We start from the raw sequence: 56,334 nt of genomic DNA, 5'->3' as shown, positions 1-56,334 counted from the left end.
GAGCAGGCTCTCACCCGATTGGGCGAGCTGGCCGCCGACGACGATGATCGAGGGGTTCAGGATGCTGACGCAGGCGTTCAGCATCTCGCCGATGGCCCGTCCCGACTCCCGCACGTGGCGGGCGGCGTCGAGGTTTCCCTGCCGCACGAGGTCGACCACCTCGGCTCCGGTCTCGAGCTCGAGACCGTCGTCGCGCAGGGCGCGCACGATGGCCGGGGTGCCCGCGAGCGCCTCGAGGCACCCGGTCTTGCCGCATCGGCAGGCCAGCCCCGCAGCGCGCTGCACGAAGACGTGGCCGACGTCTCCGGCCCCACCCTTCGCGCCCCGGCGGAGCGTGCCGTCGGAGATGATGCCGGCGCCGATACCGGTGGCGGCCTTCACGAAGATGAGGTCGTCGGCATCCGGCCAGCTGAGCGCACGCTCGCCGAGGGCCATGATGTTCACGTCGTTGTCGACCAGAACCGGTACGTCGAAGCTCTGCCGCAGGTGGGCCGGCACGTCGAAGCCGTCCCAGCCGGGCATGATCGGCGGGCTCGTGGGGCGACCGGTCGCGTGGTCGACCGGGCCCGGCAGGCCGACACCCATGGCGACGACCTCGGCGGAGTCCCGCCGCAGCGATTCGAGCAGTGACGTCGCGAGCTCGACGACCACCTGGAGCACGGGGCGCGGCCCTTGGCTGACCAGCATCGCGACGGAGTCGTCGGCCAAGACGCTCCCGGAGAGATCGCAGATCCCGACGTGGATGTGTGTGGCGCCGACATCCGCCGACACCACCAGACGACCCGAGGGGTTGAACGCGATCCGCGCCGACGGCCGGCCCCCGGTCGAGACGGCGTCCGAGACCGCGGCGACGAGGTCGAGGCCCATCAGGTCGTCGATCCGCGAGATCACGGTCGGCCGGGAGAGACCCGTCATCGACGCGAGTTCGTTGCGCGTTCGCGGAACGCCGTCGCGGAAGATCTGGAAGAAATCTCCCGCGTCGTACACGGCCGAGGCCTTCCACCCACCCATCCGGCCCTCCCTTCGCTCCGCGACATCGTAGTCACAACTGACCTTTGCAAGCCAACGCCATAACTATATATGACTTTTTAGAGCTTTTATGATTTGACTTGACAAAAGTTCTGAACTGGCTGATGCTTCTTCTCGAGCCCGATCCCGCCACCGCGGTACCGACAGAGCAGCGGTTCGAGATCGCTCGCATCCGGTCAATGACGACTTCCCGAGAGGTGCACCACCATGAAACGCTCCGCCGCCATCAGCCTGGCCGCCCTGATCACCACTGCCCTGGCGCTAGCCGGATGCACGTCCGACTCCGCGCCGTCCGACTCCGCCGGCTCGACGGGCAACCCGCTCGCGAGCATGACGGCCGCCGACCTGGTTCCGCCAGCAATCGTCGGTCTGGGCCCGGACGGCGTGAAGTCCGGCAGCCTCGACGAGATCGACCTCACCGACGCCGAGGTCGCCCAGGCCAAGCAGGAGAAGTACCGCGTCGGCATCGTCATGCAGACCATGGACATCGAGTGGTCGACCGAGCAGGTGCGGGCCATCACCGACCGCCTGGCCGAGTACGACGCCGAGGTCATCGGCGTGGTCGACCCGGCGTTCGACGTGCAGACCCAGATCTCGGGCATCGAGAACATGATCCAGCTGAAGCCGGATGCCATCATCAGCATCCCCGTCGACGACACCGCGACCGCGGAGGCGTACCGCAAGATCGGCGCCGCCGGGATCAAGCTGATCATGATGGACAACGTCCCGAAGGGCCTGCAGTACCCCGCCGACTACCAGGGCATGGTGTCCTCCGACAATCAGGGCAACGGCGCGGTCTGTGCCGAGGCGCTGGCCGAGTACATCCCCGACGGAGGCACGGTGGGTGTGCTCGACTTCGGCGTGGACTTCTTCGTCACCAAGGAGCGGATGAAGGGCTTCGTCGACTGGATGGAGGCCAACCGGCCCGACATCACGATCAAGACCGCCGAGTTCCTCGACGCGGGCAAGTCGGGACAGGACGCCACCGACTTCCTCACGGCCAACCCCGACATCCAGGGCATGTTCACCGAGTGGGAGGTTCCCGCGGTCGCGATCGACCAGGCACTGCGGTCGCAGGGCAAGGACATCCCGATCACCGCCGTGAACATCGCCTCCGATGTGGCGGCCGACCTGGCCGGCGGCGGCAACATCAAGGCCCTCAGCGCCCAGGTGCCCTACGACCAGGGTCTGGCCGAGGCCGACATGGCCGTCAAGGTGCTGCTCGGCGGCTCCGTGCCCAACTGGCTCGCCTTCCCCGCCGTTCCGGTGCTGCAGAACAACGTGCTGGAGGCCTGGCAGCAGGTCTACCACCAGGACGCCCCGCAGCAGCTCGTCGACATCTGCGACGCCACCGACGGCTGCAACTGACCGACCGACATCCCCGACAGCTCGACAACCACCGACACCCACTGAGATCAAAGGAGAAACCGACGTGGACATCATCGCCGACCACAACGGAGTGCCCGCCAAGCACGGACGCGCACTCGTCAACGGAGTCCGACTCCACTACTCCGTCGCGGGCGAGGGCGAGCCCCTCTTCCTGCTGCACGGTGTGCCGAAGACCTCGTACCACTGGCGCCGGGTCATCCCCCTCCTCACGCCGTACTACACCGTCATCGCTCCCGACCTGCGCGGTCTCGGCGACTCCGAGCACCCGGCGGGCGGCTTCGACATGAAGAACATGGCAGAAGATATCGCCCAGCTGGCCACCCACCTCGGCTACGAGCAGTTCTACCTCGCCGGCGAGGACTGGGGGGCCTCGACCGCCTACCAGGTGGCGGCCCAGTACCCCGAGCGCGTCAAGAAGCTGATCTACCAGGAGATGATCCTGCCCGGCTTCGGCCTCGAGGACTACTCCTTCCTCACCCGCGAGAACGTGAGCACCTACGTGTGGCTCTGGCACATCAACTTCTACAGCGTGCCCGACTTCCCCGAACTGCTGATCACAGGCCGGGAGAAGGAGTACTTCAACTACTTCATGAAGCACGAGACGCACAACCCGCAGGCGATCACACCGGATGCGCTGGACGAGTACGTGCGCTGCTACTCCTCGCCGGGCGGCCTGCGGAGCATGTTCGAGATCTACCGCGCCACCCTCGACGACGCCGATCAGAACAAGGAGTCGGCCAAGACGAAGCTGACGATGCCGGTGCTGGCCGTCGGCAGCGAGTACTTCATCGGCGACGACAACGAGCGCCAGATGCGCGAGGTCGCCGAAGACGTGCGCGCCGTGATCCTCCCCTGGGGCCACCAACTGGCCGAGGAGGATCCCGAAGCGCTGGCGGCCGCCTACCTCGACTTCCTCGGCCGCGGGGAATGATCCGACGAATGACCGCACACGACGAATGACTGCACAGGAGAGCACGACCATGAAACTGGGATACCCGACCATCACCTGGGGCGGCGTCACCGGCACCCCCGGCGGTGTCACGAGCGTCAAGGACCTGTTCTACCGCACCAACGGCGACACCGCGGCGGCGTTCCGCGACATCGCCGAGGTCGGCTACACCGGCACCGAGGTGTTCGACGGCAACCTGCTCGACTTCGAGGAGAACCCGCAGGAGTTCCATTCCCTCCTGCGTACCTCGGGGCTCGAGCTGGTGAGCGTCTACACCGGTGCGAACTTCGTCTTCCCCGACATCCTGGAGGACGAGTTCAGCAAGATCGAGCGCTCGGCCGAGCTCGCGCAGAAGTTCGGCGCGAAGCGGCTCGTGTTCGGTGGCGGAGCGCAGCGCGCCGGCGGCGCCCACCCCGACGACATCAAGCGGCTCGCCGAGGGCCTCGACCGGGGCGCCCGGGTGGCGGCCGATCACGGCCTGGAGGCCAGCTACCACCCGCACCTCGGCACGCTCGTCGAGGGTCCGGATGCGCTGGCCGAGCTGATGGAGATCTCCACCATCGCGTTCTGCCCCGACACGGCGCACCTGGCCGCGGGCGGCGGCGACCCGGCGGCGATCATCGATCGCTACGCCGACCGCCTCGCCCACGTGCACCTCAAAGACCTCGACCGGAAGACCCTGCGGTTCCTGCCGCTCGGTGAGGGCGACCTCGACTTCCCCGAGATCCTCCGGGCCATCCGCGATGCCGGCTACGACAGCTGGCTGATGGTCGAGCTCGACTACTACGACGGCGACCCGAAGGATGCCGCGCGCATCAGCCTGGACTACCTCACGACGCTCCTGGGCTGACCCCGAGCGCCATCTCCTCCTTTCCTCCCCCTCTGCACCTCCTCACCACAGAAAGCTGAACCCGATGAAACGCAGCATGAAAGGCCTGCTGGCCACGACGGCCCTGGCCGCCTCCCTCACCCTCCTCGTCACCGGCTGCACGTCGGACTCCCCCGCCTCCACGGGCGCCGGTGGCGAGGCGGTCGTCGTCGATGCGGCGGCGATCACCCCCGCCGAGATCGTCGGCCAGGGCAAGAACGGCGAGGTGCCGGTGACGGTCGACGACCTCCAGCTCACCGACGATGAGAAGGCCAAAGTCGCCGCAGGCGACTTCTCCGTGGGCATCTCGATGAACACGATGGACATCGACTGGTCGCGACTCACGGTGGAGGGCATCCAGGACACCCTCGACGACCTCGGCGTGAACGTCATCGGCGTGACCGACGCCAAGTTCGACGTGCAGCAGCAGATCTCCGACCTGGAGAACCTCATCACCCAGCGCCCCGACGCGATCATCAGCATCCCCACCGACGACGTGGCGACGGCCGAGACCTACAAGAAGGTCGCCGCCGCCGGGATCAAGCTGATCTTCATCCACATGCCGGCCAACGGCCTGGTCTACCCCACCGACTACCAGGCCGTGATCGCGCCCGACAACCAGGGCAACGGGCAGATCGCCGCCGCGGCACTCTCGGAGTACATCCCGCAGGACGGCGTGGCCGGCATCGTCGACTACGCGGTGGACTTCTACACCACCAACCAGCGCACGCTGCGGGTGAAGCAGTGGTTCGCCGAGAACCGCCCCGACGTGACCATCAAAGACGTGGGGTTCACCGACACCAACGGCGTCGGCTCCGTGACCGCGAACTTCATGACGGCCAACCCGGACGTCGACGGACTCTTCGTGATCTGGGACTCTCCGGCCATGCAGTCGGTGGCATCGCTCCGCAACGCCGGAGTCACCGTTCCGATCACCACGATCGACCTCGGCACCGAGGTGGCCGTCGACATGGCCAGCGGTGGCTACATCAAGGCCGTCGGCGCCCAGGAGCCCTACAGCCAGGGAGTCGCCGAGGCGCTGGCCGCGTCCAAGGCGCTGATCGGGGCCGAGACGCCCGCCTGGGTGGCCCTGCCCTCCGTGGCGGTCACCCCGTCGAACCTGCTCGAGAGCTACCAGTCGATCTTCCACACGGATGCCCCGGCCGAGGTTGTCGCCGCCTGCGACGCCTCGAAGCTCTGCGGCTAGCGTGCGCCGGCATCCGCTCATCGAGACGAACACCCGCACACCGAGAAAGGAGAGGAAGACGTGACCACGGACACCCAGTCGGCACCCCCGCCGGCATCACCGGAGGAACCGCTCCTCGTCGCCCGAGGGGTCAGCAAGGCCTTCAACGGGGTCTACGCCCTGAAGGATGTGGACTTCGACCTGCGCGCCGGCGAGGTGCACGCGCTGCTGGGCCCGAACGGCGCCGGCAAGTCGACACTCATCAAGATCCTCGACGGCGTGCAACCGCAGGACGAGGGCTCGGTGCAGGTCGACGGTCGCGAGCGACGTTCTTCTGACATCGCCACAGTGTTCCAGGAACTGAGCCTCATCCCCGGCCTCTCCGTGGCGAAGAACATCTTCCTGGGCAACGAGCTGCGAAATGCGCTCGGCCTGGTGAAGACCAAGGAGCAGAACCGGATCGCCTCCGAGCTGATCGAGCGGCTCGGCCTGCACCTCTCGCCGGAGGAGAGCGTGGAGAACCTCTCGGTCGCCTCCCGCCAGCTGGTGGAGATCGCGAAGGCCGTGCACCGGGATGCGCGGGTGCTGGTGCTGGACGAACCGACCTCGACCCTCACCAAGGGCGATCAGCTGTTGCTGTTCGAGAGCATCCGGGACATCCAGAAGTCGGGCGTGGGCATCATCTACGTCACGCACCGCCTCACCGAGGTGTTCGAGCTGGCGGACCGGGTCACGATCATCCGCGACGGCCAGCGTGTGCTCACCTCCGACGTGGCCGGCATGGAGATGTCGACCCTGGTGCGTGAGATCACCGGCGCCGACGACGACGTGCCGGAGCCCTCGAAGAGGCGCTTCGACGAGTTCGCCCATCCGGAGACGGTCGTCACCGACCGCTCCGGGCCGAAGCTCGAGGTCACCGGCCTCACCGGCGACCGGTTCTCCGACATCAGCATCTCGGCCGGCGCCGGACGCATCGTCGGGATCGCGGGGCTGATCGGATCGGGCCGCACCGAGCTGCTCGAGACGATCGCCGGAGTGCGCAGGAGCACCGCCGGCCGCATCACGCTCGACGGCAAGGTGGTGCGGTTCTCGCATCCGTGGCAGGCCCTGGCGGCCGGCGTGGCCCTGGTGCCCGAAGACCGGCACCGCTCGGGGGTCGTGCTGCAGCAGTCGATCCAGCGCAACCTCTCGCTGGCGCACTACAAGGCCGTGAGCAAGGGCGGGTTCGTCGACAACCGGTCGGCGGTCGCGCTCGTGAAGGGGCTGGTCGACACGCTGCAGATCAAGACGGCGTCGATCACGAGTCCGGTGCAGTCGCTGTCGGGAGGCAACCAGCAGAAGGTCGTCTTCGCGAAATGGCTGCAGCCGGGCATGCAGGTGCTGCTGCTCGACGAGCCCACGCAGGGGGTCGACGTGCGGGCCAGGCAGGAGATCTACCGGGTCATCCGCCGCTTCGCCGAGGAGGGCTCGGCCATCGTCGTGGTCTCCTCCGACTTCGTCGAGCTGCACGAGCTGTGCGACGAGATCTCGTTCATGACCTCGACCGGGATGAGCGAACCGGAACCGGTGACCGAGAGCGTCACCGATCAATACATCTATTCCAAACTCAACGAAAGGGTGGTTGCGAGCCATGAGCGCGACAACCAGTAGTGTCAGCCGGCCCAGGTGGCGCGGCCGCTCGGCCGGCGACTTCATCCGGGAGTACTTCGTCTACATCGCGCTCGTCGCGTTGATCGTCTTCTTCTCGATCGCCTCGCCGTACTTCCTGACGCCCGACAACTTCGCCAACATCGGCCGGCAGACCGCCACCGTGTCGATCGTCGCCGTGGGCATGACCTTCGTCATCATCACCGGCCAGATCGACCTCTCGGTGGGCAGCGTCTTCGCTCTCTGCGGGATGGCGGCCGCTATGGTGATGCAGTACGTGTCGAACTTCTGGCTGCTGGGAGCGCTGGCGGCCGTCGCGGTCGGCATCGTCTTCGGCTTCGTGAACGGCTTCATCACGGCGAAACTGGGGGTACCGAGCTTCCTGGTCACCTTGGGAATGCTCGGCGTGGCCCGCGGGATCGCGCTGCTGATCACCGACACCCGTCCGGTGCTCATCTCGAACCCCACCTACTTCCAGGTGTTCGGCGAGAGCCGCATCCTGGGCATCCCGATCGCCGTGGTCTGGACGATCGCCATCGTCGTCCTCGGCGTCCTGGTGCTGCACAAGAGCGTGTTCGGGATGCGCACCTTCGCGACCGGCGGCAACCCCCAGGCGGCCCGGTTCACCGGCGTCAAGACGAAGAAGACGGTCATCATCGGCTTCGTCATCACCGGCGCCCTCGTCGGACTCGCATCGCTGCTGTTCACCGGCATCGCCCACGCGGCCCGACCCGACATCGGCAGCGGCCTCGAGCTCGACGTCATCGCGGCCGTGATCCTCGGTGGAGTCAGCCTCTTCGGCGGCCGGGGTACCGTCATCGGCGCCCTGGCGGGATCGTTGATCATCGGCATCATGAACAACGGACTCGTGCTGATGGGCGTCAGCTCGTCGGTGCAGCAGATCATCAAGGGCATCATCATCATCGGCGCCGTCTCGCTGAGCAAGAAGTGACCCCCGTCTTCAAAGGAGAGAACACCATGAGCACCCCCGAACCCGGCACCACCGCCTTCTTCACCGTCCGGCAGAACGAGTCCGGCGCCTGGAGCTTCGTCGACCCGCAGGGCGAGCCCTTCGTGTCGCTGGCCCTCAACCACCTCGACGACAGCGACCTGCGCTACCCGCACAACGCGGAGGTCTTCGAGAAGAAGTACGGCTCCCGCAAGCGATGGACCGAGGGCGTCGTGCGCGACCTCGAAGACCTCGACTTCAACACCATCGGCTGGACCTGTCAGTACATCAGCGGCGGCTGGGGCGAGGCGCTGGACTGGTTCGGCGACCCGGTCGACCTGGGCCACTCCTCCCCCTGGCCCGATGAACACCTGCTCGACGCCGGCCTCCCCTACGTGGTGCAGCTGCGGGTGCAGGAGATCGAGGACTGGAACGGGCACCCCGCGTTCCGCGACGTGTACGGCGAGGACTTCCAGAAGTACGCCGACTGGGTCGCCCGCCGGATGGTCTCCGACCACAAGAACAGCCAGAACCTGATCGGGTACTTCCTGGTCGACATCCCCGCCTGGCTCCCGCACGCCGCCGGCCGGTTCTGGCCCGGCTTCGAGGGCCTCTCCCCGGAGGAGCACGACGCGAAGCTGTTCGAGGTGGCCACGCAGTACTACAAGACCGTCACCGAGGCGATCCGCCGCTACGACCCGAACCACCTCATCCTGGGCGACCGCTACAACGGCAACAAGGGCATCCCCGAGGCGGTGCTGCGTGCGATGGTGCCGTTCGTCGACGTGCTGTCGGTGCAGTACTTCACCGGCAAGACCGACGCCGAGTACGCCACGATGATCTCCGACCTGCGCGGCTGGCACGAGCTCACGGGCAAGCCCGTCGTGATCGCCGACATCGGCAACTGGGTTCCCACCGAGCTGAACCCGCACCGCACGAGCGACATGCAGACGCAGGCGGAGCGCGGCGAGGACTACAAGAACGGCCTCGCCACCGTGATGGCCGAGCCGTGGATCATCGGCTGGCACTGGTGCGGCTACATCGAGAACCTCGGCCGCGGCTGGGGTATCAAGGACCCCCAGGACGAGTTCTACACCGACATGACCGACCGCATCCGCGAGGCCAACGAGGCCGCCCAGGCGACCGTCACCGAACGCTGAACAGAAAGAGCATCATCATGAAAGAAATCACTGTCGGCCTCATCGGAGGCGGCTTCATGGGCAAGGCGCACTCGCTGGCCTACTCCGGCGTCCCGATGTTCTTCTGGCCCTCCGAGTTCCTGCCCGTGAAGCGCACCATCGCCGAGGCCACGCCCGAGCTCGCCGCGGATGCCGCCACCCGGTTCGGTTTCACCGGATCGACGAGCGACTGGCGCTCGATCGTCGACGACCCGGAGATCGACGTCGTCGACATCGCGACGCCGAACAACCTCCACCCCGAGATGGCGATCGCGGCCCTCGCGGCCGGGAAGCACGTCATCTGCGAGAAGCCGCTCGCCCACACGCTCGACGACGCGGCACGGATGTATGCGGCCTCGCGCGAATCCGGCTCGGTGAACATGGTGGCCTTCAACTACCGGCGCACGCCGGCGGTGGCGCTGGCCAAGAAGTACATCGAGGAGGGCGCGATCGGCGAGATCCTGAACCTGCGCGGCACCTACCTGCAGGACTGGTCGGCCGACCCCGACTCCCCGCTCTCCTGGCGGTTCAAGAAGTCGGTCGCCGGCTCGGGCGCCGTGGGCGACATCCTGAGCCACGTCATCGATCTGGCCCACTACCTCGTGGGCTCGATCAGCGATGTGACGGCATTGACGAAGACCTATATCGCCGAGCGGCCGGCGCAGTCGGGCGGATCGGATTCGCTCGGCGCGTCGCGGAACGCCGGGGCGGCCAAGGAGGCCGTCGACGTCGACGACGAGGTGCTCACCATGGTCAAGTTCGCCAACGGCGCGGTCGGGTCTCTCGAGGCGACCCGCAACGCGTGGGGCCGCAACAACTTCATCACGCTCGAGATCCACGGCACCGAGGGCTCGATCTACTTCAACTACGAGAACCGCGACGAGCTGCAGGTGTGCTTCCGCTCCGACGGCGACGACCGGCGCGGGTTCCGCACGGTCTACACCGGGCCGAACCACCCCAACGGTTCGGCATTGTGGCCCATCCCGGCCCTCGGTATCGGGTACGGCGAGACGAAGATCATCGAGGCGCACGACTTCTTCACCGCCATCGCGGAGGGCGGCTCCGTGCGGCCCGACTTCGGCGACGGCTACCAGGTCGCGCTCGTGGAAGACGCCATCCTGCGCAGCGCCGAGACCGGTGCCTGGACGCCGGTGCCGCAGCTCGACCGGGCCAGCGGCACCCTCCAGGGCGAGTAACCGACCTGACGGCGCCCTCCCGGGGTTCCCGCCCGACGCGGGAACCCCGGCCCCCCATCCCTCGAAGAGAAGGCAGCAACACGTGAGCACCCCCTTGAGAGCCGGCATCGTCGGTGGCGGCTTCATGGCCGAGGTCCATGCCCGCGCGGTGCGCGCCGCCGGTCACGAGGTGCGCGGCATCGTGAGTTCCTCCGCTGCCAGCACCGACCGCGCCGCGGAACGGCTGCGAATTCCGATCCGGTTCGCCTCCCCCGGCGAGTTGATCGAGTCCGACCAGGTCGACGTCGTGCACATCTGCACCCCGAACAACCTCCACCTCGCGCAGGCCGGCGCCGTCATCGAGGCGGCCAAGGCGGTCGTCTGCGAAAAGCCGCTCGCCACGACGGCGGCGGATGCGCGCTCCCTGTACGACGCGGCGGATCGGGCCCAGGTCACGACCGCGGTGCCCTTCGTCTACCGGTACTACCCGGCGATCCACGAGATTCGTGAGCGGATCACGGCGGGCGACGCCGGTGAGCTCCTCCTGATCCACGGCTCGTACCTGCAGGACTGGCTGGCCGCTCGCACCGCCACCAACTGGCGGGTCAGCTCGCAGGACGGCGGCCCGTCGCGGGCATTCGCCGACATCGGCGTGCACTGGTGCGACCTCATGGAGTTCGTGACCGGGCACCGGATCACGCGCGTCAGCGCCCGCCTCATCACCTCGTACAGCCGACGGGGCGGATCGGATCGCCCCGTCGGCAACGAGGACGCATCGCTGGTGATGTTCGAGACCGATCGAGGCGCCGCAGGATCGTTGACGCTCAGTCAGATCTCCCACGGCCGCAAGAACCGCCTGTGGTTCTCGTTCGACGGCACGGAGGGCTCCTACGAGTTCAACCAAGAAGACCCGAACTCCTTCTGGATCGGCGGTCTCGACCGGAACAGCACGATCATCAGCGGGAACACGGGAATGCGGAGCGCCGACAGCCAGCGCCTGTCCCTGCTTCCCGCCGGCCATCCACAGGGCTATCAGGATGCGTTCAACGCCTTCATGTCGGATGCCTACGACGCGGCGCAGGGCGCCTCGCCCAGTGGCCTGCCGACCTTCGCCGACGGCTACCGCGCCGCCTCACTCACCGACGCCGTGATCCAATCGTCTGTGACGGAGAAGTGGGTCACCGTCCCATCACCCGACACCGCCCCGAGCCCGGCCGGGTTCGCACACATTCCCTGAGGAGCAACTATGACGACGACATCCGGCAGCGACGGCGACTCGACCCCGGTCACCCTGTTCACTGGTCAGTGGGCCGATCTCCCCTTCGACGAGGTTGCTCGGCTGGCCGCGGACTGGGGCTACGACGGTCTGGAGATCGCGGCATCCGGAGACCATCTGGATCTGAAGCGTGCGGATGAAGACCCCGCCTACCTGCAGAGCCGCCTGGACGTGCTCGAGCACCATGGGCTGAGGGTCTGGGCGATCTCGAACCACCTCACCGGTCAGGCCGTCTGTGACGACCCGATCGACTTCCGGCACAAGTCGATCTTGCGCCCCTACACCTGGGGTGACGGCGATGCGGAGGGTGTGAGGCAGCGGGCGGCGGAGGACATGAAGCGGGCGGCGCGGGTGGCCCGCCGACTCGGGGCGGACACGGTCGTCGGCTTCACCGGGTCGAAGATCTGGCCGTACGTGGCGCAGTTCCCGCCCGTCCCCGCCTCGGTCATCGACGAGGGCTACGAGGACTTCGCCGACCGCTGGAACCCGATCCTCGATGTCTTCGACGACGAGGGCGTACGGTTCGCGCACGAGGTGCACCCCTCGGAGATCGCCTACGACTACTGGACGAGCGTGCGTACGCTCGAGGCGATCGGCCACCGCGCGGCCTTCGGCTTCAACTGGGACCCCTCGCACATGATGTGGCAGGGCATCGACAGCGTCGGCTTCATCTCCGACTTCCGCGACCGCGTCTACCACGTGGACTGCAAGGACACGCGGTTGCGGCCTGCCAACGGCCGGTCCGGCGTGCTCGGCTCGCATCTCGCCTGGGGCGACCCGCGGCGCGGCTGGGACTTCGTCTCGACCGGCCGCGGCGATGTGCCCTGGGAAGACGCGTTCCGCGCGCTGCGCTCCGTCGGCTACGCCGGCCCCATCTCGATCGAGTGGGAGGACGCCGGCATGGACCGCCTGCATGGCGCTCCCGAGGCACTCGAGTTCGTCCGCTCTCTGATCTGGAGAGCCCCGCAAGCGTCATTCGACTCCGCGTTCTCGCAGCAGGACTGACCTTCTCGCAGCAGCTCTCCGTCGTGCTGCCCGATCGGCCTGCAGCGACGCCGAGCGCCCCACCGGCGAGAAACGCCCATTCCGAGAGACTCGTGTGCCATCGCTGATTGCGAGGAAACCATGTGATGTCGCCGCCGTCATCCGAGCCGCCCGGGAAGACGCCGGGCCGCCCCAGGCCGACCTGGCCGAGTGGCTCGCCTTGCGTGATTACACGGTGTTGCACCCGTTTCACGGTGAACATGCATCGCGGGTACCGTCAGCACGTCCTGCTGAGTGAACCGTTCACGGCCCTGCCCGGGCGGCGACCTGCATCCGATCGGGTCTCCAACTTTCTCGGTGGCTACGTGCCCGAGGGCAGTCACCGAGAGCAGATGGCGGCCACGCCCCGCATCGACAAGGACGATCAGTTCGCGCTCCTGAGCGAATTCGGCGGATCGATCGCCGGCGCCGTGACTCTGCGCCCGTCAGACGAGGACACCAAGGCCTCTCACCGCTACGAGACCCTCACTGACGCACAGCTCTCCGCCCGGCTGAAGCAGGCCCAGGGTGACAGCGATCAAGGCATCCCCGACGATAGCCGTTCAACATTCCCGGCCACAGCCATCTCCTCGCCCGCGAAATCGACCTTTCGCGTTAGGACAGCCGGATTCGCACTGCCGGCCGTACCACGCACCTCGCCATCGAGCGACTCGACCGTGAGCTCGACGGGGAACGCGTCCTCCTCCACCATCAGGAGGACCTGGTGCGGGCCCTCGGCCTCGATCGGCCCATCGGGAACCGAGGTCTCCCTGGTGTACGACGCGATGCCCGACCTGTTTCGGGACGGGCTCATCAACTGGAACCTCGCCTTGGCGATCGATGGGATCTTCGATCATCGCCGGATATCGGTGGAGCGGCTGCTGGCCGAAGTCGCCTCGTGGAGCGTGCTCTCGCGATCCCGAGCATCCGCCATCGTGGCGGAAACGCTCACATCGCTGGACGCCGCACTGGGGTCGATCGAGCCGCCGCGCGGATCGCCACCGCGCATGGCAGAGCGGTTGCGGTGGAACACCACTCGGCTGTTGAGCGGATCGGAGATCAGCTCGCCGATGGCTGAGTCTCCGGAGCTCAGCGCGACTCAAAGCAAGACAGAGACTTCACTCCCCGAGGGCTACGCCGAGAGCGTCGGCGCGACGACGGCAGTTCGGGTCGGCAGCGCGATCAAGGAGAGGAGTGCCGTGAGGGCCGAGGCGCCGAGCACGATCCACGCCACCGCGGAGGTGCCGGCGGCACCGACGACCGCGCCCGCCGCGAGGGTGCCCGCACCGACTCCGAGGGTCATGGCGCTGACGACCCAGCCGTTCGCCTCGGTGAGGGCGGCGGCGGGGCTGAGTTGCGAGATCCGCTCGAAGACCTGGCCCAGGGTCGGCGGGAGCATCAGGCCGGAGATGCCGGCGGCGGCGACGTACGCCCACATGGGAAGCGCGGTCGCGGCGAGCGGGAGGTAGCCGAGGGCGAGAAGCGCGCCGCACACGGTGAGGAGGCGGGCCGGTGTGGACCCGAGGGGACGGATGCCGACGACGGTGGCGCCGACGAGGGCGCCGACCGCGTTCACGGCGAGGATCCACCCGGCGAGTCCCTCGCTCATGCGAGCCGCCTCGGAGGCGGTGGCGACGATGGTCAGCGCACCGACGGGCACGCCGATGCCGAACGTGAACACGGCGACCCGCGCGACAGCCGGAATGAGGATGGGCGAGCGGACGCCGGGGTGGGCGGCACCTCCACTGCGGCGCTGGGCCGAGGCCGCGCGCGGCGCAGGGTTGAGGATGAAGGCGAGCGCGCCGACCAGGCCGAGCCCACCCGCGAACAGCAGGTTACCCACCGGACCGAAGACCGCGATGCCCACGACGGTGAGCAGCGGTCCGAGGATGAAGATGATCTCCTGGGCGCCGGCATCCAGACTGAACGCCGCCTTCAGCTGCGGGCCAGGGGCCACGAGTCGCGGCCACAGGGCCCGGAGGGCCGGCTCGAGCGGCGGCGTGAACATCCCGGCGGCCGCGGCGAGCGCCACCGCCAGTCCCGGCAGCGGTTCGAGCGTCAGCGCCATGCCGGTGAAGGCGAGAAAGCTCAGGATGCCGCTGACGGCCAGAACGGCGACCTGCCCGACGCGGTCGATGAGCCGGCCGAGAAGCGGCTGCCCCACCGCGCCGGCGACCACGTAGACCGCGGTGATGAGCCCGGCGAAGCCGAAGTCGCCGCTCGTGGAGCGCACGAGCTGCACGAGCGCGAGCGCAGCCATCGCACCGGGAAGACGACCCAGCAGCGAGGTGGACAGGAGGTACCCGGTGTGCCTGGTGCGCAGAACCGCGACCACTGGGTAAGACGAGCTTGTCATACAGGCTAGTCTGACACATTCATATGTTTTGATTGTCCCGTGTCCGTTCTGCAGGGGTCCATCACCGCACGTCCCGGAGTTCCGTTGCGGGTGGAGGTCTACGACCGGATCGCCGGCGCCATCCGGTCCGGCGCGCTGCCGCCGGAATCGCTCCTGCCGAGCGAGAGCGAAGTGGGTGACGCGATGGAGGTCAGTCGCACTGTGGTGCGCGAGGCGCTGCTGCTGCTGGAAGAGGACGGCCTGCTGCGGTCACGCCGGGGAATCGGCCGCGTGGTCTCCGGCGACCTCCCTGCCGTGGGCTTCGAGCGCCTGCGTTCGATGGAGTCGATTCTGGGCATCCGATTTCCCGACCTCGCCGTTCACCGCACCGAGGTGACGCTGCAGCAGGAGTCGGCGTCATTCATCGCGGAAGGACTCGGGATCACGCCGCAGTCGTCGAGCTGGTTCATCGAGTCGGTGCTGTCGCCGTCCGGCGACGGTGAGCCCCTCGCCCTGGTGCAGGAGCATCTGCCGGCCGGCCGGAGTCTCCAGTCCTTCGGAACCCAGGCGCAGAGACTGGTGGAGAGCGCCGACCCCGGGCGAACGCTTCTCGGCAGCCTGACGGCAGAACTCGGTGCGGCCGTCGGCGGCGGACGGTCGGAAGTCACCGTCGGCACCCCAGGGGTCGTGCGCGCCAAGCTGCTGCAGATCCGGCCGTCGTCGCCCGTTCTGATCGTGACGCAGACGATCCACCTGGGCTCGCGGCCGCTGTACCTGTCGAAGGTCATCCTCCGCCCGGAGGCCGGCCCGCTCGAGATCGGGCACTCGCACGGGCGGAGTCGCGCACCCGAGTGAGCATCCCAGGAGGTGGCATCGATGGCGATCGAGCTCAGAGCGGACCGAGCGCGTCCTCGACCGCGACGTGCAGCTCCAGGCCCTCCAAGATCTCGAGGAGTTGCCGCTCTTCGTAGCGGAAGTGGTTCTCCATGATCGCCGCCACGCCCTCCACATGACGGCTGAGCTCGGCCGGCGACGCCATCCGCTCGACGGCATCGCGCAGACCGCCGAGCAGGTGGCCGATCATCGAGTGGTCCCTTTCGAGCGCCCTCAGCACGGGCGCCAAATCGGGACGAGCCTCTTCGATAGCCGGGAACAGGGCGCGGTCTTCGCCCCGGTGGTGGCCATCCAGAGCCGCGCAGAAGCCGTGGCAGTAGATGAGCAGATCGCGTCCGGCCTGCGCCGGAGACCCGCCATCGCCCAAGGCGTCGCGAGTGATCCGCAGAGCCTCGCGGATGCGCGTGTGCACCGCGCGGAGTTCGTCGCTCCAGGCGATGAGCCTGGTCGTGTCGCACTCAGTCACGCGACGACGAAGGGAGTGACGCACGCATCAGTGATCCTTCGGTTCGGCGCCTCCATGCCTGACACGGACTGCCACCGGCACGCGACGCTGCCACGATTGTAAAACAGGATCGGGCGAACATCCACCCTGAGACGCGCATCGCGATGCTCGAGCTCCTCGCCGTCGCCGTCGCCGTCGCCGTCGCCGAGTAGATCGTCTCGGGGCGCGCTGCGCGCCCACCGCGGAACACTGGTCGACTCCTGATCGGAATCGGCGACCCTGCGCTACTCGGCGGCGAGAGCCCGGTCGAGCCATTCCGTCAGGAGGTGGCGCTCCGAGGCGCTGAGCGCCGTGAGCGAGGGTGCGATCGCCCGGAAGGCGACCGTCGCCGCGAGCGTGTCGTCGGGATCGCGCGCGGGTGGGTCGGTGAGGATCTGCGCCAGCACGGCCTCGAACATGGCCTCCCCCAGGCCGGGGTCGCGCTGCTCGGGCGGGGTCGCGAGGAGTGTCTGGATGGTGCCGACGCCGCCCGCCTGCACGAGGCCCATGGCGCGCTGCTCGCTGACCCGGAGGCGGCCGGACTCGGCGACGCGGCGGATCCGCTTCTCCAGCACGCGCCGACCCGCAGCCGCCGAGGGCGAGGTCAGCACGCGGCCGGGCTCGCTCAGCAGGCGGAAGATGTCGGGGTTCGCCAGGCCGAACTCCCGCTGCGTCTGCCAGCCGGCTCGCAGGTCGTCGAGCGGGTCGATGCCGTCGGCGGCGGCCGCGTCGACGATGCCCGCCTTCGCCTCCACGTAGGTGGTCATCACGTGTTCGGCTACCGCTTCGAGCAGGCCGTCCTTGTCACCGAAGAGGCGGTAGATGGCGGGCGGCTGCACCCCCGCACCGATGGCGACCGCACGCGTGGTGACCGCCGTCGGCCCCTGCTCCTTGAGCAACTGCGCAGCGGCCTCGATGATGCGCGCTCGACTGCTCCGGCGGGTGTCGAGGGCGTCATCCATGTATCAACGGTAACACTCGGTTGGTAACAGTGTGATTCCAGTGATACTGTCGTGATGATTCCATCGATAACACGAAGAGAGCAACCATGATCATCGTCACCGGCGCCACGGGCGCCCTCAACGGAGCAACCGTCGACCACCTGCTCGAGCGGATCGCCGCCAGCGAGATCGCGGTCGTCGCCCGCGACGTCGCCAAGGCTCAGCGCTTCGCCGACCGGGGCGTCGAGGTTCGCTACGGCGACTATGCGGATGCCGCCTCGCTGCCCGCCGCCTTCGACGGCGCCGAGCAACTGCTGCTGGTGTCCTCGAGCGATCCGGCTGCGGATGCGGTCACCCTCCATCGCACCGCCATCGACGCCGCGGTCACCGTCGGCGCAGGCCGCATCCTGTACACGAGCCATCAGGGCGCCGCGCTCGACACCCCGTTCGGGCCCGGCCGCGACCACGCCGCGACCGAGCAGCTGCTCGCCGACTCGGGCGTCGCGTGGACGTCGTTGCGCAACGGCTTCTACGCCCACAGCCTGAGCTGGCTCACCGGCCCGTGGCGCGAGTCCGCCGTCATGGCGGTGCCCGCCGACGGGCCCGTGTCGTGGACCTCGCGCGGCGATGAGGCGGAGGCCGCCGCGATCGTCATCGCCTCGGACGGCGCCTACGACGGCCCGGTCACGCTCACCGCCGCATCCGCCCCCACGCTCGACGACGTCGCCGTGATGGCGTCGGAGATCGCCGGCCGCTCGATCGCACGGGTCGTCGTCGACGACGAGGAATGGGTCGCGAGCCAGGTCGCCGCCGGGCGCCCGGAGATGATGGCCCGCTTCACGCTCGGTATGTACCGGGCCGCGCGCGAGGGCTTCTTCGCCGGCGTCGACCCGCTGCTCGGCACGCTCCTCGGTCGCGAGCCGCGGTCGGTGCGAGCCGCGCTGGAAGCCGGACCGGTGCACTGACGACGGCCTGCGGTTCGAGCGGACACCGCCGGATGGACGACGCCGCGGCCCGGCCGAGCGTTCGCCGTTCAACACCAGTAGGGTGATGCTCGACACGGGCCGGACCGCGCCGGCTCGAGAAGGAGGGCAGCCGTGAAACGACCTGGTGGAGTCACCCTGGTGGCGGTGATCGTCTGGATCTCCGGCGCGCTGCAGGTGATCGGCGGCGTCATCGGCCTGATCACCGCCTCGACGACGGCCGAGGTGAACGGCGTGCCCGCTTCGGTCGGAACACTCACGGCCACCGCCATCGTGGCGATCGTGCTCGGCGTGATCACGATCGTGGTCGGCGCCGCTCTCCTGCGGGGCAGCCAGATCGCCCGGGTGCTGACCACGATCGTGCTGGCCCTCAACCTGGCGAGCGCCGTCTACCTCCTCATCGCCGTGCCGACGAGCGTCTGGCAGGGTCTGCTCAACGGGCTCCTCGCCCTGCTCGGCATCATCCTGCTCTACACCCGCAGCGCGAACGCCTACTTCCGCCGCTGACGACCCGAGGGCCCGACGGCAAGGCACGGGCTGATGCCCGTGGCGGTGATCAGTTCTCGAGCTGCCAGCCGTCATAGGATCCCTGGCGGACGGTCGCGGTGAGCGATGTGAAGCGCGTGCGCGCTGCGCTCACCTCGAGCGCGCCGAGACCCACTACGTCACGCTCGAGGATGATCATCCAGCGCGATCCCGAATCGTCGGGGCCCACGAATCGCAGCTCCCAGGAGTCCTGCACGGCGGCGAGGGCCAGTATCCGGGCTCCAGGCTCGTCGGCGCACGACAGGAACACCTCCCACGTTCCGGACGCACCGGCGCCCGGCGCACCCGTGCCGCCGCGCCTGGTGAGTCGCCGAAGCATCCGCTCGTCGATCGCGGCCTCGTCGGCTGCCGCGTGTGCGGCCCGGGCGGCGGCGGTGGAATGGGGGGCGACGCGGTGCAGCCGGGAGCCGCGACTCCTGGGGCTGACCCACGTTCGCGTCTTCTCGCTGTACAGGGCGACCACCGCCGAGCGTCGGCGCTCGGTCACCCCCGCCATCACGGCGGCCGCCGGCATGAGGATCGCGGCGGCGAAAAGCACAGCGAGCCAGACATCCGATCGCAGGCCGGCCACGCCCGCACCGACGACCACGGCGGGCACCGCCGCCAGAGTGATCCACCATCCGATGCACGCAGCCCTCAGCGACCGGTACTCCTCGATACTCACCGGCTCCACGGGGCTCCAGATCCGCACCCACAGCCTCAGGCGTCCGCCCCCGTCGTGGTCCAGCACGGAGAAGGTCGACCGCACGAGACGACCGTCCTCACCCCGCCGGATCGTTCCCACGGGGTAGTCGGCGGCCATGAGCGTGCGCACGAAGCGCGGCGCGGGTTCCCGCTCAACCCTCACGCCGTACTGCGCGGGACCCGGATCCACAGGCTCCTCGGCGACCGGCATCGGCTCAGCCTCAGCCTCAGCTTCGGCGAGAAGGTTCCGGAGGCGGATGCGCAACCCGTCCAGCCGCGCGTTCAGCGCGCGATCGCCGAAGCCCATCCGCACCTCCGAGAGGCCGTACCGCCCGTCGAGGCGGTAGCGCAGCACGGCGTACACCTCGACCTCACCGGCGATCACGCGGCGACGGTCGTGCTCGAGAGCCCTCTCCCAGCTCGGAAGCTCGTACTCGCGAACCATCGCGATGATCTCCGCCAGTGTCGCGGCGACGGCGGCCGCCCGCTCCGCCGAAGCATCCGCCGGCGTGCCGGACTGCTCATCCCCCATGACCAGCACCCTAGCGCTCCCCGGATCGCGAGTCGCGGCGTCGCGCCGTCAGGTCTGGCGCGCGGCGAGGGCGGCCCGCCTGAACACGTCGAAGGCCTCGTTGCGCACGCGCACGAGGCCGAGGTCGGCCCCGCGCACCAGGTCGACGATGCCGAACTCGAGCATCCAGTCGTCGGGCTTCAGTTGGTCGAAGCGGTAGAGCCAGTCGACCATCGAGAAGAACGGGAACCAGGTGAATCCGATGATCGGGTGCCCCTCCGCCCGCAGCGTGGCGAGCACCTCTCCCGACTCGCGCATCCACTCGATCTTCTCGGCGGGAGTGCCCACCAGCGACGTCTCGGTGACGGCGATCGGGATGCCGTAGCGGTCGGAGTACAGCGAGATGAGGGTGCGGAGACCACCGCCGTCGTTGCGCACCGGAGTGAGCCTGCCGTCGATGAACTCGCCCGTGGTGAAGTGGGGGTAGTAGTTCACGCCGATCACGTCGGGCGTGACCGCGTTGTCGCGGAACCACTGCAGCTCCGCCTCCGTGACCCCGTGCGACGTCAGCCACGGATGCAGCGGAGCGTCGGCGTCGAACCGGCCGGTGATGAGGTCGAGGGCGATGAAGCGGCGCTCCTCGAGCAGCTCGCGGGAGAGCAGCGGCGACTCCCCCGCGCCTCTATACAGAAAGCCGGCGTCGACGTGCACGAAGGTGGCCTCCGAATGCACCGCGGCGATCTGCTGCTGCGTGAGCACCATGCCGCGCGCCAGCTGCATCGTGACCTTGATGAAGCCGTCGTGGCCCGAGAGATACGGCGGCCACTTGGCGTTCTCGCCGCACCACTCGGCATTGACCACCGGTTCGTTGAGAGGCGTGAAGTCGGTGAAGACGTCACGGTAGCGCTCGGCGACCGCGCGCCCGTACGACGCCACCCGCTCGGGGTAGGAGGCGTTGATGAACGAGTTGTCGAGCCACAGCGGGGTGCCGTAATGCATGAGGTCGACGATGCAGCGCAGCTTCAGCTCGCGCATCCGCTCGGCGACCTGGTCGAGCCACGACCAGTCGAACTCCCCCGGCCGCGGTTCCACGAGGTACCAGGGGATGCCCCAGCGCACGAACTCGGCCCCGCTCTCGGCCACCAGGTCGAGGTCGTCGCGCCAGCGGGCGTAGTGCTGGGTGAGCTCGTACTCGTCGAGCTTGCGGTGGCCGACGGCCTCCTGCGGAATGAAGGTGTCTTCGATGCCCACGCCGTAGTGCAGGCGGTCTTCGAGGTACCAGGGGGTGTCGCTCACGCGGCATCCTTTCGTCATTTGAGGCCCGTGGTGGCGATGCCCGCCACGAAGCTGCGCTGGATGAGGAGGAAGAACAGGATGACGGGGAGCATCGCCAAGAGCGACCCGGCCATCAGAAGCCCGTACTCCACCACGTGCTGCCCCATGAACAGCGCGAGTCCGGCCGGCAACGTGGAGGTCTCCACCGACGACGACATCACGAGCGGCCAGAGCAGGTCGTTCCAGTTGTACTGGAAGTGGAAGAGCCCGAGGGTCAGCAGGGCCGGGCGGGACAGGGGCAGGATGATGCCCCAGTAGATGCGCCACTCGGATGCCCCGTCCATCCGTGCCGCCTCCTCCAGGTCTTTCGGGAGGGACAAGAAGAACTGGGTGAGGAAGAAGATGCCGAACGCGTTCGTCATCCTCGGGATGATCAGGCCCGGGAGCGTGTTCGTGAGCCCCATCCCGTTCAGCATGTCGTAGAGCGGGATGAGCGTCACCTGGAACGGCAGCATGAGCAACAGCAGGATGAGCACCATCACCACCGCCCGCCCCTTGAACGGCAGACGGGCAAGCGCGTACGCCGCCATCGAGTCGAACAGCAGCGAGATGAGCGTGACGCTGCCGGCGAAGACGATGGTGTTCACGTAGAGACGGGCGAACGGGATGCGCTCCCACACCTCGGCGAAGTGCTCGAGGGTGAGCTCGCGCGGCCACAGGGTCGGCGGGGCGCTCACGATGTCGCTCTCGGGCTTGAAGGCGGTGAACACCATCCAGATGATCGGCAGCAGCATCAGCAGACCGATGGCGATGGAGGTGATGGCGAGCAGCCATTTCGCAGCGCGGCGGGTGTTCACCGGGCGCCGGCGGCGAGCGGATGCGGTGGTCGTCGTGCCGGGCCCGGCGGGCTTGCCGGCACCGGTCGGCCTCGTAGCCGTGATCGCCATCAGTAGGTCACCTGCTTGCGTCGGAGATAGCCGAACTGCACCATCGAGAGGATGAACACGAAGATCACGAGCACGAACGAGATCGCCGAGGCGTAGCCGAAGCGCAGCTCCTGGAATCCCTCGCGGTAGACCAGCATCACGAGCGTCTCGGTGCGGAAGAAGGGCCCGCCCCGGGTCATCACGTAGATCTGGTCGAAGGCCTGCAGCGTCGCGATGAGGGCCAGGACCGACACGAGCAGCGTCTGGTTCGACAGCAGCGGAAGCGTGACGTTGCGGAAGCGCTGCCACACCCCGGCGCCGTCGAGCCGCGCCGCCTCGTACATGTCGACCGGGATCGACTGCAGCCCGGCGAGGAAGATCACCATGTAGAAGCCGACGTTCTTCCACACGCCCACGGCCATCACCGCGGCCATCGCGTAGCGCGGGTCGCTCAGCCAGCCCTGCTCGGGAACGATCCCCACGAGGCTCAGCCAGTGCGAGAGCAGGCCGATGTTCGGGTCGAGCAGAAACGCCCAGGCGATCGCGATGATGCCGAGCGACACGATGAACGGCAGGAAGATCGCGGTGCGGGCGAAAGCCCGGCCGACGAACGCCTGGTTGAGCATCAGCGCGAAGGCGAGCGCCAGCACGACCGTGACCGGGGTGACCACGGCGGCGTACAGCACCGTGTTGCCGAACGCGTTCCAGAACGCGTCGTCGGAGAGCAGCTCGATGTAGTTGTCCAGGCCCACCCACTGGGCCGCACGGATGAGGTTGTAGTCGGTGAACGACAGGTACAGCGCCTGCACCATCGGGTAGACCGTGAAGGCGATCAGGATGAGCAGGGTCGGCGTGAGGAAGAGCCAGGCGGTGAGCGAGCGGCGGCCGCTCACCCGCAACAGGGGCCGGCGGCGCTTGGGCGGCGGCGGGAGCTGAACGGCGGGGCGCTCTGCGGTGGTCGTCATGGGGTGCCTTTCGCGGAGGGCGGGCGCCGGAAGCACCCGCCCTCCGAGTGGATCACTTGTCGAGTTCGGCCTGCACCTGGGCGGATGCCGCGGCGAAGATGTCTTCGACCGAGCCTTCGCCGTTGAGCGCCTTCTGCACCGAGGGGTTGAAGATGGTCTCCATGATCGGCCCGCCGCTGGCGACGCCGGGCAGCAGGGTCTTGGAGACATCCGTGACGTCGGCCGCTCCGAAGATGGCCGGGTAGGGGCTCGCCGTCACCTTGTCGGCGACGTCGGCCCGGTTCGGCGGGAAGCCGGATCCGTCGGCCCAGGTGGTCTGGCCCTCGGCCGAGTTCCAGTAGGCGAAGAACTCGTAGGCCGCCTCCTTCTGGGCGTCGCTCGTGCCGGCGGGCAGACCCATCGACACGACGTCGGCGAGCACCGCCTCGTCGCTCGGGCCCGCCGGGGGCTTGGCGAGACCGTAGTTGAGACCGGCCTCGTCGAACCCGGTCGTCATCCACGGGCCCACGATCTCGATCGCGGCCTTCTGGGTCTGGAACAGCTTGTCGGCATCCGCACCCGTCATGCCGATCTGCGTGGCCTTCTGGTCGCGGATGAGCGACACCCAGAAGTCGAGCGCTTTGATCGAGGCGGGGTCGCCGAGGGTCGACTTCGTGCCGTCGGCGTTGGCGATGCCGCCGCCCGTGCCCCACAGCAGCGAGGCGAAGACGGGGACCGTCTCGTGGTCGCCGAGGGCCATGGCGAACTGCTCGGGCTTGCCGTCGCCGTTCTCGTCGACGGTGAGCTTGGGCACCATGGCGGCCAGCTCGTCCCACGTGGTGGGCGGAGCCTCGGGGTCGAGGCCGGCGGCCGTGAAGAGGTCTTTGTTGTAGTACATCATCATGGGCGTGAAGTTCACCGGCACCCCGTAGTTGACGCCGTCGAACACGGAGGCGTCGACCGCCGCCGTGGCGAGGGCCTCGGTGTCGTTGCCGGCGTCGGTGTAGTAGTCGTCGAGCGGTTCGAACAGGCCCTCGCTGGCGAACTGCGGCATGCGCGAGGCCGACATGGCGATGATGTCGGGGCCGTCGTTGCCGGCGACCGAAGTGAGCACCTTCTGGTAGAGGGTGTCCCACGGCATGATGTTGGCCTTGACCTCCACGCCGTCCTGCGAGGCGTTGAAGTCGTCGATGACCTTCTGCAGTGCGGGGCCGTCGGGGCCGGTGAACCCGTTCCAGAAGTCGAGGGTGATCTTGCCGGAGGCATCCGTCTGATCGCTGCTGCCGCCGCCCGAGCCCTGGCCGGTGCAGCCGGCGAGCGCGAGGCCCGAGATGGCCAGAGCGGCCACCACGGCGAGCGGTCGAACGCGGTGGAATGAACGCCGTTCCCGTGAACGGCGTCGGTGCTGTGTCTTCATCGACTTTCTCCTTCGTGTGTCGTTCAACGTTGAACGAGAGGACAAATACCGTTATACATGAACGGTAATCGTTGAACAAGGCATTATCGTGACAGTAATTTCTCCTTGGGATCGATGCGGAAAGGAGGTCGGCAATGGCGCGGCCCACACTGAAAGACGTCGCCGATCGCGTCGGAGTCTCGGCCAAGACGGTGTCGAACGTGGTGAACGGAACCGGCTGGGTGACGGCCGAACTGCGCGAGCGCGTGCAGGTGGCGCTCGTCGAGGTCGGCTACCGGCCGAACGCCGCCGCCCGGCAGCTGCGCAGCGGCCGGAGCGGCATGATCGCCCTCGCCGTTCCCGAGCTCAGCCAGCCGTACTTCGCCGAGCTCGCCGCCTCGCTGGTGCGGGAGGCCCAGGGGCGCCTGATCACCGTGCTGGTGAACCAGACCGACGGGCTCGCCGAGGTCGAGCGCAAGATCAGCGAGGGCATCGGCGCCACGGCGGTCGACGGCATCATCCTGAGCCCCCTCGCGCTCGGGGCGAGCGACCTCGAAGGGCGTCGCGACAGCACCCCGCTCGTGCTGCTGGGCGAGCACATCGGCACCAGCACCTTCCCGCACGTCACCGTCGATAACACGGCCGCGGCGAAGGCGGCCACCCAGCACCTGCTGTCGATCGGATGCCGGCGGATCGCCGCGATCGGAGCCCAGGACGAGGGTCCGAACGAGACGGCACTGCTGCGGCTCGCCGGCTACCGAGCCGCGCTGGAGGAAGCGGGAATCCCCGTCGACGAGTCGTTGATCCTCCCGGTGGACGCCTTTCACCGCGAAGACGGCGCCCGAGCCGCCCGGAGGATCCTGAGCGAGGGCCTGCAACCCGACGCGATCTTCGCCTTCAACGATCTGCTCGCCCTCGGTGCGATGCACGTTCTGGCCACCGCGAATGTGCGGGTGCCCGACGACGTCGCCGTGATCGGCTTCGACGACATCGAGGAAGGGCGCTACAGCACACCGACACTGAGCTCCGTCTCGCCGAACACCGGCGAGCTCGTCGCGAGGGCGATCGATCTGCTGTTCGCGCAGCCCCCCGAACCGGGGATGCACACCGTCGGCTTCACGATCGCCCATCGGGCCAGCACGAAAGGACCTGCGCAATGACCACGACCCCGCCATCCACCACCCCGGCGTCCGCCCCTCCAGCACTCCCGGCACTCCCCGACGCGACGACGCAGGATGGCACCTACCCGAGGCCGCAGCTGATGCGCTCCCACTGGCACGACCTCACCGGAACCTGGGATTTCGCGTGGGACGACGAGCTGGAGTACGAGCACGACGACGTGCCGTTCTCCCGGCGGATCGAAGTGCCGTTTCCCCCCGAATCACCTGCGTCGGGCATCCACGAGACCGGGTTCCACCCGGGAGCGTGGTACCGGCGCACCTTCGGCGCGAGCGAGCTGCAGGCGGCGGGCGCCCCCGCGGAGGCGGGTTCCGCCCCAGGACGGGTGCTGTTGCACTTCGGCGCCGTCGACCACGCCGCCGACGTGTGGGTGAACGGGCAGCTCGTGGCGACGCACACGGGCGGACAGACACCGTTCTCGGCCGACATCACCCGCCTCGTGCGCGCTCAGGACGGCGAGGTCACGCTCATCGTCCGCGCCGTGGACGTGCCGGGCGATGTCTCGACGCTGAGGGGGAAGCAGGATTGGCGTGAAGAACCCCACACCATCTGGTACCACCGCACGACCGGCATCTGGCAGCCCGTCTGGCTCGAGTGGGTGCCCTCGGTGTCGATCGAATCGGTCAGCTGGCGATCCGATCTGACGACATCCACAGTGGAAGCCGACATCCGGTTGAGCGGGCCCGTCGCGCCCAGCGACTCGGTGAACGTCACCCTCACCCATGACGGCGAGCCCATCGCCTCCACGACCGTGCAGACGATGGGCGAATGCCTGGTCTCGATCCGGCTGGTCATCCCCCGGCAGCTCAACGGTCAGCAATACGAGGAACTCCTCTGGAGCCCCGACGATCCGACCCTGATCGGGGCCCGGATCTCGGTGCAGCCGCACGAGCGCGACGGTGCGCCATCCGACGCCGTGTCGAGCTATCTCGGTCTCCGCAGCGTCGCGACGTCGGATGAATCCCTGTTGCTGAACGATCGCCCCCTCTACCTGCGGTCGGTGCTGGCGCAGAACTACTGGCCCGAGACCCACCTCGCCGCAACGGCGGCGATGCTGCAGCGCGAGGTCGAGCTGATCCTCGAACTCGGCTTCAACGCCGCCCGCGTTCACCAGAAGGTCGAAGACCCGCGCTTCCTCTACTGGGCCGATCGGCTCGGACTGATGCTCTGGGGCGAGACGGCCAGCGCCTACGCCTTCGACTCGAAGGCGATCGGCGCCCTGGTCTCGGAGTGGACCGCCGTGCTGGAACGCGATTGCTCGCACCCCTCGATCATCGCCTGGGTGCCGTTGAACGAGAGCTGGGGGGTGCAGCACATCTCGCACGATCCCCGCCAGCGCGCCTTCAGCCGGGCGGTCGCCGACCTGACCCGGGCACTCGACGGCACCCGACCGGTGATCTCCAACGACGGATGGGAGCACACCGACTCCGACATCATGACCATCCACGACTACGAGGCCGACCCCGCCACGCTCGCCGACCGCTACGGCAGCACCGTGGGCCTGCAGAGGATGATTCGCGGCTTCGGCCCGGCGGGCAGGCGCCTGTCGGCCGAACCCGCGGAGCCGCGCGCCGCGCGCCCGATCATGCTGACCGAGTTCGGCGGTGTGAGTCTCGACACGGGCACCTCCGGCGACTGGGGCTACTCGAGCGCCCACGATGCGGCGTCGTTCGAGACGCAGGTGAGCGCCATCCTCCTCGCCGTCGGATCGGCCGAACCGCTCGCCGGCTTCTGCTACACGCAGCTCACCGACACCGGCCAGGAGACGAACGGTCTGCTCTACGCCGACCGTTCTCCGAAGTTCCCGGTCGACCGCATCCGCGCAGCCGTGCGCGGCTAGTCCGGCGCGGGCCGGGGGCGCCGGGCCGAGGACGCCGGGCCGTGCGGGTCGGCGGGTCGGGGGCACCAGGCCGGACGGGTCAGCGGGTGGGCGGCGCGGAGCCGGGAGCGACGACGCCGGCGAGGGCGCGGAAGAGGTCGGTGGCGCGGTTCGGCACCCCGCCGTCCTCGTCGAACGCGGTCTCCTCGAAGGTCACCGCGACCGCGAGCGAGATGTCTTCATCGGGGAGGTAGGCCTCGACGGCGGCGGTGCCGCTGAACATCGGGTTCTGCAGGATCCAGTCGCCCATCATCACCACGCCGATGCCGTATGTGTAGATGGCGGAGTGCGGGAAGCAGGTCGAGCATCCGTCGATCGTCGACGAGCGGCCTCGGGTGTCGAGATTCAGCTGCTCGTCGTGCGATGCCGGCGAAAGGAGCTCGCCGGTGCCGATGGCGCGGGCGGTGCGGGTCAGGTCGACGATGTCGGTGTACTGGATGGCTCCGCGGGTGATGGTCCACGACGGGTTCCAGTAGGTCGATTCCTCGAGAAAGGATGTGCCGGCGGGGATGCCGAGCGACTGGCGCCGTTCCGCGGTGAAGGCGTGCAGCACCGGCTCCTCGATGGCGGGAGTGCTCGAGGCCCTCGTGTTCTCGAGGCCGAGTGGATCGAGCACCCGCTCCTGCAGCAGCAGCTCCATCGGCTCCCCCGTGATCTTCTCCAGCGCGAGCCCCAGGAGCACGTAGTTCGTATGCGAGTAGTTCCAGTTCGTGCCGGGCTCGTAGATCAGCGGCTGGGCCGTGCCGAAGGCGGCGAGCTCCTCCGGCGCCCACTGGCGGAACGGATCGGCCTCCAGCTGCGCCAGGAACCCGGCATCCTGCACATAGTCGGCGTAGCCCGACGTCATCTGCCCGAGCTGCCCGAGGGTCACCCGATCGGCATTCGGCACGTCGGGGAGCCACCTGCCCAGCGTGTCGTCGAGCGTCACCGTTCCCTCGTCGACGAGCTGGAGCAGAGCGGTCGCGACGTACGAGATGGCGACCGCGCCGTTGCGGAAGTGCATGTCCGTCGTCGCGGGAACACCCGTCATCGACTCGCCGAATGCCTCTGTGAGGATCGGCTGCTCGCCTCTCACGGCGCGGACGATCACCGCTCGCAGGCCCCACTCGTCCATGCGGTCGGTGACCGTCTCGCGGATGCCGGCGGCGAGCGCTTCGTCGGCGGATGCCCCGGCCTCGGATGCCGTGGGCGCCCCGGTCGACGACGGGGTCGCGGGGGTCGTGGCGGTGGATCCCGAGCCCCCGGCCGTGCATCCCGTCACCGTGAGCGCCGCGGCGAGCAGGACGGCCGCACCGGCCGCGTGCCGGCCTCGCCTGTCTCCGCTGCGATTCATGCCGTCACGGTACCAAGCCGCAAGGGGCTCCGACATCGACCTGGATCTACATTCACGCGCGAGAGGACGGGTCCTCGAAGCGCTTCAGCCAGGCGAGGAGATCGTCGCGACCCATCGGGCGGGCGATGTGATGGCCCTGCAGGCGGTCCGAGCCGAGGCGACTCACGACCTCGAACTGCTGCGGTGTCTCGATGCCCTCCGTCACGACGGCGATGTCGATCTGATGGGCCATTCCGACGAGGCCGCCGATCAGGGCTTCCCCGACCGGGCCGTCCTTCTGGATGAAGGCCCGGTCGATCTTCAGCTCCGTCAGCGGAAGGTCGTACAGCTCGATGAGGGAGGTGTTGCCAGTGCCGAAGTCGTCCAGCGACACCCCGATACCGAGGTCCCGGATGGCCTGCAGCCGCGCGATGACCTGCGGAACATCCGTCAGATGCTGTGACTCCGTCAGTTCGATCTTCACCAGATTCGCGGGGATGCCGTGCGCGGCCACCAAGGCGGTGATCGTGTCGACGAAACCCTGCTCCATCAGCTGGATCACCGGTACGTTGATCGACACGGCCACGGGGTGGCCTGATGCGAGCGAGTCGCGTACCAGGGCGAACGACTGCCGGAACACCTCCAGCCCGATCTCGTGGATCACGCCGTTCTTCTCCGCGATCGGGATGAACTCCGCCGGGGAGATGTCACCCAGCTCAGGATTCCACCAGCGGGCCAACGCCTCGACGTCGGTGACGGTGTTGCTCCGAACGTCGAGCTGCGGTTGGAAATGGGTGGCGATCTCTCCTCGGCCCACGGCTCCGTGCAGCGCCGTGTCGATGCTCAGTTCGCGCGGATGCATGAATCGCTCAGGAGCTCCCCGCCGGGCGGCCTTCTCCCGGTACATCGCCGTGTCGGCCGCGGTGATGAGGCTCTGCGCCTTCAGTTCGGCCGGCAGCGCAGGGTCGATGTCGGCGCTCACGGCGATCCCGATGGAGGCGGAGACGAAGATGTCCCGACCACTCAGCCGCAGCGGCTCTGCGAGCTTCTGACGGATGCGGGCGGCGACATCCTGTGCCTGCGTCCCGCCCTGCTGATGGGTGAGGAGGACGACGAATTCGTCTCCCCCGAATCGGGCGACGACATCCGATTCTCCGGCGACCTCCAGAAGAACCGAGGCCACATGACGCATCACGACATCGCCGGCGTGGTGTCCGAGCGTGTCGTTCGTGCGTTTGAAGTCGTCGATGTCGAGGTACAGGATGCTGAGCCCGGCGACTGCGGGCGACGTGGCCGCCAGTTCCCGATGGAGAGATTGCTCGAAGAGCCCCCGGGCCGGGAGACCCGTCAACGAGTCGTGCATGCTGGCCCAGACGGCCCGCTCGAGAAGCCAGGCGTTCTCGAAGGCCACGGCCGCCATGGTTCCGAGACCTTCCAGACGTTCGCGGAGGAACTCGCTGATCGCGGTCGGGGGTGGGGAATCGGCCCAATAGGCCAACAGGATTCCGCGCACCTCACCGCGAGACGTGATCGGCATGGCCGCGAAGGCGGTGACCTCCAACTCGTCCAGCAGGCGTTGCATCCCGTCGGACGGATCCGGTCCGATCAGGAACGGGTGCCCGGTGGCCACCAGTGCGGCCAGCTCGGGGGATTCGGACGAGACGGAGAAACGACTCACGGCGTCGGTGAGGTGGGCAGGCCACCCCGAGCGGGCGCCCGGTCGGAGCCGGCCCGAGGGCACATCCCAGAGCTCCACGGTCGAGCGATCCGATGCGCAGACCACATTGATGCCCTCCGCGATGGAATTCGCCAGATCGGGCACGCTCGAGTAGTCGCCCAGCAGCCGGGCCACCATCAGCAGGAGGCGCGCCGTCTCCGCTTCGCGCTTCTCCCGCCGGATCTGCGTTCGAAGGCTCTCCCTCAGGGCGATGAGCTCTGAGATGTCGCGCTGCACGCTGGCGAAATGGGTGATGTCGCCTCCGCTCCCGCGGATGGGAGTGATGGTCAGGCCGTTCCAGAACTCCTGCCCGTTCCTGCGGTAGTTCACGATCGGCCCGCGGAACGTCTCCCCCGCCGCAAGAGCCGCGCGAATGGCCCGGACGGCCTCCGGGTCGGTGCCCTCGCCCTGAAGGAAATTGCAATTGCGCCCGAGCAGCTCCGCTTCGGAATAGCCGAGGAGGTCTTGGACGGCCTGGTTGGCATACAGGATGCGTTGATCCGCATCCGTCACGATGACGCCTTCGGAATTCAGGGCGAGAGCCCTCGCGAGGAGCTCACTCGACACCGCGGTCCCGCCGGTGCTACCCGTCATCTGCGTTCACTGCAGCTCACCCTCGTGGAGGTCGACGAACGAACCTGTGGTCGTTCAGCGTAGTGGGCGGCGGTGGCCACGTCGACGTGCGATTCCCGGCGTCGCCGGGCCGCCGGCGGTGGTGGATTCGGGCAGGTTTTTTCACCATTCGGGCATCACGGGGGCTGACACACGCCGATCGACCACCTAGATTGCAGGGAACCACGCGAAGAAGCGTGTTTGTTCGGGCATATATCGGGCACGGATTCTTGGGAAATGACCGGTCAAACAGTTCGCGGCCGACGGTACAAATGCTCAAGGGCACAATCCCGAAGACCACGAGGAGGTGGAAATGGGCCAGGTGAGCGAAGATCGTCGCCAGCACATCGTCGCGATCGTCCGCGACGAGGGCGAGGTCACGGTCAGCCGGCTTGCGGGTGACCTCAAGGTGGCCGCGGAGACCATCCGGCGAGATCTGCAAGACCTCGAAGACCGCCGGCTCATCAAGCGCACCCACGGCGGAGCCCTTCCGCTGGAGAGCGGGAGCTACGAGTCGACGCTCGACTACCGGTCGGTCACCCGCGTTCCGGAGAAGCGCCGGATCGCGTCGGCGGCCGTGCAGTCCCTCGGCGGAGCGCAGACGATCTTCCTCGACGAGGGATACACCCCGCTGCTGATCGCCGAAGAGATCGCCCAGCTCCGGGATCACCTGACGATCGTCACCGCCTCGCTGGCGAATGCGATGGCCCTGGCCTCCAGCCCGCAGCACACGACGCTGCTCCTCGGCGGCCGGGTGCGCGATCGCACCCTGGCGACCGTCGACCACTTCGCCACCGACATGCTCTCCGTGCTGAACATCGACGTCGCGATCCTCGGAGCGAACGGCATCACCCCCGACAAAGGGCTCGGCACACCCGATCCCGCGGTCGCGGCCGTCAAAGGCATGGCCGTGAAGGTGTCGACCCGTCGCATCTTCGTGGGCATCGCCACGAAGTTCGGAGTCACGAGCTTCTGCACGTTCGCCGACGTGCGAGACCTCGAACTCATCATCACCGAGGAAGCCCTCCCCCAACGGGAAGCCCAGCGTTTCGCCGCCCTCGGCCCCCACGTGCTTCGCGTCTGAGACCCACTGCACCGGATCTCTCCTCCCTGGGCCTCGCAACGAGGTGCGGCCCAGCCCTCCCAGAGCAGCCGCAGGCTGCCCGAACGAAAGGCCCTACCCGTGTCCCGAAAAATCCGAAGCCTCGCCCTGAGCAGCGCGATCGTGCTCACCGCCGGTCTCGCCCTGGCCGGTTGTACCTCCGACATCGAGGCGAGCTCCGGCAGCAGCGACGCTGCCGGCGGTGAGCTGTCGATCCAGTTCGTGAACCCGCTGCCGAACTACCCGTCCTGGCGCACCATCGGCGACTGCCTCGCCGAGGAGGCGGAGAGCCAGGGTGTGGACTTCACCGAGAGCGGCCCGACCGGCTCCGCCATGGACCCCACCACGATGATCACCCAGATCCAGAGCGCCATCGCTAACAAGAAGGGGGCCATCATGACCCTCCCCGCCAGCGATGCGTTCGGGCCGATCCTGAAGCAGGCCCAGGATGCCGGGATCGTGACGACGACCTTCTACGGCGACGGCGCGGCGGACAGCGGCGCCGACATCAACGTGGGCGTCGACTGGACCGAACTCGGCAAGCTCTACGTCGAAGCGATCGAGACGCTGCCCGGCGAGAAGAAGGTCGGCCTCATGACCTCCGCCGACACCGGCATCGGCAAGTCGTGGATGGACGGCGTCAAGGCGGCCGCCGAGGGCCTCGACGACTTCGAGATCGTGGGCGAGGTGTACACCGGGGACGACTCCTCGAAGGCGCTGAGCCAGGCCAACGCGCTGCTGACGGCACACCCCGAGGTGAACGTCATCACCACCAACCTCGGAACCGCCACGGCCGGCACCCTCTCCGCGCTGGAGGCGAAGGGCCTGACCGGTCAGGTGCAGTTCCTCGGCAACGGACCCGACAACGGCGGCAAGGAAGCACTTCTGGCGGGAACGGAGTACCGCATCCTCATGCAAGACCTCTGCAGCGCCGCGAAGAAGTCCCTCGACGCCACCGTCGAGGCCCTGAAGAGCGGCGACGCCGGCGGCGAGACCCAGCAGATCGCCATGGGCTTCATCATGGCCGGTACCGACGACTACGACGACCTGGTCGCCAAGAACTGGGGCTAGTCCCCCCACCACGACGGGGCTCCGGCAGTGCCGGGGCCCCACACCTCATCCCCCACCCGAACACCGGAACGAAGGCCTGCGATGTCACATCTCTCCCTCCCCGCTCTCGAGCTGCGCGGCGTGCGCAAGTCCTTCGGACCCGTCAACGCCCTCTCGCACGTCGACTTCGCCGCCTACCCCGGCGAGGTGCACGCCATCGTCGGCGACAACGGCGCCGGCAAGTCCACGATGATCAAGATCGTCACCGGCATCCACCGGGGCGACGGCGGCACGATCCTCGTCGACGGCGACGCGATGGATCTGCGCCACGACGCCTCCCAGTCCCAAGACCGCGGAATCGCCGTCGTCTACCAAGACCTCGCCCTGGTGGAGTGTCTCGACATCAGCACCAACATGGCCCTGGGCAACCTCCCGTACCGCTGGGGCGTGTTCCTGGATCGCAAGCGAATGGATGCGGAGGCGGCGGCGGCGCTCAAAGACCTGAATGCGCGCGTCGGCGATGTGCGCACGCCGGTCGGACTGCTCTCGGGGGGACAGCGCCAGGTGGTCGCCATCGCCCGCGCCGTGCGGATGAACAAGCCCATCATCCTGCTCGACGAGCCGACCGCCGCGCTCGGCGTTCAGGAGTCGGCCTACGTCGGCCGCACCCTCGACCGGCTGCGCGCCGACGGGAAGGCCGTCATCTGCGTCAGCCACGGCCTGGAGTTCGTGTTCGAGCACTCCGACCGCATCACCGTGCTCCGCCTCGGCAGAACGGTGGGCACCCGTACAACAGCAGACGTGAGCCGAGACGAGATCATCGCCATGATCACCGGCGCGGCCGCCGCCGACACCCTCCAGGAGGCATCATGAACACCGCCGTCACCGCCGACCGCGCGGTCGAGGTCGAGCAGCCCGTCGCGGCACGCACCTCGATCCTGCGCACGATCCTGCTGCGGCAGGAGACCTGGCTGCTGGCCGTCGTGGTGCTGATCGCCGTCATCGCCTCCATCCGCAACCCGAACTTCATGAACCCGGACAATCTCGTCGAGATCCTTCGGGGCAGCGTCATCTACTTCATCATGGGCTGCGGGGCAGCGCTGCTTGTGATCGGTGGAGGGCTCGACTTCTCGGTGGGGGCGATCTTCACGCTCAGCGCCCTGGTGGGGACGAGCCTCATCAGCCAGGGCGTTCCCATCGTGGTCGGCATCCTCGCCGCTCTGGCGGTCGGCGCTCTCGCCGGCGTGGTCAACCACCTCATCGTCACCTACTGGCACGTGCCGCCGATCATCGCCACCCTCGGCACCTTCTTCATGGCCCTCGGACTCAGCGCCCTCATCACCGGCGGCAACGACGTCGTGCCGCTGCCGGCGGAGTTCATGAAGCTCGGACAGGGCTCCGTCGCGTTCATACCGAACGTCATCTGGTACGGCCTCATCGTGGGGGCCCTCTCGTACTTCGTGCTCGAGAAGACCCGCTTCGGGGTCAACGTGCGGGCCGTCGGCGGCAACCGGCAGGCCGCCATCGGCAACGGGCTCCGCGTGGTGCGGATCGACCTGGTGCTCTACATCGTCGCCGGCGTCACCGCCGCCATCGCGGGGATGATCTACTCGGCCCGCGTGGGTGCCGGGCAGGTCGAAGCCGGCGGATCGTCCGTCACGCTGGTGGTCGTCACCGGCGTTCTGATCGGCGGAGTCAGCCTTCTCGGAGGCCTCGGCTCGATCACCGGTGTCGCGGTCGGAGCGGTCTTGCTCTCCGTCATCGACAACGCCCTGATCGTCGCGCAGATCCCCCCGCAGTACAACAACGTCGTCGTCGGAGCGATCCTCGTCGGCGCCGTCGCCGTCGACCACCTGCGGCGCAAGCAGCTGTACAAGCCGCGATGAACCGGCCGCTCGATCCCCACGTCGCGACCCTGCTCGGCGCTCTCGATCAGACCGTGCCCGCGCCGGAGAACGCGACTCCCGAGATGCTCCGCGCCGGGTTCGGGAACCTCATGGCCCTCCTGCATCCGGATGCACCGGCCGGCTTCCCGGGCACCATCCGGGACGACGTCGTCGAGACCGGTTCGGGGCCCGTCACCATCCGTGTCTACGACCCGGCCGGTTCGACCGGCGACGACGTGGTGGTCTTCTTCCACGGAGGCGGGTGGGTGCTGGGCGGCCTCGATTCGGCCGAACCGGCCGTGTCTGCACTGGCGACGGCGATGGCCGTGCGGATCGTGTCGGTCGACTATCGTCTGGCCCCCGAGCATCCGTACCCCGCCGCCTACGACGACTGCCTGGCGGTCACGCGGTCGATCGCGGCCTCGAACCCCGGATGGCTCGGCGTGGCGGGAGACAGCGCCGGCGGCAACCTCGCTTCGGCGGTGGCCCTGGCCGCTCCGGCGAACGGTTTCACCGTGGACGCACAGCTGCTGCTCTACCCCGCGCTCGATCCGACGATGGGTACCGATTCGTACACCGAGTTCGCCGACGGGTATCTGCTCACCCGCGAAGCAATGGAGTTCTATTGGGCCTCTTATCGGGGCGATCCAGCCGTTGCGCGCGATTCGCTGACCCCGTACCGAGCCGAGTCGCTGGAACGGATGCCTCCTACGGTGATCACAACAGCCGGTTACGATCCGCTCCGCGACGAAGGGGCACGATTCGCCGCCCGACTGGTCGAGAGCGGGGTGCCCACGACCTTCCTCCCCGCACCGTCCCTCATCCACGGCTGGGCCGACCAGATCGACCTCGTGCCGGCCGCGGCCGAGGCACTCCGGCACGCCGCGGCGGCCTTCGATCAGACGCGCCACCGGCACGGCTCCGCACTCCACACGAACGAGGGATTCCATGCCGACGCGTGAGACGACGAACACCCCCATCCCGTTCTCCTCCTACGACCGGTCGGGTCTGGTCGCGGGCATCATGCACGTCGGCGTCGGCAACTTCCACCGCGCCCACCAGGCCGCCGTCATCGACGAGCTGCTCGAGCACGGGCAGGCCCGCGATTTCGCGATCTGCGGCGTCGGCATCCTGCCCGGCGACCGCGCGATGCGGGACACCCTGCGGGAGCAGGACGGCCTCTACCTGCTGGAGCTCCGTCACCCCGACGGCCGGCGCGAACAGCGGGTCATCGGCGCCCTCATCGACTACCTGTACCTGCCCGACGACCCCGCCGTCGTCGTCGAGAGGATGGCCGGCCCGGCCACCCGGATCGTCTCGCTCACGATCACCGAGGGCGGCTACAACACCGACTTCACGACGGGCGAGTTCGACGTGGCGAACGCCGGCATCCGGAACGACCTGAACGATCCCACCCGGCCGACGACGGTGTTCGGTCTCATCGTCGAAGCCCTGCGCCGGCGCCGAGACGCCGGGCAGGTCCCCTTCACGGTGATGTCGTGCGACAACCTGCCGATGAACGGAGACGTCACCCGCAACGCGGTCGTCTCGTTCGCGGCCGCGCGCGATCCGGAGCTCGGGGCATGGATCGCCGAGCGGGTCGCGTTCCCCAACTCGATGGTCGACCGGATCACGCCCGCCACCACCGACGCCGACCGCGCCTACGTGCGGGGCGAGCTGTCGATCGCGGATGCCTGGCCGGTGGCGTGCGAGCCGTTCTTCCAGTGGGTGCTCGAAGACGCGTTCACCGACGGGCGCCCTCCGTTCGAGAACGCCGCCGTGCAGCTGGTCGACGATGTCGCGCCCTATGAGCTGATGAAGCTGCGCCTGCTGAACGGATCGCACCAGGCGCTCGCGTACTTCGGCGCTCTGGCCGGCTACGAGTTCGTGGAGGAGGCGATGGCCGACCCCGATCTCGTGAAGTTCCTGGAGGGATTCATGGCGGAGGTCTTGCCCACCGTGCCGCCGGTGCCCGGGATCGACCTCCGCCGGTACCAGGCCGATCTGCTGCAGCGGTTCTCGAACCCGGCCATCCGGGACACTCTCGCACGACTGTGTGCCGACTCGAGCAATCGCATCCCGAAGTTCGTCGTGCCGTCGATCATCGACAATCTCGCGGCCGGCCGCAGCGCGCGATTCGCCACCGCGGTCTGCGCGAGCTGGGCGCGATACGCCGCCGGAATCGACGAGACCGGCACGCCGATCGCGATCGCCGACGCGCAGGCCGAGGAACGCCGTCTCGCCGCCGCCGAGGAACGCGCTCGGCCAGGCGCATTCGTTCAGGATCAGCGATTGTTCGGCCCACTCGGCTCGAACGCCGAGTTCGTCGCCGCCTTCCACGCCGCTCTCGAGACCATCTGGACGCACGGCGCCCGCGCCACGTACCAGCGGCTCCGGCCTACGGGATGAGCTGCTGGCCGCTCGTCGCCGTGCTGCCGCCGCCCAGATCGGCGACGGCCCGCAGCACGTCGTAGCCGGCGAGAGCGGCTTTGTCGATCGCTGGGGCGGCCGTGCCGCTCTGCGCGTTGGTGGTGGCGGTGGCCACCTGGGTCCACGTGTCGCCGACCGGGGAGTGCGCCTGGTAGGAGACCGGACACCCGATGGGCATGCCGAGCCAGGTGACGACGTTGGTCGCGGCGATCACGAACCGTCCCTCGGCGACGAGGGAGAGCGAGAGGGAGACACTCGACGGTCCCGGAACCAGGATGGCGAGGGTCGGGCTCAGTGTCAGATCGGGTGCCACTCCCGCCTGCAGACGCAGGAGGTCGTTCGCGTCCCCGAGCGAGTACGGGATCGAGACGTAGACGTTGCCGTCGGCATCCGTCGTGCCGGTGGAGTACGACGACCAGACCAGGGTCGTCTTGTCGCGCACCTGGAGGTCGTAGTCGGTCTCGATGCCGACGCCCTCCGGAGACGTCACGGAGCCGAACACCGTGAAGTCGGACTCGTAGACGTTCGAGATCGTGAGCGTGACCGTGGTCGACCCGGGCGACGCCGCAGCAGAGGGGGCAGCGACGGCCGCGACCACCACCGGAGCGGCCCAGGCCGCGTGCAGCACGGTGCGCCGGGGCAGCCCCGCGGATGCTCCGGCGGGCGGGGAAGACGGCGCGGGCTGCGCGGCGGATCGCTCGGTCACAGTGCCAGGTTAGGGGCCGCGGACGGTGCCCGGAGGCCCTCTTGCGGACATGACCGCAAGAGGGCCTGGTAGCGGAGAGCGCTCACACGGGAAGACACATTGTGTTGCTATTTCACTAGATGTATCGGAAAATCATCACATCTGATGAAATAGTGTGAGGTTGACATGCAGCTCCAGTCTCCGTTTCTGGCGATCACGCGTTCGCTCGACGGCGCCGTTCTCGACGCACTGGTGCGGGCACACGGGCCGATGAGTATCGCGGAGATCGCGCGGTCGACCGAGAACTCCTATGCAGGCGTGCGCAGCTGCGTCCTACGGCTGAGTGCGCAGGGCACGGTGCGAGCGAGCCCGGCGGGCAAGCTCACGCTCTACTCCTTCAACGGCGAGCACATCCTCGCTCCGGCCATCCGGGAAGTCGTCGGCGCCAAGGGCAGACTGTGGGAACGAGTCACGACGCTGATCACGGAGACATTCGCCGATCCGCCGATCTACGCAGCGGTGTTCGGCTCCGCCGCGACCGGCACGATGCGCGACGACAGCGACATCGACATCTTCCTCGAGCGGCCGAAGCGGGCCGACCATGATCGATTCGATGTCGATGCGGATTCGCTCGCCTGGCAGGTGTCGCGTCTCACGGGCAACGACGTCCGACCACTCGTCTACGGCGAAGAAGAAGTGTCGGGCACGATGGCCGATCAACGCGTACTCGCCGACATCGCCCGAGACGGCGTCACGGTGGCGGGAGACGCTGCGGGCTTCCGAAGCCGTCTGCGTCGCGGCTCCCGGGCGAAGACCGGCCATGCCGCGCGTTGATCGCGATCCCGGCGCGCTCTACGGGCGCACCACGAAGATGGTGCAGTTCGTCGAGGCGGCAGAGATCATCCTCGCCCTCGCCGACGACGACGAGTTGCGCGACGCCGTCGTGACCCTCGCGGTGCACGCGGGCATCGCCGCTTCGGATGTGATCTGTCTGCGCCGTCTCGGCTACTACTGGCAGAGCGGAAACCATCACGAAGCCATCGAGCATCTGCGGCGCGCCGACGCCGCGTCGGCGAGGCATCTGTCGACACTCCTCTCGCTCAAGACGCGCGCGGGGTACGGGCACGACACGATGTCGCCGAGCAACGTGACGCGCGCCGTGCGTGCCATGCAGTACCTCTCTGAAACCGCGCGCGCCGCCTGACACCGCGACCGCTCGCGGGCTCGCGGAGCCGGGAATGCGGCCGCCTCCGCGAGACGGTGGGTGAACAGCGTCTGCACATTCGTGCGAGATCGCGGCGGCACCGGAGCGTGGCGGCGCCTTCGAGCATAGATTTGAGGCACTCGTCGCTGACGCGGGGAGAGGTTCCACCCGATCGTCGCCCCGTGCGCAGCTCGAGGCAGACCTGAACACGGAGGTTGATCATGCCGTTTGTGACCACGGACGATGGCGCAGAGATCTATTACAAAGACTGGGGCGACGCCGACGCCCAACCCATCGTCTTCCATCACGGTTGGCCGCTGTCGTCGGATGACTGGGACGCCCAGATGCTCTTCTTCCTGGGCCACGGCTACCGGGTCGTCGCGAGCGACCGGCGCGGCCACGGGCGCTCGTCGCAGATCGGCACCGGCCACGACATGGACCACTACGCCAGCGACGTGAACGCGGTGGTCGAGCACCTCGACCTGCGGAACGCCGTGCACATCGGTCACTCCACCGGTGGTGGCCAGGTCGCGCGTTACGTCGCCCGGTACGGCGAGCCCCAGGGGCGCGTCGCGAAGGCCGTCCTCGTGTCGGCCGTCCCCCCGCTGATGGTGCAGACCGACGCGAACCCCGAGGGCACTCCCCTCTCCGTCTTCGACGGCTTCCGCAGCGCTCTGGCGGGCAACCGCGCCGAATTCTTCCAGGCCGTGGCATCCGGGCCCTTCTACGGGTTCAACCGCGAGGGCGTGACACCCTCCGAACCCGTGATCGCCAACTGGTGGCGCCAGGGCATGACGGGCAGCGCGCTGGCGCACTACGAGGGCATCAAGGCGTTCTCCGAGACCGACCAGACCGACGACCTCAAGGCGATCACCGTTCCGGTTCTGGTCACGCAGGGCGATGACGACCAGGTCGTTCCCTACAAGGATGCCGCGCTGAAGCAGCACGAGCTGCTGAGCAACTCCACCCTCAAGATCTACGAGGGCTACCCCCACGGGATGCTGACGACGCATGCCGACGTCATCAACCCCGACCTGCTGGCATTCATCCAGCAGTAGGCCTCACCGGCACGAATGAAGGCGCACCCGGGATCTCCTGGGTGCGCCTTCGTCGCTCCTTCGCCGCGTCAGCCCGCGATGGCGTCGAGCACGGCGACATCCTGCTCGGAGAGCGCGAGGCCGGCTCCGGCGATGTTCTCCCGCAGGTGGGCGACGGATGACGTGCCGGCGATGAGCAGGATGTTCGGCGAGCGCTGAAGCAACCAGGCCAGCGCGACCGACAGGGGTGTCGAGCCGAGCCGGGCCGCGACCGCGGAGAGCGCCTCCGACTGCAGCGGTGTGAAGCCCCCGAGCGGGAAGAACGGGATGTAGGCCACGCCGTCGGCGGCGAGCCGGTCGATCAGGGCGTCGTCGTGGCGCCGAGCGAGGTTGTAGCCGTTCTGCACCGACACGATCGGAGCGATCGACTGCGCCTCCTCCACCTGCTCCGCCGTGGCGTTGCTGACGCCGAGGTGCCGGATCCCACCCTGCCGCTGCAGGTCGACGAGGGTCTCGAAGGCCTCGGCGATGCGCTCGGGCACGGGCCCGCTCGCGTCGCCGAGGCGTAGGTGCACCAGATCGAGCGCGTCGACACCGAGCGTCTCGAGGTTGTCGTCGATCTGCCGACGGAGCTCGTCGGGCGTGCGGGCGCTCGGCCAGCCGCCCTCGGCGTCGCGACGGCCGCCGGCCTTGGTCGCGATGAAGAGGTTCTCGCCGTACGGGTGCAGTGCCTCGCGGATCAGCTCGTTCACCACCCGCGGACCGTACGTCTCGGCGGTGTCGATATGAGAGATGCCGCGCGAGACGGCCTCGCGCAGCACGGCGAGCGCGCCGTCGTGATCCTTCGGCGGGCCGAGCACCCACGGGCCGGCGAGTTGCATCGCGCCGTAGCCGAAGCGGGTGACGGTGGTGTCGCCGAGGGTCCAGGTGCCGCCGGGGAGATCGGATGCTGCGGTGGTCATGTGTGCCTTTCGGGGCGTTGTTCAGGTGGTCGCCTTCCACTCTCGACGACGTACTATCTGTTCGGTAGTAGTTACCCGCAAGTGCGTTGATACCGCGAGGAGAACCATGGCGACGATGACGGCGGCCGAGAAGAAGGCCGAGGCGAAGACGCAGTACAACGCATTCCTGGCCGCCTGCCCGAGCCAGCAGGTGCTGGCCCGCGTCTCGGGCAAGTGGGTGACCCTCGTGATGTCCGCGCTGGGCAGCGGCCCCGACTGCACCGGTGAGCCTCGGCCCATGCGCTACTCCGAGCTCGCGCGCGTGCTCGCCGGGGTGAGCCCCAAGATGCTGTCGCAGACCCTCAAGTCGCTCGAACGCGACGGCCTGGTCACCCGGACCGTCGTCGCCACGGTGCCCGTGACGGTCTCGTACGAGCTCACCGACCTCGGGCTCTCCCTGCACGGCACCGTGCGGCAGCTCAAGCTCTGGTCGGAGGCGCACCGCGACGACGTCGCCGCACATCAGGACCGGTTCGACGCGCGTACAATTCCGGCATGACGAAGCCAGACCCCATCGACGACGTCTCGATCGGCGGGGAGAGCATCCGCCTCGGTCAGTTCGTGAAGTTCGCCGGCCTCCTCGACAGCGGGGGCCTCGGCAAAGAGGCCATCATCGATGGCTACGTCACCGTGAACGGCGAGGTCGACCGCCGCCGCGGCCGCCAGCTGCAGCTCGGCGACGTCGTCGCCTTCGACGGCCGCACGGCCCGCGTCCGCCCCTGAGCGCCCGAGCTACTCGCAAGATAGGTGACCAGAAATCAAGATAGGTGACCAGAAATTATGAGTAACTGAGTTACTCATAATTTGGAGTCATCGACTTTATGAGTAACCGACGAGCCACTCGCGGCTCGATCGCAACTCACGCGCTGAACATCTGAACCCAGACCTCCAGGTCGCCGGCGTCGACGGCACCCAGGTTCTCGAACCCCGCCGCACCGAAGATGCGCTGACTGGGTCGATTCTCCCGGTGGATGCGAGCCCACACGGCGCAGTCCATTTCATATTCGGCCTTCGTCGCGGCGAGAACTGCCAACGACCTGCGGAGGGCTTCGCGCCCATACCCTCGATTGCGGCGATCGGCCTGCGTTGCGACCGCGAGTATGAGCAGTTGCTGGCCGTCAAGGTCGAACGACATCCGCGCGACCGCGGCGATCTCGCCGTCGACGTCCATCCCCAGCAGCAACCCCTCGCTCGGCGGGAGGGGCGGTTTCAGACTTCGGATGCCGGCCTGCACCTCGAGTTCCCAGGGACACGGGTGAAATCGTCCGCGTTACGTCGAGTAGGCAGCTCGCGCTGGCTCTGCACAAGTGAATCGCTGCAGCGCCGCAGCATGTTCGCGCGCGCCGACTATCCAGTCGAGACTCTCAGGATGCTGCACGCCGCGAAAGCCAGAGTGCGAAGGCGCTCTTCTCGCCTGCACTCAGTGTCTTACGACCGACCCCCACGTGATAGGCGGCCTCGAACTCGGCTCGCTCTTCATCAGTCAAACCGTCAGTGCCGATGACTTCCCGAACACGGTCGTCTGGACGGACGAGTGCTTGTGGTGTGGTCATACGGGGATGGTACTCCACTGGCCGGGCTTCATCACGTAGGCGCTCGACCGCTACTGCGCTCGCAGCCCGACGAGGGTCTCCGAGACCTCCCAGAGCCGCTTCGCGTCGTGCAGGTTCTGCAACGGCGGCCAGAACTCCAGCCGAGCGGGCGGGCCTCCGGCCGTGCGCTTGGGGCCGAAGAACTGGTCGCCGAGGGAATCGGTGCCCGTCGCGGCCAAGAGCGCGGGCAGCGCCGCGCTATGCACGGTCCCGGCGACGCCGACCCGAGACAGGAGACCGACCAGCCGTCGACCGGATGATGGCCGGTCGCGCCCCATCCCCGGCTGCGCGGCCAGCAGATTGGTGGGCGAGATCCCGGGATGTGCGAGGTTGCTGCTGATGCCCCAGCCCTCGGCGCGGCTACGCGCGTCCAGCTCCCGGGCGAAGAGGCCGACCGCGAGCTTCGACGCCGAGTACGCCTTCATGACGGCGTAACTGCGGTCGGAGTTCAGGTCGTCCCAGTTCAGAGCGCCGCTGCGGGCCGCGACGCTGGTCTGGTGGGTGACCCGGGCCCGGCCCGCCCGCAGGAGCGGAAGCAGTCCGAGCGTCAGTGCGAAGTGACCGAGGTGGTTGGTACCCCACTGCAGCTCGAAGCCGTCGGCGGTGACCTGACGCTGCGGCGGCTGCATGACACCCGCATTGGTGATCAGGATGTCGATCGGGCGCCCCTCCGCCGCCAACCCGGCGGTGAGGCCGGCCACCGAATCGAGCGATGACAGGTCGAGCACCCGAGTGCTGACCGTTGCCCCGGGGGCGGCGGCACGGATGCGCTGCGCTGCCGCCTCCCCCTTGGCCGGCGAGCGCACCGGCATGATCACCTCGGCCCCGGCCTGGGCGAGGCGGGTGGCGATGACGGCGCCGATGCCGTCGCTCGCGCCGGTGACGACGGCGAGCTTTCCGCTCTGGTCGGGGATGCTGAGGTCGTGGTCCCGGGGCATGGGGTTCCTTCGTCGAGATCGGTGGGAGCGGATGCGTCCATCCTCGAACGCGGTGGCGGCATCATCCAGGACCCGCCGATCCACGGATCCGCAGACCGCGACCGCTCAGGGCGCGATCGGCTGCACGCCGATGACGCCGAGAAGGCGCAGCTTCTCGGCGCTCTCGCTTCCGGGCGCGGCCGTGTACACCAGCAGCCGGTGCGACTGCTCGGGATCGAGCAGGGTCTGGCAGCTCAGCTCGAGCCGCCCGACCGACGGATGCGCGAACCGCTTGACCTCGGGCGGCCGGATGCCCACCTCCTGGGCCTCCCAGACGCTGCGGAAGTCGTCGTTGTCGCGGAGCAGCTCGACCAGCTGCGCGGCCCGCGAGGCCGGACCGCGCTGACCGACGAGTTCCCGCAGCCCCGAGGCGTAGACCCGGGAGAGCATCCGTTGTTCGTCGGCCGGGTACGCCTGCCGGGCCGCCGGATCGGTGAACCATCGGTAGCCGATGCTGCGGTCGGGGCCCGTGCGCAGGGAAGCGTCTCCGAGCAGGGCGACCCCGAGCGGACTCTGGCGCAGGGTCTCACCGAGCTCGGTGATGATCTCGGCGGGCGTGTCGTCGAGGCGATCCAGGATGCGGAGCAGTCCGGGGCCGACATGCTCGCTGGTCGCGCCCCGCAGCGGCGGCCGATGCCCGGCCAGGCGGAAGACGTGGTCGCGTTCGTCTAGCGTGAGATGCAGGCCCTGAGCGATGGAGGCGATCATCTGCTCGGAGGGGTGCGGCCCGGTGGCCCGCTCCAGGCGTGCGTAATAGTCGGTCGACATGTGGCACAGCGCGGCCACCTCTTCGCGGCGCAGCCCATCCGTTCGCCGGCGCCGACCCCGGTGCAACCCGACGTCCTCGGGCTGCAGCGTCTCACGCCGGTGCCGCAGGAATACGGCGAGGCCCTCACGATCGATCACGACGTCCTTCCCGACGGCTCAGGCTTCGTTTCTACCGCGTCCGGGCCGGGCCATCCACGACTTGCGAATCCACCCCTCGGCTCAGCGGCCGGGGCATCCTGCGGAGTCACTTGTCGTCGATGACGGACATGAAGCCGGCGAAGGCGAAGATCGCGGGGACGGCGTAGAGCAGGATCAGGGCGAGGATCCAGCCCGTGCGCGCGAGCACGGGCCAGGGGCCGCGGCTGCGGTAGGCGTTCAGGAGGCGGCGGCCGTCGGGGCCGATGAGGCGGGCCGGGCGGGCATACGGCGCCGAGCCGGAGCTGCCGCCGGCACCGGGACCGGCACCGGTGCGCGAGACAGGGACGCGCTCGTCGCGGTAAGCGGCGGCGCGTCTGGCGAGGCGGAGGGCGACACCGTCCAGGATGCCCTCGATGCGCTGCCAGGCGGCCGGGTCGGCGTAGTCGGCCGCGGTGGGTGTGGAGAAGATCACGCGGTCGTCGATGATCTCGACGTCGAAGGTGGAGGCGTCGTCGATGAGCGCAGCCATCACATCCGGGGTCAGGGCGTAGAGCGCATCGGCGCCGTACGTGGTCGGCGCGTAGGCTGCGAAATGCCGGTCGAAGTCCCCCTCGAGCGAGAGGCGCTGCTGCGCGTCGACGCTCGAGGGCAGGTCCCCGGGCGAGCGGCCGTTCGCGAGCGAGTCGAGGTAGAGGTGCGGCAGCGCGGCGGGAAGCGTGACGGCGAGGTAGCCGCGCGTCACCGGCTTGCCCTGCAGGCCCGTGCGGAAGACGAGGTTGCCGAACTCGATCCGGTCGTCACCGCGCGCGATGAAACGCGGGTACGCGGATGGCCGGCCCGCCGGCTGGGCGATCAGCGCGGGCAGGGTCGCGCTCGCAAGCGGCTGCGGCTCGAATCCGTTCGCCTGGGCGGTGAGGATCTCGCGCCATTCGGCGAGCCGCGCCCGGGGCGACGGCGGCCGCTTCGACCAGCGCTGCAGCAGCACTCCCCCGGCGATCCAGACCCCCAGAACGACCAGCGCGATCGCCAGGTCCCGGTAGTCGTCGGGGCCGGTGCGGTTGTCGCCGTAGCCGTCCACCCGGATGCCGATGACCATGAACACGATGAAGCAGTACCAGAGCATGAGGCTCCAGGTGACGTGCACCAGCACCTGCCGCCAGGTGGGCACCCACGCCGGCCGGGCGGTGCGCCGCTGGGTCGCCATCGCTTCGGCGACCCGGGCGCGAGGGGCGGTGAGCCATCGTGCATCCACCGTTCCACCGTACCGAGTCCGGCCCGGAACAGCCCGGACGGCCGGCCCGGCTTGCGGATGACGGCGCAACGGTCTTGGTTGGGAAGATGGCACGACCGAGCACGCCGGGGCGGCAGGCGGCCGGCCGGAAGCGGTCGACGCCTCCGCCGAAGGTGTGCGCCTCGTGCGGGAGGAGCATCGAGTGGCGCGCCAAGTGGGCCCGGTCGTGGGACGACGTGCGGTACTGCTCCGCGACGTGCCGGCGCCGGGGCGTCTCGGCCGGTGATCGAGACCTGGAGCAGCTGATCGTCGAAATGCTGCGCCGGCGTCCCCGCGGAGCGACTGCAGACCTCGACGACCTCGACGTGCCCTCGGGCGGGACCGACGCCGCCGCTCATCGCGAGCAGGTGCGCCGGGCCGCTCGACGGCTCGCCGACCGAGGGCTCGTCGAGTGGATGCAGGGCGGTGCGCCCGTCGATCCGTCCGCCGCGCGCGGGCGGGTCGGCATCCGCCTCCGCGCCGCTTCGACGTAGACGTCACGCACCGCCTCTCGGCATCCGCTCACGTCACCCCCGCACGACGACCTCGTCGACGACGGCGGCGGATGCGGCGGAGCGCACGCCGACCTTGCCGGCGGCGAGCTGGCCGGCGACCGGGTTCGTCCAGCTGATCACCGAGCGGCCGTCGACCCAGCCCTGCACCGTGCTGCCGCGCACGTCGGCCCGGAGCGAGACCAGACGCCCGGGCGCGACCGCGACGGGCTGCGAGGCGACGAGAGTGAGGGTTCCGGCGACCTTCGTGTAGAGCTCGACCGCACCCGTGCCGAGGTTCAGCCGCAGCATCACGAAGTTCGCGCTGTCGGTGTACCGCACGAGCAGCCCCGCGTTGCCGCCCGGCGTCGAGACGGCGAGGCGCGCGGTGGCGGAGTAGTCGGTCCACGCGGTCGAACCCGCCGAGGCGATGGCCTCGCCCGTGAGCCCGCTCTGGCGCAACGCACCCGGAACGCCGCCGGCCGCCCACGAGCCGCTCACTGCGGCCCAGCCGCCGAAGCCGCCCGACTCGAAGGTGTCGGCCGAGAGCACCGCCGCCGCACCGCCCTCGAGCGCCCCGCGGTCGGGCGCCGTGCCCTGGTAGAGCGCTCGCCCGGCGAAGTCGAGCCCGCCGTTCGACGCCACGACCGCGCCGGAGTCGCGTGACGGCGACGTGGAGGCGAGCGAGTAGGCGGCGGCCGCATCCGTGATCGAGGTCGCGCCGCCCGGCGACGCGAGCTGCGGATCGTTCGTGAGCTTGCCGGAGTGCGGTGCGGCCGAGGCGTTCGCCCCGAAGAACGTGTTGTTCGCGTAGACCGCGCCACCGCCGATCGCATAGGTGCCCGAGGCCGCATTGTGGAAGATGTTGTTCGTGTACGTGGCGACCCCGGCGGAGTTCGAGGTGGTGAGCAGCCCGGTCTGGCCCTGCGAGCGGTAGAACACGTTGTTGTAAACGGCCAGTGCTCCTCCGCCGAACGGGATGCTGAACGCTCCGCTGGAGCGGTCGAGGTCGTTCTGCGAGATGTTGTAGCGGAACACGTTGTTCGAGGTCTGGTCCATCATGAGCAGCGTGCCGCCCTCGTTGTCGTGGCTGTAGTTGTACTGGTACACGCTGTTCGTGACCTTCGTGTCGAAGTCCCACGGCTGCCCGTCGCCGTCGATGCGGCGCGTGCGCGACGCCTCGTTGTACTGGAACACGGCGCCCGAGGTGTAGTACGACCACTGGGCCGCGACCACACTGACCGCGGGCAGGTACGACACCACCGCGGTGTCGACATCGGTGTACTTCCCGATGCGGTCGGTGGTGTTGTACTCGACCAGCGGATCGACGCCCGCGCGCACGAGGATGCCGTCGCGGTGGATGCGGGTCACGGTGTTGCGGCGGATGACGAGGTGCGTGAAGGCATCCGTCGTGTGCGTCCAGCTCGACCCCGTCGTGTAGGCGTCCGTCATGGTCTGGATGCCCGTGTCGGCCACGTTGTCGACCGTGTTGCCCTGGATGAGCACGTCGTCCCAGGTGCTCTCGGGATCCGTGGCCGCGGCCTGCCGGGCGTGGATGTTGATGCCGCCCGTCCTCCGGTCGCGGCCGAACACGTCGTGCACGGAGTTGTTGAGGATGCGGATGCCCGTGAAGGCTCCGCCGCCGGCCCCCGCGCCCAGGATGAGGATGCCGTTGCGGCGCATCGAGGTGGCCTGCTGCCCGCTCGTGATCTCGAGGTCGGCGATGGTCCAGTACGAGCCGTTGGTGACCCGCACGCCGAAGCCTTCGCCGCCGACCGCCGTGTTGCCGAAGTCGATCTTCGGGCGGGCACCCGATCCGTAGCGGCCGATGCTGATCGGGTCGGCCGCCGTGCCCGACCCGGTCAGGTCGAGGTACTGGTTCGTGAAGACCGCCCCGGCCTTCAGCAGGATGCGCGTGCCGGGGCCCGGGGTGAGCGTGTTCACCTTGGCGAGCGTCTTCCAGGGTGCCGCCTCACTGGTGCCGCCGTTGGCATCGTTCCCGGCAGCGGAGTCGACGTAGTACGTGGTGCCGACCGCCTGGGCCGGTGCTGCGGGGGCGGCCACGAGCAGGCCTCCCAGAAGGGCCAGGGCTGCCACGGCAGCACCGGCGATGAACCTCTTCGATCTCACGAGTTCCTCCTTGAACGTCAGTGACGGGTCGAGAGCGTTCTTACCCGCTAATAGGTATAACCACAAGCGCGCGCCGAGATCGGCGGATTCGGATGCACGCTTGCGAGTTATACGTATCAGCGCTTATGCTCGCCTCAGTCAGTCGAAGGAGACACCGTGAACCGCCCCCGCATCCCCCGCCAGAGCGACATCGCCCGGCTCGCCGGTGTGTCGCAGGCGACGGTGTCGATGGTGCTCAACGACCGGGCGGGCGCGAACCGCATCCCCGAGACAACCCAGCTGCGCATCCGCGAAGCCATGGCCGAGCTCGGCTACGTGCCCAACATCGCCGCGCAGTCGCTGCGCGGCGGCCGCAGCGGGCTCATCGGCGTGCACACCTTCGAGCGCGTCTTCCCGACGGCGCCCGACGACTACTACCGCGAGTTCCTCAACGGCATCGAGGAGCGCGCCGTGGAGAGCGGCCTCGACCTCGTGCTCTTCGCCTCCACCAGGAAGCCCGACGGCACCCGCAGCATCTACGGCTCGGGCAGCAACCGAATGCGCCTCGCCGACGGCGCCATTATCCTCGGCTTCGAGAAGAACGACGACGAGATCGCCCGGCTCGCCGACGAGGGCTTCCCGTTCGTGTTCATCGGCCACCGCGAGGTCGCCGGCGTCGCCATCCCGTTCGTCACCGCCGACTACGCCGCAGCCATGACGCCGGTGGTACGGATGCTGGCCTCGGCCGGCCATCGACGGGTCACCTATCTCGCGGCCCCGCTCCGCGGCTTCGCCCAGCGCGAGCGCCTCGAGGGGTTCGAGACCGCGGCCACCGGGGCGTTCGAGGTGCTCTCGGTCGACGTGCGCGACACAGCGGACGTGACCGCCGACTGGGTCACCGCCCAGCTCGCGGCCGGAGCGACCGCCATCGTCGCCGAGACCTTCGACCTCGCCCGCGCCCTTCGCCTGGCGCTGGATTCGGCGGGATTCACCGCCCCCGCCGATGTCTCGGTCATCAGCCTCGACTCGGATCCGCGCGGCGAGGGGCCGTTCAGCCACGTGCGGGTTCCGCGCCGGGCGATGGGCCGTCGCGCCGTGGAGCTGCTGCTCGCGGTCATCGACGGGGAAGGCGATCCCTCCGCCTCCGGCAGCGGATCCGTGCGGGCGCTCGCCGAGCCGGTGCACTGCGATCCGCCGACCTCCGAGACCGTCGGCGCTCCGGCGCGACAGGCCGCATCCGCCGCCTCCCCCCTGACCATCGCGCTTTGATGACCCGCACGCGCTGAGCCCCACCCACCGAAACCCCGCCCCGACCATCCGACCACCGCACACCATCACCCTGCTAATACGAATAAGGAGACAACATGGACGTTCACTCCCTTCCCCCTCGCGGCCGCAGGCCGTTCACCCGCCGCGCCGGCTCACTGCTCGCCCTGAGCGCTGCGGCCGCCCTCGCCCTCACCGGATGCGCCTCCGGTGGCGGTGCCGCCGACGACGGAGGCGACAAGACCCTCAGCGTCTGGCTCCCCGGCACCAACCAGGCGGAGATCGACCTGGTCACCGACACCATCGTGCCCGCCTTCGAGAAGGAGACCGGCGCCACCGTCGAGGTGACCTACGTCGACTGGGGAGACATCTCCACCAAGCTCAACTCGGCCTTCGCCGCCGGCACCGCCCCTGACATCTTCGGGCACGGGCCGGCCGCCACCGCCGACTTCGTGGTGAACGACCGCATCCTCGACCTCGACGACCGCGTGGCCGCGATGAGCGCCGAAGACCGCGACGACCTCGCGGCCGCGCTGCCCGGCGGGCAGGTCGACGGCGTGCAGTACCTCATGCCGCTCTCGCTGCAGGGCTACCTCGTGATGTACGACGCGGATGCGTTCACCGCGGCCGGCCTCGACCCCGACTCGCCGCCCACCACCTGGGGCGAGCTGAAGACCGACGCCGACGCTCTCACCGAACGGGACGGCTCGGGCACCATCACCCGCTCGGGCTTCCTCGCCCCGAGCCAGGCCATCGCCCGGCAGCAGTCGTTCGCCACCTTCCTGTTCGGCGCCGGCGGCTCGCTGGTGAACGACGAGGGCACGAAGGCCACCTTCGCCTCGAGCGAGGGCGTCGAGGCGCTCGACTTCTTCACGAGCCTCTACACCGGCGACGACGCCGTCTCGGCCAACCTCGGCGAGGACTACCTCAACGCCCCGGCCGCCCAGCAGCCGCTCGTGCAGGGCACCGCGGCGATGACCATCCAGGCCCCGTCGATGATGCAGCAGATCGTCGACGCCGCGCCCGATCGCGACCTGCGCGTGATGCCGGCGCTCTCGCTCGAGGGCGGCGATCCGGCGGCCTTCGGCGGTGCCGGCCCCGGCCTCATGATCAACGCCGACTCCGAGGCCCCCGATCTGGCGTGGAGCTTCATCGAGTACATGCTCTCGCCCGAGGTCAGCACCGAGTACACGCAGGGCACCGGCACCATCCCGGTGCGCGCCTCGGCCGCCGACAGCGACTACGCGAAGAACAGCCCCATCATCAGCACGTTCCTCGAGCAGTCGGGGAACCTGCAGACCAATCCCAACGTCGTGGGCTGGGTGCAGGTGCGGGATGCGCTCGACAAGCAGCTCGAACGCGCGCTGAACGGCGTGGCGGGCTCGCAGGAAGCCCTCGATGCGGCCGCCGCCGAGGCCGACAAGATCCTCGCGGCGAACGGCTGAGGACGGCACCCCGGATGACGTCCGCCACCATCGCTCCGCCCGGCGCCACCAGCGCGCCGGGCGGGGCGACCCCTCCCCCACCGCCTCGCCGCCGCCGGCGCTGGAGCCGCAGCGCCATCTTCGGGCTCGTGTTCGTGCTCCCCGCAGCGCTCTACGTGCTCATCTTCCAGCTCGTGCCCGTGGTGTACGGCCTCATCCTGTCGTTCACCACCTACAGTCCGCTCAGCCGCTCCGGCCCCGAGTTCACGGGCGTCGACAACTACACCGACCTCCTCGGCGACGCCGACTTCGGCAACGCCCTGCTCGTCACCGGGCGCTATGTGCTGCAGGTGCTGCCGATCACCGTCGTGCTCGCCCTGGGCCTGGCCCTGCTGGTCAACCGCCCGTTCAAGGGCGTCGGCCTCTTCCGCTCCGCCCTCTACGTGCCGCACATCGTCTCGCTCACCGCGGTGAGCATGGTGTGGCTCTGGATGTACTCGCAGACCGGCCTGTTCAACGAGATCCTCGGCTTCTTCGGCGCCCCCGCGCAGAGCTGGCTGCTCGACTCCGACTCGGCGCTGAACGCGGTCTCGGCGATGCGCATCTGGAAGGCGCTCGGCAGCAACATGGTGCTGCTGCTGGCCGGCCTGCAGTCCATCCCGAAGGATCTCTACGAGGCGGCCCGGGTCGACGGCGCCGGGCGCTGGGCGACCTTCCGTTACGTGACCCTGCCCGGTCTTCGCCCGATGCTCGTCTACGTCGTGGCGATGGACATCATCTACCTCGCCCAGGGCTTCGCCGAGATCTACGTGCTCACCCAGGGCGGTCCGCTCGGCAGCACCACCACCGTGAACTACCAGATCTACACCGAGGCGTTCCAGTACAACCAGATGGGCTCCGCATCCGCCATGGCGTTCGTGCTGTTCGCTCTCATCATCGGCTTCTCCGTGCTCGCGGTGCGGGGCGTCATGGGGAGGCAGAAATGACCGCGTCGACCGCATCGACCGACACCCGCCGCGCGAGCGCCCTGCGGCGGATGCGCCGCGGCCACGCCCCCGGCGAGCGGCGGGTGGGATCCGTCATCCTGCTCGTGCTCGTCACCGTGATCGTGCTGGTGCCGTTCGCCTGGGTGGTGTCGCTGTCGTTCACCCCGCAGGCGGAGGCGTTCGGATCGGTCTCGCTCTTCCCCGCCAACCCCACCCTCGACAACTACACGACGGCGATCTTCGACGCCGACCTGGGCCGGGCGCTGCTGAACTCCGCCGTGGTGGGTCTGGTCACCGTCGCGACCAACTGCATCCTCGCCGTGCTCGCGGGCTACGCCTTCGCGATGCTGCCGTTCCCCGGCAACAAGGCGCTGTTCTACACCCTCATCTCCACGGCCGCGATTCCCATCTCGGTCACCCTGATCCCGCTCTTCCTGATGGCGCGGGGCATCCCGCTGGTGGGCGGAAACGACATCCTCGGGCAGGGCGGCAGTGGGCTGCTCGACACGCTCGGCGGCGTCATCCTGCCCTACATCGTGATGCCGATGAACATCTTCCTCGCCCGCCAGTTCTTCACCTCGGCGCCGCTCGAGCTGGGCGAGGCGGCCCGGATGGACGGGGCCGGCGAGCTGCGCATCTTCTTCAGCGTCTATCTGCCGCTGGCCAAGCCGCTCATCGCCGTGGTCGCCATCTTCTCCTTCACCGGGGTGTGGGACGACTTCCTGTGGCCGCTGGTCGTCACGAGTTCGCAGGAGGTCCAGACGGTGCAGCTCGCGCTCGCCCGCTTCCTCGGCAGCGGCAACGTGCAGTACGGGCCGCTGATGGCCGGAACCGTCATCGCGACGGTGCCGGTGCTCATCGTGTTCCTCTTCAATCAGCGCAGCTTCATCTCCGGGCTCTCCGACGGCGGGGTGAAGGGCTGACCCGGCCCCACCCGTCCTCCGCCCCCCTCCACGAAAGGCCGATGCCTCCATGCCCACCCGTCACCTCCACGCCCCCTTCGTCGTCATCGGCGGAGGGCTGGGCGGCACCGCCGCCGCCGTCACCGCCGCACGACTCGGCGTGAAAGCCGTGCTCACCGAATCCAGCGACTGGCTCGGCGGCCAGCTCACCAGCCAGGGCGTGCCACCCGACGAGCACGAGTGGATCGACAGCCAGCCGATCTCGCCGAGCTACACCGAGCTACGGGAGCGCATCCGCGACCACTATCGCCGCAACTACCCCCTGTCGTCGGCCGCGCAGGCGACCGTGGCACTCAACCCCGGAGCCGGCTTCGTGTCGCGCCTGTGCCACGAACCGCGCGTGGCGCACTTGGCCGTGCGCGAGATGACCTCGCCGCTGGAGGCCTCCGGGATGCTCACCGTGCTCACCGAGCACGACCCGGTGGCCGTGCGCCGCCATGGCGACGGGCGCATCGCCGAGGTGGTGCTCGTCGACCGGCGCACGGGCGACGAGGTGGTGCTGCACGGCGGGATCGTGGCCGATGCCACCGAACTCGGCGACCTGCTCGAGCTCGGCGGCATCGCTCACGTCGTCGGCAGCGAGTCGGCGGCCGAGACCGGGGAGCTGCACGCGCCGGAGGTCGCCGACCCGCTCGATCAGCAGGCCGTCACCTGGTGCGCTGCGCTCGAGCTGCGGCCCGGCGAGCACCACGTCGTCGACCGGCCCGCCGGCTACGAGCGGTTCCGGCACACCGTGCCCTCCTTCTGGCCGGGGCCGCAGCTCTCCTGGACCGACATCGAGCCGATCACGCTCGAGCAGCGCGAACGGCCGATGTTCGCCGGCCGGCCCGAGGATGCGGTCGAGAACGACGACCTCGATCTCTGGCACTACCGGCGCATCCTGTCGCGGCGCATGATGGCCGCCGACTGGGCGGGCCACGACGTCACTCTCGTGAACTGGCCGCAGGTCGACTACTGGGATTCGCCGCTCGTCGGGCCCGGCATCTCGCCCCTCGCCCGGCGGCAGGCGCTCGACGAGGCCCGGGCCCTGACCCTGTCGTTCGTGCACTGGATCCAGACGGAGGCGCCCCGCAGCGACGGCGGCACCGGCTACCCCGAGCTGATGCTGCGGGGTGACGTGCTCGGCACCGCCGACGGCCTCGCGAAGGCCGTCTACGTTCGGGAGTCGCGTCGCATCCGTGCCCTCTTCACCGTGACCGAGGAGCACATCGGCCGCGAGATGCGGGGCGAGGGAGCAGGCTCCGAGCTGTTCGACGACAGCGTGGGCATCGGCTTCTACCGCATCGACCTGCACCCGTCGACCTCCGGGCGCTCGTACGTCGACATCGACTGCTACCCGTTCCAGATCCCGCTCGGGGCGCTGATCCCGCGCGATGTGCCCAATCTGATCGCCGCGAACAAGAACATCGGCAGCACGCACATCACGAACGGCGCCTACCGGCTACACCCGGTGGAGTGGTCGATCGGGGAGGCGGCCGGCGCCCTGGCCGCGTTCTGCACCAGCGGCTCGCTCGAACCGGCGACGGTGCACGCGGATGCGGCGCTTCTGGCCGACTTCCAGCGCCTGCTGAGCGGCCGCCTCGGCATCGCGCTCGCCTGGAGCGACGAGATCCGCACCCGCGGCTCCCGCAGCGAGGCCGTCACGACGGCCCGCTGAGCCCGGGGGCCGGGTGGGGCGGAAGAGATCCGCGTGTACGGTGAGGCTCATCGAGCACGGAGGAGTTGTCATGGGGGCACACAAGCGGGTCGCCGCGATCGTGATGGCGGCGGCGATCGCCCTGACGGCATCCGGATGCGTCGGGGAGACGCCCGCGCCGAGCCCCAGCCCCACCGTCACGCCGACACGCACCTCCACGCCGACGACCCCGGCCACCGCGACGGCCACGCCGACACCGACACCGACGCCTGAGGCCGACGACGCCTACGACCCGGCCGACATGTCGACCTGGGACATCACCTATTCGGGCATCGGGCCGGTTCTGCTCGACCGCCCCGTCGCCGAGGTTCTCGACGAGGTCGCCTCGGGCGAAGAGCCCTGCCGGCCGGGGATCGCCTCGTTCTTCGACGGCGGGGTGGTGGCGGTCGGCGGCGGCTCCGACCCGGCGCTCGTCGTGGTCGCGACCACGGGCCCGAGCAAGAACCTCGACCTGTCCGAGAAGCCCAGCACCGACGCCGGCATCGCGGCGGGCTCGACCTTCGACGAGCTCCTCGCCGCCTACCCGGACGCGGAGGCGTTCGACGATGCCACCGGCCGGCCCGGGTACCGCCTCACCGACGGCACGAGCTGGATCCACTTCACCAGCGTCGACGGCCAGACCATCAACACCATCGACGTCAGCCGCATGGAGCTCAACCTCAAGGAGTACTGCGGCTGATCACAGGGCGGCCTGGATCGCGCGGATGTTCGCACCGAGCGCTCCGGATGCGAGCAGCCCCGCACCGAGAGGGCCCGACGGATCGGTGCCGAGCAGCGGCAACGACTTCAGGGCCGCTCGCACCGGATCGCTCACGCGCTCGAGCTGCCAGGCGATCTCCGCCGCACCGCCCTCCTCCGGCGCGGCGAGCGCCGCAGCCTTCGCCGCGTAGGCCGCCGCACCGAGGGCGTGCGCGCCCATGTGCGCCACACCCGCCGCCTGCCCCGCAGCCCACGCCGCCGCCTTGGCCGCGGG

The 56,334-nt window shown here is 68.9% G+C and carries 54 protein-coding genes and 1 pseudogene (1 of these 55 only partly in view); 34 read left to right on the top strand and 21 right to left on the bottom strand.

The features are described 5' to 3' along the window. Positions 1–1,011, bottom strand: the 5' portion of a protein-coding gene (locus tag Q0D75_RS10465; RefSeq protein WP_291052864.1) for an ROK family protein. The gene continues 207 nt to the left of window position 1, outside the view; 1,011 of the gene's 1,218 nt are visible here — the first part of the coding sequence; it begins with the start codon at positions 1,009–1,011; the stop codon falls past the left edge of the window. 225 nt (positions 1,012–1,236) lie between these two features. Between Q0D75_RS10465 and Q0D75_RS10460 the strand changes: the two genes are divergently transcribed. The 11 genes and pseudogenes from Q0D75_RS10460 to Q0D75_RS21035 form a co-directional block, all read left to right on the top strand. Then, positions 1,237–2,397: a substrate-binding domain-containing protein gene (locus Q0D75_RS10460; RefSeq protein WP_291052862.1), complete on the top strand. Its 1,161-nt coding sequence runs from the start codon at positions 1,237–1,239 to the stop codon at positions 2,395–2,397. A 64-nt stretch (positions 2,398–2,461) separates the two neighbouring features. Beyond that, positions 2,462–3,349 carry an alpha/beta hydrolase gene (locus Q0D75_RS10455; RefSeq protein ID WP_291052859.1) on the top strand — a complete coding sequence of 296 codons (888 nt, stop codon included), beginning with the start codon at positions 2,462–2,464 and terminating at the stop codon, positions 3,347–3,349. Between the two features lie 49 nt (positions 3,350–3,398). After that, positions 3,399–4,217, top strand: coding sequence for a sugar phosphate isomerase/epimerase family protein (locus Q0D75_RS10450; protein ID WP_291052856.1), 819 nt, complete (start codon positions 3,399–3,401; stop codon positions 4,215–4,217). Positions 4,218–4,281: 64 nt separating this feature from the next. Further along, positions 4,282–5,442 carry a substrate-binding domain-containing protein gene (locus Q0D75_RS10445; protein WP_291052854.1) on the top strand — a complete coding sequence of 387 codons (1,161 nt, stop codon included), beginning with the start codon at positions 4,282–4,284 and terminating at the stop codon, positions 5,440–5,442. Positions 5,443–5,502: 60 nt separating this feature from the next. Further along, a complete protein-coding gene (locus Q0D75_RS10440; RefSeq protein WP_291052852.1) occupies positions 5,503–7,071 on the top strand; it encodes a sugar ABC transporter ATP-binding protein in 1,569 nt (522 codons plus the stop codon). Then, on the top strand, positions 7,052–8,020 hold the full coding sequence (locus Q0D75_RS10435; protein WP_291052849.1) for an ABC transporter permease: 969 nt from the start codon (positions 7,052–7,054) through the stop codon (positions 8,018–8,020). The genes Q0D75_RS10440 and Q0D75_RS10435 overlap by 20 nt, the downstream gene beginning before the upstream one ends. Positions 8,021–8,046: 26 nt before the next feature. Next, a complete protein-coding gene (locus Q0D75_RS10430) occupies positions 8,047–9,177 on the top strand; it encodes an agarase (protein ID WP_291052848.1) in 1,131 nt (376 codons plus the stop codon). Between the two features lie 17 nt (positions 9,178–9,194). Next, positions 9,195–10,391, top strand: a complete 1,197-nt coding sequence (locus Q0D75_RS10425) for a Gfo/Idh/MocA family oxidoreductase (RefSeq protein ID WP_291052846.1) — start codon at positions 9,195–9,197, stop codon at positions 10,389–10,391. A gap of 82 nt (positions 10,392–10,473) precedes the next feature. Continuing rightward, a complete protein-coding gene (locus tag Q0D75_RS10420; protein ID WP_291052843.1) occupies positions 10,474–11,607 on the top strand; it encodes a Gfo/Idh/MocA family oxidoreductase in 1,134 nt (377 codons plus the stop codon). 9 nt (positions 11,608–11,616) lie between these two features. Beyond that, the gene (locus tag Q0D75_RS10415) at positions 11,617–12,651 is read left to right on the top strand and encodes a sugar phosphate isomerase/epimerase (RefSeq protein WP_291052841.1); all 1,035 of its coding nucleotides are present in this window, start codon (positions 11,617–11,619) and stop codon (positions 12,649–12,651) included. A gap of 125 nt (positions 12,652–12,776) precedes the next feature. Then, positions 12,777–13,097: pseudogene (locus Q0D75_RS21035) on the top strand (HipA N-terminal domain-containing protein); the annotation flags it as partial. Positions 13,098–13,207: 110 nt separating this feature from the next. Here Q0D75_RS21035 and Q0D75_RS10410 read toward each other — a convergent pair. Together Q0D75_RS10410 and Q0D75_RS10405 are read right to left on the bottom strand one after the other, a co-directional pair. Next, positions 13,208–13,483, bottom strand: coding sequence for a hypothetical protein (locus tag Q0D75_RS10410; RefSeq protein WP_291052838.1), 276 nt, complete (start codon positions 13,481–13,483; stop codon positions 13,208–13,210). Positions 13,484–13,801: 318 nt separating this feature from the next. Beyond that, entirely contained in the window at positions 13,802–15,025 is a 1,224-nt protein-coding gene (locus Q0D75_RS10405; RefSeq protein WP_291052835.1) for an MFS transporter, read from the bottom strand. A gap of 39 nt (positions 15,026–15,064) precedes the next feature. On the opposite strand from Q0D75_RS10405, the gene Q0D75_RS10400 reads away from it, so the two are divergent. Next, positions 15,065–15,859: a GntR family transcriptional regulator gene (locus tag Q0D75_RS10400; protein ID WP_291052832.1), complete on the top strand. Its 795-nt coding sequence runs from the start codon at positions 15,065–15,067 to the stop codon at positions 15,857–15,859. A gap of 34 nt (positions 15,860–15,893) precedes the next feature. Here the strand turns inward: Q0D75_RS10400 and Q0D75_RS10395 are convergent, their stop codons facing one another. After that, complete coding sequence (locus Q0D75_RS10395) at positions 15,894–16,310, bottom strand: hemerythrin domain-containing protein (RefSeq protein WP_291052829.1); 417 nt, start codon at positions 16,308–16,310, stop codon at positions 15,894–15,896. 317 nt (positions 16,311–16,627) lie between these two features. Beyond that, a complete protein-coding gene (locus tag Q0D75_RS10390) occupies positions 16,628–17,344 on the bottom strand; it encodes a TetR/AcrR family transcriptional regulator (RefSeq protein WP_291052826.1) in 717 nt (238 codons plus the stop codon). A gap of 86 nt (positions 17,345–17,430) precedes the next feature. On the opposite strand from Q0D75_RS10390, the gene Q0D75_RS10385 reads away from it, so the two are divergent. Beyond that, positions 17,431–18,288: an NAD(P)H-binding protein gene (locus Q0D75_RS10385; protein ID WP_291052823.1), complete on the top strand. Its 858-nt coding sequence runs from the start codon at positions 17,431–17,433 to the stop codon at positions 18,286–18,288. 132 nt (positions 18,289–18,420) lie between these two features. Further along, complete coding sequence (locus Q0D75_RS10380; RefSeq protein WP_291052821.1) at positions 18,421–18,813, top strand: hypothetical protein; 393 nt, start codon at positions 18,421–18,423, stop codon at positions 18,811–18,813. Between the two features lie 49 nt (positions 18,814–18,862). On the opposite strand, the gene Q0D75_RS10375 is transcribed toward Q0D75_RS10380, so the two are convergent. From Q0D75_RS10375 to Q0D75_RS10355, 5 genes are read right to left on the bottom strand one after another with little or no spacing between them, the layout of a single operon-like run. Beyond that, complete coding sequence (locus Q0D75_RS10375; protein WP_291052820.1) at positions 18,863–20,068, bottom strand: hypothetical protein; 1,206 nt, start codon at positions 20,066–20,068, stop codon at positions 18,863–18,865. Between the two features lie 48 nt (positions 20,069–20,116). Next, on the bottom strand, positions 20,117–21,343 hold the full coding sequence (locus tag Q0D75_RS10370; RefSeq protein WP_291052818.1) for a family 1 glycosylhydrolase: 1,227 nt from the start codon (positions 21,341–21,343) through the stop codon (positions 20,117–20,119). Between the two features lie 14 nt (positions 21,344–21,357). Next, positions 21,358–22,269, bottom strand: a complete 912-nt coding sequence (locus Q0D75_RS10365; RefSeq protein ID WP_291052816.1) for a carbohydrate ABC transporter permease — start codon at positions 22,267–22,269, stop codon at positions 21,358–21,360. Next, a complete protein-coding gene (locus tag Q0D75_RS10360; RefSeq protein ID WP_291052814.1) occupies positions 22,269–23,213 on the bottom strand; it encodes a sugar ABC transporter permease in 945 nt (314 codons plus the stop codon). Before Q0D75_RS10360 ends, Q0D75_RS10365 begins: the two co-directional genes overlap by 1 nt. Positions 23,214–23,265: 52 nt before the next feature. Further along, positions 23,266–24,609 carry an ABC transporter substrate-binding protein gene (locus tag Q0D75_RS10355; RefSeq protein ID WP_291052812.1) on the bottom strand — a complete coding sequence of 448 codons (1,344 nt, stop codon included), beginning with the start codon at positions 24,607–24,609 and terminating at the stop codon, positions 23,266–23,268. Positions 24,610–24,743: 134 nt separating this feature from the next. Here Q0D75_RS10355 and Q0D75_RS10350 point away from each other — a divergent pair, with 134 nt between their 5' ends. Together Q0D75_RS10350 and Q0D75_RS10345 are read left to right on the top strand one after the other, a co-directional pair. After that, positions 24,744–25,748 carry a LacI family DNA-binding transcriptional regulator gene (locus Q0D75_RS10350; protein ID WP_291052809.1) on the top strand — a complete coding sequence of 335 codons (1,005 nt, stop codon included), beginning with the start codon at positions 24,744–24,746 and terminating at the stop codon, positions 25,746–25,748. Then, positions 25,745–27,607, top strand: coding sequence for a glycoside hydrolase family 2 TIM barrel-domain containing protein (locus Q0D75_RS10345; protein ID WP_291052806.1), 1,863 nt, complete (start codon positions 25,745–25,747; stop codon positions 27,605–27,607). The genes Q0D75_RS10350 and Q0D75_RS10345 overlap by 4 nt, the downstream gene beginning before the upstream one ends. A 79-nt stretch (positions 27,608–27,686) precedes the next feature. On the opposite strand, the gene Q0D75_RS10340 is transcribed toward Q0D75_RS10345, so the two are convergent. After that, on the bottom strand, positions 27,687–28,979 hold the full coding sequence (locus tag Q0D75_RS10340) for a serine hydrolase domain-containing protein (protein ID WP_291052804.1): 1,293 nt from the start codon (positions 28,977–28,979) through the stop codon (positions 27,687–27,689). A 52-nt stretch (positions 28,980–29,031) separates the two neighbouring features. Continuing rightward, positions 29,032–31,269 carry an EAL domain-containing protein gene (locus tag Q0D75_RS10335; protein ID WP_291052802.1) on the bottom strand — a complete coding sequence of 746 codons (2,238 nt, stop codon included), beginning with the start codon at positions 31,267–31,269 and terminating at the stop codon, positions 29,032–29,034. Positions 31,270–31,609: 340 nt separating this feature from the next. Between Q0D75_RS10335 and Q0D75_RS10330 the strand changes: the two genes are divergently transcribed. The 6 genes from Q0D75_RS10330 to Q0D75_RS10305 all read left to right on the top strand — a co-directional run bounded on the left by Q0D75_RS10330 (position 31,610) and on the right by Q0D75_RS10305 (position 37,734). Next, positions 31,610–32,371, top strand: coding sequence for a DeoR/GlpR family DNA-binding transcription regulator (locus Q0D75_RS10330; protein ID WP_291052800.1), 762 nt, complete (start codon positions 31,610–31,612; stop codon positions 32,369–32,371). Between the two features lie 99 nt (positions 32,372–32,470). Next, positions 32,471–33,460 carry a sugar ABC transporter substrate-binding protein gene (locus Q0D75_RS10325; protein ID WP_291052797.1) on the top strand — a complete coding sequence of 330 codons (990 nt, stop codon included), beginning with the start codon at positions 32,471–32,473 and terminating at the stop codon, positions 33,458–33,460. Positions 33,461–33,541: 81 nt separating this feature from the next. Beyond that, complete coding sequence (locus Q0D75_RS10320) at positions 33,542–34,312, top strand: ATP-binding cassette domain-containing protein (RefSeq protein WP_291052795.1); 771 nt, start codon at positions 33,542–33,544, stop codon at positions 34,310–34,312. Next, entirely contained in the window at positions 34,309–35,325 is a 1,017-nt protein-coding gene (locus tag Q0D75_RS10315) for an ABC transporter permease (protein WP_291052793.1), read from the top strand. Before Q0D75_RS10320 ends, Q0D75_RS10315 begins: the two co-directional genes overlap by 4 nt. Further along, entirely contained in the window at positions 35,322–36,287 is a 966-nt protein-coding gene (locus Q0D75_RS10310; protein ID WP_291052790.1) for an alpha/beta hydrolase, read from the top strand. The genes Q0D75_RS10315 and Q0D75_RS10310 overlap by 4 nt, the downstream gene beginning before the upstream one ends. Further along, on the top strand, positions 36,274–37,734 hold the full coding sequence (locus tag Q0D75_RS10305) for a mannitol dehydrogenase family protein (RefSeq protein ID WP_291052788.1): 1,461 nt from the start codon (positions 36,274–36,276) through the stop codon (positions 37,732–37,734). The genes Q0D75_RS10310 and Q0D75_RS10305 overlap by 14 nt, the downstream gene beginning before the upstream one ends. Here Q0D75_RS10305 and Q0D75_RS10300 read toward each other — a convergent pair. After that, entirely contained in the window at positions 37,724–38,461 is a 738-nt protein-coding gene (locus Q0D75_RS10300) for a hypothetical protein (RefSeq protein WP_291052785.1), read from the bottom strand. The genes Q0D75_RS10305 and Q0D75_RS10300 overlap by 11 nt on opposite strands. 165 nt (positions 38,462–38,626) lie before the next feature. On the opposite strand from Q0D75_RS10300, the gene Q0D75_RS10295 reads away from it, so the two are divergent. The 3 genes from Q0D75_RS10295 (at position 38,627) to Q0D75_RS10285 (ending at position 40,702) form a co-directional block, all read left to right on the top strand. Further along, positions 38,627–39,274, top strand: coding sequence for a nucleotidyltransferase domain-containing protein (locus Q0D75_RS10295; RefSeq protein WP_291052783.1), 648 nt, complete (start codon positions 38,627–38,629; stop codon positions 39,272–39,274). Then, positions 39,261–39,644 (top strand): hypothetical protein, encoded by a 384-nt coding sequence (locus tag Q0D75_RS10290; RefSeq protein ID WP_291052780.1) that lies wholly within the window; start codon positions 39,261–39,263, stop codon positions 39,642–39,644. The genes Q0D75_RS10295 and Q0D75_RS10290 overlap by 14 nt, the downstream gene beginning before the upstream one ends. A 221-nt stretch (positions 39,645–39,865) precedes the next feature. Next, positions 39,866–40,702, top strand: a complete 837-nt coding sequence (locus Q0D75_RS10285) for an alpha/beta hydrolase (protein WP_291052777.1) — start codon at positions 39,866–39,868, stop codon at positions 40,700–40,702. 68 nt (positions 40,703–40,770) lie between these two features. On the opposite strand, the gene Q0D75_RS10280 is transcribed toward Q0D75_RS10285, so the two are convergent. Beyond that, positions 40,771–41,643, bottom strand: coding sequence for an oxidoreductase (locus tag Q0D75_RS10280; RefSeq protein ID WP_291052775.1), 873 nt, complete (start codon positions 41,641–41,643; stop codon positions 40,771–40,773). 106 nt (positions 41,644–41,749) lie between these two features. Here Q0D75_RS10280 and Q0D75_RS10275 point away from each other — a divergent pair, with 106 nt between their 5' ends. Continuing rightward, positions 41,750–42,181 carry a helix-turn-helix domain-containing protein gene (locus Q0D75_RS10275; RefSeq protein ID WP_291052772.1) on the top strand — a complete coding sequence of 144 codons (432 nt, stop codon included), beginning with the start codon at positions 41,750–41,752 and terminating at the stop codon, positions 42,179–42,181. Next, positions 42,178–42,405, top strand: a complete 228-nt coding sequence (locus Q0D75_RS10270; RefSeq protein WP_291052769.1) for an RNA-binding S4 domain-containing protein — start codon at positions 42,178–42,180, stop codon at positions 42,403–42,405. Before Q0D75_RS10275 ends, Q0D75_RS10270 begins: the two co-directional genes overlap by 4 nt. A gap of 136 nt (positions 42,406–42,541) precedes the next feature. Here Q0D75_RS10270 and Q0D75_RS10265 read toward each other — a convergent pair whose 3' ends face one another. From Q0D75_RS10265 to Q0D75_RS10245, 5 genes are all read right to left on the bottom strand, one after another. After that, positions 42,542–42,916 (bottom strand): GNAT family N-acetyltransferase, encoded by a 375-nt coding sequence (locus Q0D75_RS10265; protein ID WP_291052767.1) that lies wholly within the window; start codon positions 42,914–42,916, stop codon positions 42,542–42,544. A 130-nt stretch (positions 42,917–43,046) separates the two neighbouring features. Next, entirely contained in the window at positions 43,047–43,235 is a 189-nt protein-coding gene (locus Q0D75_RS10260; protein ID WP_291052764.1) for a hypothetical protein, read from the bottom strand. Positions 43,236–43,285: 50 nt separating this feature from the next. Beyond that, positions 43,286–44,212 (bottom strand): SDR family oxidoreductase, encoded by a 927-nt coding sequence (locus tag Q0D75_RS10255; protein WP_291052761.1) that lies wholly within the window; start codon positions 44,210–44,212, stop codon positions 43,286–43,288. Between the two features lie 105 nt (positions 44,213–44,317). After that, complete coding sequence (locus tag Q0D75_RS10250; RefSeq protein WP_291052759.1) at positions 44,318–45,157, bottom strand: helix-turn-helix transcriptional regulator; 840 nt, start codon at positions 45,155–45,157, stop codon at positions 44,318–44,320. Between the two features lie 106 nt (positions 45,158–45,263). Beyond that, on the bottom strand, positions 45,264–46,409 hold the full coding sequence (locus Q0D75_RS10245; protein WP_291052756.1) for a hypothetical protein: 1,146 nt from the start codon (positions 46,407–46,409) through the stop codon (positions 45,264–45,266). Positions 46,410–46,495: 86 nt separating this feature from the next. Between Q0D75_RS10245 and Q0D75_RS10240 the strand changes: the two genes are divergently transcribed. Further along, on the top strand, positions 46,496–46,921 hold the full coding sequence (locus Q0D75_RS10240) for a DUF2256 domain-containing protein (RefSeq protein ID WP_291052754.1): 426 nt from the start codon (positions 46,496–46,498) through the stop codon (positions 46,919–46,921). A gap of 33 nt (positions 46,922–46,954) precedes the next feature. On the opposite strand, the gene Q0D75_RS10235 is transcribed toward Q0D75_RS10240, so the two are convergent. Next, on the bottom strand, positions 46,955–49,048 hold the full coding sequence (locus tag Q0D75_RS10235) for a hypothetical protein (protein WP_291052751.1): 2,094 nt from the start codon (positions 49,046–49,048) through the stop codon (positions 46,955–46,957). Positions 49,049–49,204: 156 nt separating this feature from the next. Between Q0D75_RS10235 and Q0D75_RS10230 the strand changes: the two genes are divergently transcribed. The 6 genes from Q0D75_RS10230 to Q0D75_RS10205 all read left to right on the top strand — a co-directional run bounded on the left by Q0D75_RS10230 (position 49,205) and on the right by Q0D75_RS10205 (position 56,040). Continuing rightward, positions 49,205–50,296: a LacI family DNA-binding transcriptional regulator gene (locus Q0D75_RS10230; protein WP_291052748.1), complete on the top strand. Its 1,092-nt coding sequence runs from the start codon at positions 49,205–49,207 to the stop codon at positions 50,294–50,296. Positions 50,297–50,391: 95 nt separating this feature from the next. After that, on the top strand, positions 50,392–51,738 hold the full coding sequence (locus Q0D75_RS10225) for an ABC transporter substrate-binding protein (protein WP_291052745.1): 1,347 nt from the start codon (positions 50,392–50,394) through the stop codon (positions 51,736–51,738). A gap of 14 nt (positions 51,739–51,752) precedes the next feature. Further along, entirely contained in the window at positions 51,753–52,703 is a 951-nt protein-coding gene (locus tag Q0D75_RS10220) for a sugar ABC transporter permease (RefSeq protein ID WP_291052743.1), read from the top strand. After that, entirely contained in the window at positions 52,700–53,626 is a 927-nt protein-coding gene (locus Q0D75_RS10215; RefSeq protein WP_291052741.1) for a carbohydrate ABC transporter permease, read from the top strand. The genes Q0D75_RS10220 and Q0D75_RS10215 overlap by 4 nt, the downstream gene beginning before the upstream one ends. Positions 53,627–53,675: 49 nt before the next feature. Beyond that, complete coding sequence (locus Q0D75_RS10210; protein WP_291052739.1) at positions 53,676–55,322, top strand: FAD-dependent oxidoreductase; 1,647 nt, start codon at positions 53,676–53,678, stop codon at positions 55,320–55,322. A 70-nt stretch (positions 55,323–55,392) separates the two neighbouring features. Beyond that, complete coding sequence (locus Q0D75_RS10205; protein ID WP_291052736.1) at positions 55,393–56,040, top strand: hypothetical protein; 648 nt, start codon at positions 55,393–55,395, stop codon at positions 56,038–56,040. Here Q0D75_RS10205 and Q0D75_RS10200 read toward each other — a convergent pair. Then, on the bottom strand, positions 56,041–56,334 hold a 294-nt coding region (locus Q0D75_RS10200), incomplete at its 5' end, for a putative immunity protein (RefSeq protein WP_366513437.1).

The organism is Herbiconiux sp. (assembly GCF_023264855.1).
Classification (GTDB): Bacteria; Actinomycetota; Actinomycetes; order Actinomycetales; family Microbacteriaceae; genus Herbiconiux.
The sequence above is the reverse complement of the archived record's forward strand: the minus strand, read 5'-3'. Positions and strand labels throughout refer to the sequence as shown.

What these genes read in the sequence shown, in the direction of transcription:
- Q0D75_RS10240 (WP_291052754.1), top strand. Translation starts at nt 46,496, where the DNA reads ATGGCACGACCGAGCACGCCGGGGCGGCAGGCGGCCGGCCGGAAGCGG.
- Q0D75_RS10360 (WP_291052814.1), bottom strand. Translation starts at nt 23,213, where the DNA reads ATGACGACCACCGCAGAGCGCCCCGCCGTTCAGCTCCCGCCGCCGCCC.
- Q0D75_RS10340 (WP_291052804.1), bottom strand. Translation starts at nt 28,979, where the DNA reads ATGAATCGCAGCGGAGACAGGCGAGGCCGGCACGCGGCCGGTGCGGCC.
- Q0D75_RS10255 (WP_291052761.1), bottom strand. Translation starts at nt 44,212, where the DNA reads ATGCCCCGGGACCACGACCTCAGCATCCCCGACCAGAGCGGAAAGCTC.
- Q0D75_RS10435 (WP_291052849.1), top strand. Translation starts at nt 7,052, where the DNA reads ATGAGCGCGACAACCAGTAGTGTCAGCCGGCCCAGGTGGCGCGGCCGC.
- Q0D75_RS10295 (WP_291052783.1), top strand. Translation starts at nt 38,627, where the DNA reads ATGCAGCTCCAGTCTCCGTTTCTGGCGATCACGCGTTCGCTCGACGGC.
- Q0D75_RS10320 (WP_291052795.1), top strand. Translation starts at nt 33,542, where the DNA reads ATGTCACATCTCTCCCTCCCCGCTCTCGAGCTGCGCGGCGTGCGCAAG.
- Q0D75_RS10450 (WP_291052856.1), top strand. Translation starts at nt 3,399, where the DNA reads ATGAAACTGGGATACCCGACCATCACCTGGGGCGGCGTCACCGGCACC.
- Q0D75_RS10210 (WP_291052739.1), top strand. Translation starts at nt 53,676, where the DNA reads ATGCCCACCCGTCACCTCCACGCCCCCTTCGTCGTCATCGGCGGAGGG.
- Q0D75_RS10365 (WP_291052816.1), bottom strand. Translation starts at nt 22,269, where the DNA reads ATGGCGATCACGGCTACGAGGCCGACCGGTGCCGGCAAGCCCGCCGGG.
- Q0D75_RS10225 (WP_291052745.1), top strand. Translation starts at nt 50,392, where the DNA reads ATGGACGTTCACTCCCTTCCCCCTCGCGGCCGCAGGCCGTTCACCCGC.
- Q0D75_RS10355 (WP_291052812.1), bottom strand. Translation starts at nt 24,609, where the DNA reads ATGAAGACACAGCACCGACGCCGTTCACGGGAACGGCGTTCATTCCAC.
- Q0D75_RS10305 (WP_291052788.1), top strand. Translation starts at nt 36,274, where the DNA reads ATGCCGACGCGTGAGACGACGAACACCCCCATCCCGTTCTCCTCCTAC.
- Q0D75_RS10345 (WP_291052806.1), top strand. Translation starts at nt 25,745, where the DNA reads ATGACCACGACCCCGCCATCCACCACCCCGGCGTCCGCCCCTCCAGCA.
- Q0D75_RS10290 (WP_291052780.1), top strand. Translation starts at nt 39,261, where the DNA reads ATGCCGCGCGTTGATCGCGATCCCGGCGCGCTCTACGGGCGCACCACG.
- Q0D75_RS10425 (WP_291052846.1), top strand. Translation starts at nt 9,195, where the DNA reads ATGAAAGAAATCACTGTCGGCCTCATCGGAGGCGGCTTCATGGGCAAG.
- Q0D75_RS10375 (WP_291052820.1), bottom strand. Translation starts at nt 20,068, where the DNA reads ATGGGGGATGAGCAGTCCGGCACGCCGGCGGATGCTTCGGCGGAGCGG.
- Q0D75_RS10280 (WP_291052775.1), bottom strand. Translation starts at nt 41,643, where the DNA reads ATGACCACCGCAGCATCCGATCTCCCCGGCGGCACCTGGACCCTCGGC.
- Q0D75_RS10275 (WP_291052772.1), top strand. Translation starts at nt 41,750, where the DNA reads ATGGCGACGATGACGGCGGCCGAGAAGAAGGCCGAGGCGAAGACGCAG.
- Q0D75_RS10445 (WP_291052854.1), top strand. Translation starts at nt 4,282, where the DNA reads ATGAAACGCAGCATGAAAGGCCTGCTGGCCACGACGGCCCTGGCCGCC.
- Q0D75_RS10215 (WP_291052741.1), top strand. Translation starts at nt 52,700, where the DNA reads ATGACCGCGTCGACCGCATCGACCGACACCCGCCGCGCGAGCGCCCTG.
- Q0D75_RS10270 (WP_291052769.1), top strand. Translation starts at nt 42,178, where the DNA reads ATGACGAAGCCAGACCCCATCGACGACGTCTCGATCGGCGGGGAGAGC.
- Q0D75_RS10220 (WP_291052743.1), top strand. Translation starts at nt 51,753, where the DNA reads ATGACGTCCGCCACCATCGCTCCGCCCGGCGCCACCAGCGCGCCGGGC.
- Q0D75_RS10350 (WP_291052809.1), top strand. Translation starts at nt 24,744, where the DNA reads ATGGCGCGGCCCACACTGAAAGACGTCGCCGATCGCGTCGGAGTCTCG.
- Q0D75_RS10385 (WP_291052823.1), top strand. Translation starts at nt 17,431, where the DNA reads ATGATCATCGTCACCGGCGCCACGGGCGCCCTCAACGGAGCAACCGTC.
- Q0D75_RS10205 (WP_291052736.1), top strand. Translation starts at nt 55,393, where the DNA reads ATGGGGGCACACAAGCGGGTCGCCGCGATCGTGATGGCGGCGGCGATC.
- Q0D75_RS10285 (WP_291052777.1), top strand. Translation starts at nt 39,866, where the DNA reads ATGCCGTTTGTGACCACGGACGATGGCGCAGAGATCTATTACAAAGAC.
- Q0D75_RS10460 (WP_291052862.1), top strand. Translation starts at nt 1,237, where the DNA reads ATGAAACGCTCCGCCGCCATCAGCCTGGCCGCCCTGATCACCACTGCC.
- Q0D75_RS10430 (WP_291052848.1), top strand. Translation starts at nt 8,047, where the DNA reads ATGAGCACCCCCGAACCCGGCACCACCGCCTTCTTCACCGTCCGGCAG.
- Q0D75_RS10260 (WP_291052764.1), bottom strand. Translation starts at nt 43,235, where the DNA reads ATGACCACACCACAAGCACTCGTCCGTCCAGACGACCGTGTTCGGGAA.
- Q0D75_RS10390 (WP_291052826.1), bottom strand. Translation starts at nt 17,344, where the DNA reads ATGGATGACGCCCTCGACACCCGCCGGAGCAGTCGAGCGCGCATCATC.
- Q0D75_RS10315 (WP_291052793.1), top strand. Translation starts at nt 34,309, where the DNA reads ATGAACACCGCCGTCACCGCCGACCGCGCGGTCGAGGTCGAGCAGCCC.
- Q0D75_RS10405 (WP_291052835.1), bottom strand. Translation starts at nt 15,025, where the DNA reads ATGACAAGCTCGTCTTACCCAGTGGTCGCGGTTCTGCGCACCAGGCAC.
- Q0D75_RS10310 (WP_291052790.1), top strand. Translation starts at nt 35,322, where the DNA reads ATGAACCGGCCGCTCGATCCCCACGTCGCGACCCTGCTCGGCGCTCTC.
- Q0D75_RS10335 (WP_291052802.1), bottom strand. Translation starts at nt 31,269, where the DNA reads ATGACGGGTAGCACCGGCGGGACCGCGGTGTCGAGTGAGCTCCTCGCG.
- Q0D75_RS10415 (WP_291052841.1), top strand. Translation starts at nt 11,617, where the DNA reads ATGACGACGACATCCGGCAGCGACGGCGACTCGACCCCGGTCACCCTG.
- Q0D75_RS10410 (WP_291052838.1), bottom strand. Translation starts at nt 13,483, where the DNA reads ATGAGCCCGTCCCGAAACAGGTCGGGCATCGCGTCGTACACCAGGGAG.